The 57,671-nt window shown below is 39.0% G+C and carries 54 protein-coding genes, 1 pseudogene and 1 riboswitch (1 of these 56 running past the window's edge); of the genes and pseudogenes, 34 read left to right on the top strand and 21 right to left on the bottom strand.

Features of this window, described 5'->3' with window-relative positions:
* From PPBDW_RS22770 to hypB, 6 genes are all read right to left on the bottom strand, one after another.
* A protein-coding gene (locus tag PPBDW_RS22770) for an HNH endonuclease (protein WP_054262005.1) crosses the window boundary here: on the bottom strand, positions 1-445 show its 5' portion. 395 nt of this gene lie to the left of the window's left edge; the window shows 445 of its 840 coding nt (coding positions 1-445); it begins with the start codon at positions 443-445; the stop codon falls past the left edge of the window.
* A 444-nt stretch (positions 446-889) separates the two neighbouring features.
* Positions 890-1,246: a hydrogenase maturation nickel metallochaperone HypA gene (hypA, locus tag PPBDW_RS06870; protein ID WP_036794290.1), complete on the bottom strand. Its 357-nt coding sequence runs from the start codon at positions 1,244-1,246 to the stop codon at positions 890-892.
* Positions 1,246-2,277 (bottom strand): hydrogenase expression/formation protein HypE, encoded by a 1,032-nt coding sequence (gene hypE / locus PPBDW_RS06865; RefSeq protein WP_036794288.1) that lies wholly within the window; start codon positions 2,275-2,277, stop codon positions 1,246-1,248. The genes hypA and hypE overlap by 1 nt, the downstream gene beginning before the upstream one ends.
* Entirely contained in the window at positions 2,274-3,395 is a 1,122-nt protein-coding gene (gene hypD, locus PPBDW_RS06860; RefSeq protein WP_036794287.1) for a hydrogenase formation protein HypD, read from the bottom strand. Before hypD ends, hypE begins: the two co-directional genes overlap by 4 nt.
* Positions 3,392-3,631, bottom strand: a complete 240-nt coding sequence (locus tag PPBDW_RS06855) for a HypC/HybG/HupF family hydrogenase formation chaperone (protein WP_036794286.1) — start codon at positions 3,629-3,631, stop codon at positions 3,392-3,394. Before PPBDW_RS06855 ends, hypD begins: the two co-directional genes overlap by 4 nt.
* A gap of 2 nt (positions 3,632-3,633) precedes the next feature.
* Positions 3,634-4,371, bottom strand: coding sequence for a hydrogenase nickel incorporation protein HypB (hypB, locus tag PPBDW_RS06850; RefSeq protein ID WP_036794285.1), 738 nt, complete (start codon positions 4,369-4,371; stop codon positions 3,634-3,636).
* A 415-nt stretch (positions 4,372-4,786) separates the two neighbouring features.
* Between hypB and PPBDW_RS06845 the strand changes: the two genes are divergently transcribed.
* The gene (locus tag PPBDW_RS06845) at positions 4,787-5,365 is read left to right on the top strand and encodes a hypothetical protein (protein WP_036794284.1); all 579 of its coding nucleotides are present in this window, start codon (positions 4,787-4,789) and stop codon (positions 5,363-5,365) included.
* A 90-nt stretch (positions 5,366-5,455) separates the two neighbouring features.
* Here PPBDW_RS06845 and PPBDW_RS06840 read toward each other — a convergent pair whose 3' ends face one another.
* The 4 genes from PPBDW_RS06840 to hutW form a co-directional block, all read right to left on the bottom strand.
* Positions 5,456-5,851, bottom strand: a complete 396-nt coding sequence (locus PPBDW_RS06840) for a hypothetical protein (protein WP_036794283.1) — start codon at positions 5,849-5,851, stop codon at positions 5,456-5,458.
* Between the two features lie 213 nt (positions 5,852-6,064).
* Positions 6,065-6,622 carry a heme utilization protein HutZ gene (hutZ, locus tag PPBDW_RS06835; protein WP_036794282.1) on the bottom strand — a complete coding sequence of 186 codons (558 nt, stop codon included), beginning with the start codon at positions 6,620-6,622 and terminating at the stop codon, positions 6,065-6,067.
* A gap of 73 nt (positions 6,623-6,695) precedes the next feature.
* Positions 6,696-7,214 (bottom strand): heme utilization cystosolic carrier protein HutX, encoded by a 519-nt coding sequence (gene hutX / locus PPBDW_RS06830; protein WP_036794281.1) that lies wholly within the window; start codon positions 7,212-7,214, stop codon positions 6,696-6,698.
* A 36-nt stretch (positions 7,215-7,250) separates the two neighbouring features.
* A complete protein-coding gene (hutW, locus tag PPBDW_RS06825; RefSeq protein ID WP_082386818.1) occupies positions 7,251-8,678 on the bottom strand; it encodes a heme anaerobic degradation radical SAM methyltransferase ChuW/HutW in 1,428 nt (475 codons plus the stop codon).
* Between the two features lie 408 nt (positions 8,679-9,086).
* On the opposite strand from hutW, the gene PPBDW_RS06820 reads away from it, so the two are divergent.
* From PPBDW_RS06820 to PPBDW_RS06755, 14 genes are all read left to right on the top strand, one after another.
* Complete coding sequence (locus PPBDW_RS06820) at positions 9,087-9,875, top strand: energy transducer TonB (protein WP_036794280.1); 789 nt, start codon at positions 9,087-9,089, stop codon at positions 9,873-9,875.
* Between the two features lie 2 nt (positions 9,876-9,877).
* The gene (locus tag PPBDW_RS06815) at positions 9,878-10,579 is read left to right on the top strand and encodes a MotA/TolQ/ExbB proton channel family protein (protein ID WP_036794278.1); all 702 of its coding nucleotides are present in this window, start codon (positions 9,878-9,880) and stop codon (positions 10,577-10,579) included.
* Complete coding sequence (locus PPBDW_RS06810; RefSeq protein WP_036794275.1) at positions 10,576-10,995, top strand: ExbD/TolR family protein; 420 nt, start codon at positions 10,576-10,578, stop codon at positions 10,993-10,995. Before PPBDW_RS06815 ends, PPBDW_RS06810 begins: the two co-directional genes overlap by 4 nt.
* The gene (locus PPBDW_RS06805) at positions 10,995-11,912 is read left to right on the top strand and encodes a heme/hemin ABC transporter substrate-binding protein (RefSeq protein ID WP_419675034.1); all 918 of its coding nucleotides are present in this window, start codon (positions 10,995-10,997) and stop codon (positions 11,910-11,912) included. The genes PPBDW_RS06810 and PPBDW_RS06805 overlap by 1 nt, the downstream gene beginning before the upstream one ends.
* 18 nt (positions 11,913-11,930) lie before the next feature.
* Positions 11,931-12,968: a FecCD family ABC transporter permease gene (locus PPBDW_RS06800; protein WP_036794273.1), complete on the top strand. Its 1,038-nt coding sequence runs from the start codon at positions 11,931-11,933 to the stop codon at positions 12,966-12,968.
* On the top strand, positions 12,965-13,762 hold the full coding sequence (locus PPBDW_RS06795; protein WP_036794271.1) for a heme ABC transporter ATP-binding protein: 798 nt from the start codon (positions 12,965-12,967) through the stop codon (positions 13,760-13,762). Before PPBDW_RS06800 ends, PPBDW_RS06795 begins: the two co-directional genes overlap by 4 nt.
* A 386-nt stretch (positions 13,763-14,148) precedes the next feature.
* Positions 14,149-15,153, top strand: a complete 1,005-nt coding sequence (purR, locus tag PPBDW_RS06790; protein ID WP_036794269.1) for an HTH-type transcriptional repressor PurR — start codon at positions 14,149-14,151, stop codon at positions 15,151-15,153.
* 372 nt (positions 15,154-15,525) lie between these two features.
* Positions 15,526-16,113, top strand: a complete 588-nt coding sequence (locus PPBDW_RS06785) for a TfoX/Sxy family DNA transformation protein (protein WP_036794267.1) — start codon at positions 15,526-15,528, stop codon at positions 16,111-16,113.
* Positions 16,114-16,573: 460 nt separating this feature from the next.
* Positions 16,574-17,203 carry a carboxymuconolactone decarboxylase family protein gene (locus PPBDW_RS06780; protein ID WP_036794264.1) on the top strand — a complete coding sequence of 210 codons (630 nt, stop codon included), beginning with the start codon at positions 16,574-16,576 and terminating at the stop codon, positions 17,201-17,203.
* The gene (locus tag PPBDW_RS06775) at positions 17,193-19,343 is read left to right on the top strand and encodes an FAD-dependent oxidoreductase (protein WP_036794262.1); all 2,151 of its coding nucleotides are present in this window, start codon (positions 17,193-17,195) and stop codon (positions 19,341-19,343) included. Before PPBDW_RS06780 ends, PPBDW_RS06775 begins: the two co-directional genes overlap by 11 nt.
* A 29-nt stretch (positions 19,344-19,372) precedes the next feature.
* A complete protein-coding gene (locus PPBDW_RS06770) occupies positions 19,373-20,587 on the top strand; it encodes an ABC transporter substrate-binding protein (protein ID WP_036796334.1) in 1,215 nt (404 codons plus the stop codon).
* 80 nt (positions 20,588-20,667) lie between these two features.
* The gene (locus PPBDW_RS06765; protein WP_036794260.1) at positions 20,668-22,353 is read left to right on the top strand and encodes an ABC transporter permease; all 1,686 of its coding nucleotides are present in this window, start codon (positions 20,668-20,670) and stop codon (positions 22,351-22,353) included.
* The gene (locus tag PPBDW_RS06760; RefSeq protein ID WP_036794258.1) at positions 22,350-22,985 is read left to right on the top strand and encodes an ATP-binding cassette domain-containing protein; all 636 of its coding nucleotides are present in this window, start codon (positions 22,350-22,352) and stop codon (positions 22,983-22,985) included. The genes PPBDW_RS06765 and PPBDW_RS06760 overlap by 4 nt, the downstream gene beginning before the upstream one ends.
* A gap of 21 nt (positions 22,986-23,006) precedes the next feature.
* Complete coding sequence (locus PPBDW_RS06755) at positions 23,007-23,615, top strand: CDP-alcohol phosphatidyltransferase family protein (protein ID WP_036794256.1); 609 nt, start codon at positions 23,007-23,009, stop codon at positions 23,613-23,615.
* 69 nt (positions 23,616-23,684) lie between these two features.
* Here the strand turns inward: PPBDW_RS06755 and punR are convergent, their stop codons facing one another.
* Positions 23,685-24,587: a DNA-binding transcriptional activator PunR gene (gene punR, locus PPBDW_RS06750; RefSeq protein WP_036794254.1), complete on the bottom strand. Its 903-nt coding sequence runs from the start codon at positions 24,585-24,587 to the stop codon at positions 23,685-23,687.
* Between the two features lie 80 nt (positions 24,588-24,667).
* Between punR and punC the strand changes: the two are divergent.
* From punC to artM, 5 genes and pseudogenes are all read left to right on the top strand, one after another.
* Positions 24,668-25,897: pseudogene (gene punC, locus PPBDW_RS06745) on the top strand (purine nucleoside transporter PunC); the annotation flags it as partial.
* A gap of 481 nt (positions 25,898-26,378) precedes the next feature.
* Positions 26,379-27,107 carry an arginine ABC transporter ATP-binding protein ArtP gene (artP, locus tag PPBDW_RS06740; RefSeq protein ID WP_036794251.1) on the top strand — a complete coding sequence of 243 codons (729 nt, stop codon included), beginning with the start codon at positions 26,379-26,381 and terminating at the stop codon, positions 27,105-27,107.
* Positions 27,108-27,166: 59 nt separating this feature from the next.
* A complete protein-coding gene (locus PPBDW_RS06735; RefSeq protein WP_036794250.1) occupies positions 27,167-27,901 on the top strand; it encodes an arginine ABC transporter substrate-binding protein in 735 nt (244 codons plus the stop codon).
* Between the two features lie 3 nt (positions 27,902-27,904).
* Entirely contained in the window at positions 27,905-28,609 is a 705-nt protein-coding gene (artQ, locus tag PPBDW_RS06730; protein WP_036794249.1) for an arginine ABC transporter permease ArtQ, read from the top strand.
* The gene (artM, locus tag PPBDW_RS06725; protein ID WP_036794247.1) at positions 28,606-29,277 is read left to right on the top strand and encodes an arginine ABC transporter permease ArtM; all 672 of its coding nucleotides are present in this window, start codon (positions 28,606-28,608) and stop codon (positions 29,275-29,277) included. The genes artQ and artM overlap by 4 nt, the downstream gene beginning before the upstream one ends.
* 79 nt (positions 29,278-29,356) lie before the next feature.
* Here the strand turns inward: artM and PPBDW_RS06720 are convergent, their stop codons facing one another.
* Complete coding sequence (locus PPBDW_RS06720; protein ID WP_036794246.1) at positions 29,357-29,593, bottom strand: hypothetical protein; 237 nt, start codon at positions 29,591-29,593, stop codon at positions 29,357-29,359.
* Positions 29,594-29,833: 240 nt separating this feature from the next.
* On the bottom strand, positions 29,834-31,039 hold the full coding sequence (locus tag PPBDW_RS06715) for a 3-phenylpropionate MFS transporter (protein ID WP_036794245.1): 1,206 nt from the start codon (positions 31,037-31,039) through the stop codon (positions 29,834-29,836).
* 318 nt (positions 31,040-31,357) lie between these two features.
* Here PPBDW_RS06715 and PPBDW_RS06710 point away from each other — a divergent pair, with 318 nt between their 5' ends.
* The 6 genes from PPBDW_RS06710 (at position 31,358) to PPBDW_RS06685 (ending at position 38,545) form a co-directional block, all read left to right on the top strand.
* Positions 31,358-31,720 (top strand): c-type cytochrome, encoded by a 363-nt coding sequence (locus PPBDW_RS06710; RefSeq protein WP_052671630.1) that lies wholly within the window; start codon positions 31,358-31,360, stop codon positions 31,718-31,720.
* Between the two features lie 87 nt (positions 31,721-31,807).
* Entirely contained in the window at positions 31,808-33,226 is a 1,419-nt protein-coding gene (ccoN, locus tag PPBDW_RS06705) for a cytochrome-c oxidase, cbb3-type subunit I (RefSeq protein ID WP_036794244.1), read from the top strand.
* Complete coding sequence (gene ccoO, locus PPBDW_RS06700; protein ID WP_036796331.1) at positions 33,219-33,827, top strand: cytochrome-c oxidase, cbb3-type subunit II; 609 nt, start codon at positions 33,219-33,221, stop codon at positions 33,825-33,827. Before ccoN ends, ccoO begins: the two co-directional genes overlap by 8 nt.
* Complete coding sequence (gene ccoP, locus PPBDW_RS06695; protein ID WP_036794243.1) at positions 33,824-36,010, top strand: cytochrome-c oxidase, cbb3-type subunit III; 2,187 nt, start codon at positions 33,824-33,826, stop codon at positions 36,008-36,010. The genes ccoO and ccoP overlap by 4 nt, the downstream gene beginning before the upstream one ends.
* Positions 36,011-36,162: 152 nt before the next feature.
* Positions 36,163-36,337: riboswitch (Lysine riboswitch) on the top strand.
* Between the two features lie 83 nt (positions 36,338-36,420).
* Positions 36,421-38,004 (top strand): Na+/H+ antiporter NhaC family protein, encoded by a 1,584-nt coding sequence (locus PPBDW_RS06690; RefSeq protein ID WP_036794242.1) that lies wholly within the window; start codon positions 36,421-36,423, stop codon positions 38,002-38,004.
* Positions 38,005-38,104: 100 nt separating this feature from the next.
* Positions 38,105-38,545 (top strand): VOC family protein, encoded by a 441-nt coding sequence (locus tag PPBDW_RS06685; RefSeq protein WP_036794240.1) that lies wholly within the window; start codon positions 38,105-38,107, stop codon positions 38,543-38,545.
* A gap of 86 nt (positions 38,546-38,631) precedes the next feature.
* Here PPBDW_RS06685 and PPBDW_RS06680 read toward each other — a convergent pair whose 3' ends face one another.
* From PPBDW_RS06680 to PPBDW_RS06665, 4 genes are all read right to left on the bottom strand, one after another.
* Positions 38,632-39,282, bottom strand: a complete 651-nt coding sequence (locus tag PPBDW_RS06680) for a Qnr family pentapeptide repeat protein (protein WP_036794238.1) — start codon at positions 39,280-39,282, stop codon at positions 38,632-38,634.
* A gap of 323 nt (positions 39,283-39,605) precedes the next feature.
* Positions 39,606-39,998, bottom strand: a complete 393-nt coding sequence (locus tag PPBDW_RS06675; protein WP_036794236.1) for a cystatin domain-containing protein — start codon at positions 39,996-39,998, stop codon at positions 39,606-39,608.
* A gap of 92 nt (positions 39,999-40,090) precedes the next feature.
* A complete protein-coding gene (locus tag PPBDW_RS06670; RefSeq protein ID WP_036794234.1) occupies positions 40,091-40,432 on the bottom strand; it encodes a 5-carboxymethyl-2-hydroxymuconate Delta-isomerase in 342 nt (113 codons plus the stop codon).
* 365 nt (positions 40,433-40,797) lie between these two features.
* A complete protein-coding gene (locus PPBDW_RS06665) occupies positions 40,798-41,130 on the bottom strand; it encodes a tRNA-binding protein (RefSeq protein WP_036794233.1) in 333 nt (110 codons plus the stop codon).
* Between the two features lie 199 nt (positions 41,131-41,329).
* Here PPBDW_RS06665 and PPBDW_RS06660 point away from each other — a divergent pair, with 199 nt between their 5' ends.
* Entirely contained in the window at positions 41,330-42,358 is a 1,029-nt protein-coding gene (locus PPBDW_RS06660) for a substrate-binding domain-containing protein (protein ID WP_036794231.1), read from the top strand.
* Between the two features lie 63 nt (positions 42,359-42,421).
* On the opposite strand, the gene PPBDW_RS06655 is transcribed toward PPBDW_RS06660, so the two are convergent.
* Complete coding sequence (locus tag PPBDW_RS06655; protein WP_036794230.1) at positions 42,422-42,778, bottom strand: DsrE/DsrF/TusD sulfur relay family protein; 357 nt, start codon at positions 42,776-42,778, stop codon at positions 42,422-42,424.
* A gap of 233 nt (positions 42,779-43,011) precedes the next feature.
* On the opposite strand from PPBDW_RS06655, the gene PPBDW_RS06650 reads away from it, so the two are divergent.
* Entirely contained in the window at positions 43,012-43,527 is a 516-nt protein-coding gene (locus PPBDW_RS06650) for a hypothetical protein (RefSeq protein WP_036794228.1), read from the top strand.
* Between the two features lie 90 nt (positions 43,528-43,617).
* Here the strand turns inward: PPBDW_RS06650 and galM are convergent, their stop codons facing one another.
* The 3 genes from galM to PPBDW_RS06635 all read right to left on the bottom strand — a co-directional run bounded on the left by galM (position 43,618) and on the right by PPBDW_RS06635 (position 47,040).
* Positions 43,618-44,706, bottom strand: coding sequence for a galactose-1-epimerase (gene galM, locus PPBDW_RS06645; RefSeq protein WP_413771882.1), 1,089 nt, complete (start codon positions 44,704-44,706; stop codon positions 43,618-43,620).
* A gap of 17 nt (positions 44,707-44,723) precedes the next feature.
* Positions 44,724-45,914 (bottom strand): galactokinase, encoded by a 1,191-nt coding sequence (galK, locus tag PPBDW_RS06640; protein WP_036794226.1) that lies wholly within the window; start codon positions 45,912-45,914, stop codon positions 44,724-44,726.
* A gap of 64 nt (positions 45,915-45,978) precedes the next feature.
* Positions 45,979-47,040: a UDP-glucose--hexose-1-phosphate uridylyltransferase gene (locus PPBDW_RS06635; protein WP_036794224.1), complete on the bottom strand. Its 1,062-nt coding sequence runs from the start codon at positions 47,038-47,040 to the stop codon at positions 45,979-45,981.
* A 346-nt stretch (positions 47,041-47,386) separates the two neighbouring features.
* On the opposite strand from PPBDW_RS06635, the gene ebgR reads away from it, so the two are divergent.
* The 6 genes from ebgR to PPBDW_RS06605 all read left to right on the top strand — a co-directional run bounded on the left by ebgR (position 47,387) and on the right by PPBDW_RS06605 (position 57,444).
* Positions 47,387-48,364, top strand: coding sequence for a transcriptional regulator EbgR (gene ebgR / locus PPBDW_RS06630; RefSeq protein WP_036794221.1), 978 nt, complete (start codon positions 47,387-47,389; stop codon positions 48,362-48,364).
* Positions 48,365-48,615: 251 nt separating this feature from the next.
* Entirely contained in the window at positions 48,616-51,693 is a 3,078-nt protein-coding gene (gene ebgA / locus PPBDW_RS06625) for a beta-galactosidase subunit alpha (protein ID WP_036794219.1), read from the top strand.
* Positions 51,693-52,145 (top strand): beta-galactosidase subunit beta, encoded by a 453-nt coding sequence (locus PPBDW_RS06620; protein WP_036794218.1) that lies wholly within the window; start codon positions 51,693-51,695, stop codon positions 52,143-52,145. The genes ebgA and PPBDW_RS06620 overlap by 1 nt, the downstream gene beginning before the upstream one ends.
* 143 nt (positions 52,146-52,288) lie before the next feature.
* Positions 52,289-53,719, top strand: a complete 1,431-nt coding sequence (locus PPBDW_RS06615; RefSeq protein WP_036794216.1) for an amino acid permease — start codon at positions 52,289-52,291, stop codon at positions 53,717-53,719.
* 483 nt (positions 53,720-54,202) lie between these two features.
* The gene (locus PPBDW_RS06610) at positions 54,203-57,004 is read left to right on the top strand and encodes an EAL domain-containing protein (protein ID WP_181319298.1); all 2,802 of its coding nucleotides are present in this window, start codon (positions 54,203-54,205) and stop codon (positions 57,002-57,004) included.
* Between the two features lie 101 nt (positions 57,005-57,105).
* Positions 57,106-57,444 (top strand): hypothetical protein, encoded by a 339-nt coding sequence (locus tag PPBDW_RS06605; RefSeq protein ID WP_036794213.1) that lies wholly within the window; start codon positions 57,106-57,108, stop codon positions 57,442-57,444.
* Positions 57,445-57,671 lie beyond the last annotated feature (227 nt).

Raw genomic sequence — 57,671 nt, 5'->3', positions numbered from 1 at the left:
AAACAAATTTTATGTAGGTTTTTTTCTGTTGATTATCAAAGATTTCAATTAGACCTATATGTACATTTCTTAATTTCTTGTTGGCTGATTTACTAATAACAAATAATGGTATTTTAGCGTCATAACAATTTTTAAGAGCTTGGATCTCATTCTGATCGTGGGAGCCATTTCGTTTCGTCGACGGAAAATCGTAATTAATACCTTTTTCTGAAAAATCATCGTCGTAATCTTTGCCAGTATGCAAAATACTTACAGCAACACCCGCATCATCAGAAACAATACCTTTGGTTAGTGCAGTATTAACCCATACCCCTGCGGCCCCACTATAAATACCTAAATCTCTTAATTGGCCAGCGGTAACATCAATTGCAATATCCACATACGTTATTGCATTAAATAACTTTTTACGACGTTCTATTTCTTGTTTTATAGATAAGTTATTCACAGTCCCTCCAGCAATAATTTATCCACTGAGTATTTACTCAATAGATATCTTTTCGTGCAGGATTCTATTACTCAACTAGTGGAGTATCACGCTTAACCTATTGAAAACGTGATGTGCATCATAATGAATGTGAAACTAATCTTAAATATCTGTCATTTTATAATTAAGCGATTAATTTTTAATAATAAATGACGAAATAAAACTGGGATCTTAAGGTAGTAATAGCATTGGTTATTCTTCGTCATCTCGGAAGTAAGGGACGAGCTATCCGTGATCTATTCGCCGCGTGTTTGAGCATTACAGATACCAGCTAAAATACTAACTCCACAACGCGTGGACAATAGATTCCCTATCTCGTTCGTAACCTCACTGTAGGGAATGACGGGTTAAAAAAAGGCCATACCTGCATTAACAGGTATGGCCTTTTTTAGCGGTAGTCGCTGTCTATGCGTCTTGACTTTGCTCTACTTCTAACTGCATTAGCATTAAGTCTTCACCATCCAATACATGGGTGCGATTACTATGGCAGTGCTGACAGATAATACTGCGCTCGTTATGAATGGTTTCCTGCCCACATTCAAGGCAGGATAATACCAGCGGCTGAATGTGCATCTCAAACTCAGCATCATGGCAAATACCTTCAAGCTTAAAAGTCTGAAAAGCGGTTTCAAGTAACGCAGGTTCTACCCCACTTAAAATACCGACTTTAATGGTCACCCGAGTGACTTTATTGGCATCGTTATCACGAGCATGTTGTTCGCATTGTTCAATCAATGCGCCAACAATGGAATACTCGTGCATTAACAGATCCTCGGTAACAATTCGCCTTGTGGAAGATCTAAATAACGACGACTGCCCCAACCGCTAGTTAAAATAACGCGACCAGCATGATCACTATTAACTGAACCAATCACAGTCGCATTTTCACAGGCTGCAAAAGCTTCAAGTACCTCTAATGCCTTTTGCGCTTGCGCTTGTGGCAGTGCAATAATGAAGGTGCCTTCGTTAGCTAAATCAAACGGTTCAAAACCGTATAATTCACATAAGCCGCGCACTTCTTCACTCACAGGTACATCATCTTCAACAAGGTTAATGCCAACATCAGACGCTTGTGCCCATTCGTTTAATACTGCTGATAAACCACCACGGGTTGCATCACGCATCGCATGAATATCAAGCCCCGCAGCAATCAATGCCTCAACCGCTGGCCACAAAGTATTACAGTCACTGATAAGCTCAGACTCAAGAGTTAGGCCTTCACGTGCCATTAAAATTGCTGCGCCATGACGACCGACATCACGCGAGACAATAATCGCATCACCATCAGCAAGGTTACGTACTGAAATACCGGTTTGGATGATTTTGCCAACACCAGTGGTATTAATGAAAATACCGTCAGCACACCCTTTTGGCACGACTTTGGTATCGCCACAAACGATTTTAGCCCCAGAGATACTTAATTCGTTAGCCATGCTATCAACGATGGTTTTAAGCTTACCGATCTCAAACCCTTCTTCGATAATTACGCTACAACTTAAATATTGTGGTTGCGCGCCCATCATTGCTAAGTCATTAACCGTGCCTGCAATGGCTAATTTACCAATATTACCACCCGCAAAAAATAATGGTGATACTGTAAATGAGTCAGTGGTAAAGGCTGTTTTACCTTCAAGGGTTAATACTGCGGCATCTTCTTCACTACGCAGGATGGCATTATCAAAGGCTTTAAAGAATAAGCCTTTAATCAGCTTATTCATTTCCTGACCACCACCACCGTGGCTTAGTTGAATCGATTTTGTAGTCGATAATGCAGAAAAATCTTGTTCACTCATTTCACACCTCGGTAACGGAAATACGCATTACACGCACCTTCTGAACTCACCATGCAGCTGCCAAGTGGCGTTTGTGGCGTACAACCACGACCAAAGACTTTACAATCTTTTGGTTTTGCTAAACCACGAAGAATATCACCACATTGACAGGCTTTATGATCATCAATAGGTGTCATTGGCAAACAATCAGCAAATTTAATTTCAGCATCACGATGACGATATTTTTCATTCAGTTGCAATGCTGAATTCGCTATAGGGCCTAAACCACGCCAGCGGAAACTATCACGGATATCAAAACAACGCTTTACTGCCGCTTGTGCAACCGTATTGCCTTCTTCAGTTACAGCACGAGTATATTGCACATCAAGTTCAGCAATACCAGCGACTCTTTGTTTGGTTAAGCGCAGAATAGATTCCATCACATCAACGGGTTCAAAACCGGCAACAACCACGGGGGTCTGGTACTTTTCAACTACCGAGCGATAAATTTTAGCGCCTTCAATAACACTCACGTGCGAAGGACCAATAAACGCATTTACCTTAACCGCAGGATCAGCCATAACCACATCAATCGCTGGTGGCACCAGCACATGGTTGATATGGAAATAAAGGTTATTAACCTGACGCTGTTCCGCCAATTCAATCAAAATAGCCGTCATTGGGGTTGATGTTTCAAAACCAATCGCAAAGAAAACCACGTCTTTATTCGGGTTATCAAGCGCAATGGTTAAACAATCAAGCGGATCATAGATTGGTCGAATATCACAACCTTGAGCACGATATTGCGCCAAGCTACCTTTTGAGCCTGGTACACGGATCATATCGCCCAATGTCACTAAAATGACATTCGGTTGACAGGCTAACGCCGCAGCATGATCGATTCGCTCTTTCGGCATTACACATACAGGACAGCCAGGTCCGTGAATAAAATCAATATTATCTGGCAATAACTGCTTTAAACCATACTTCATAATGGTATGTGTATGACCGCCACACACTTCCATTACCTGCATTGGCTCAGGTAAATCAACCGCAAGTTGCTTAATTTGTTCTGCTAAATTTAAGACTGTATCGGCATCACGAAAGCCCTCATACAGTTTTTTCAAATCAAAACTCATATTGGTAGTGGCCCTGATTCATCCATAATAAACTGATACATTTCAAGACTTTCTTGTGCATCTTTATCATTGATTCGGCTCATTACGAAACCAATATGAATCAATACATACTCACCCACCACCAGCTCATCCATTAATAAATGGCAACTTACGCGGCGTTTAACACCCATGGTATCAACAGTGACAGTATTATCTTCGTGAACTTCAACAACCTGAGATGGAATAGATAAACACATAATTACGCTTCCTGTGGACGCAGATTAGCCGTTAGCCAATTAACCAAAGGCGCAAAGGTTGCTTCATCTTTAGTAGATAATGTAATCACTTCTACCTCAGGATTAAGTTTTTTAAGTTGTGCTTTAGCTTCATCAATACTGAAATCAAAATATGGCAGTAAATCGCATTTGGTAATCAATACCAAATCTGCACGACGGAACATTACTGGATATTTTTCAATTTTATCATCGCCTTCAGGCACAGAAACTAAGACGATATTTTTATGAGTACCAACATCATAACTAGCAGGACAAACTAAATTACCGACGTTTTCAACAAAGCAAATATCAAGTTTTGCGAGTTCAACGTGATGTAATGCGCCATGAACCATAAAGGCATCAAGGTGACAAGCAGAGCCTGTTTGAATTTGGTAAGCATCGATACCGTGTGCTTTTAGACGATCAGCATCACGCGATGTTTCTAAGTCACCTTCAATTACTGCATATTTTAAATCAGTATGCTGGTGCAAATGCTCAAGTAATGTCGTTTTACCGCTACCAGGGCTGCTCATCAAATTAAATGCAGTCACACCTTGTGCTTCAAAATGGGCACGATTATGTGCAGCTTCCACATCATTTTTATCAAGAATTTTATGAATCACTGATAATGTTTTTTTATCATTTAATTGTGGATTAGCTTGTAATTGATGATGGTGATAATGATCACCTCTCGGTAATGAACAACCGCAATCTTGGCACATATGAACTCCAACAGAAGGGACTTTTATCTATATTTATGGCTCAACCATGAGCATAAAATATCAGATAAAATTATAGAGGACTCAGTTCAGGTTATTAAACACTCAAATTCTGAGAATTATGAGTATTGATTATCTATGCTTTGAGGGGATAATGCAATTTGTGTGATAATTTATTTTACGGATCATTAGATTGATATTATATATATACCGTCCTTCCCGACTAACTGGTAAAATAGAAACTTCTATAATTCAGTTTAGCTTCAGGCTTAATGACACTGATCTGACATAACAGTAGATCAGTGCGCGTATGTTATGTCGTAAGCACTTCAAGATTATCATGCTGAGACTCGCTAACGATGCTCTCTCAAGCTTTCTTGAATAGTAACGTTATTCATTGAACAAAAGAGAAACCATAATGCATACAAAAACACCTAGTTTAAAAACCAAGCTTCTTAAAGTCGCAGCTCCTGTCGCTTTAGCTTGTGCATTTGCAGCAGCACCAACAGTGGCAATGGCTAAAGATGCTCCAACTACTGTGCCTATGGTGTCGTCTCATCAAATCACTGCTGAACAACAACATGTTGCTAGTGAAATTGGTAAAATCCAACAAGAGCTTGCTGCTATTCGTGTAAAAACACTAAAAGCAAACCCTCAACTAATCACTGAGATGAAAGCTTACGAAACTGCATTTAACAATAAAGTTAAAGCATTGGGTTACCAACCTGAGAAGTTAATCAAACGTGCTCAAGAAATTCAAGTTGAAGCAACGAAGAAAGAACTCTCAAATGACAAGCGTACCGAGTTAGTAAAAGAATTTACAACTATCCGTACTACGCTTGAGAAGCAGCAACGCACTATCTTGAACGATCCTGCAATTAGCAAGCAAGACAAGCAAGTACAAGATGATGTTATTAATGCAATGAAGAAGCAAGATTCAAAAACTGCTGATCTACTTAAGCAACTAGATCAACTTGTAATGCAGTTTAAAAAATAATTGCCATTGAGAATATTCTCTTTGTAGCCAATAAAAAAGGATAATCAATTGATTATCCTTTTTTGTATCTGATAAATTAAACAATGGCTATTACAACTTAACCGCTTGATTTTTATTTAGTAATCGCATGCCATTAATGATTTTTGCAAACCACACGACGATCGCAACAATAGCAATAGCACCACCAATGAAAGGTAATACATTCAATATCTTATCAAGAATATCACTATGAACCCAGTACTCTGCCCCTGCAATCATGCCCGTTGTTGTTGCAGCAGATACGCCTAACACTACAAAAAAAGTTAAAAACAAAAAGAAGCTACGAATAATAGTGTAATAATGGCTATAAGCTATTTCATCAGTGCCTTTATCCAGTTTATAACCGGCATAAATAATGGCGATAATCCCTGATAATAATAAAGTAAACGGGGTTAGAAAGCTGGCAATATAAGCAAACCAAATACCCTTTTTATGTTCTTCCGTCATCGTATTGATCCGAATAATTAAGCAATTAATATGCTAATTATCACAGGTATTTGTACGAGTTCAAGTTTCGCTCTAAATTACGATGATCGGGATCAACTTATCTATAATGGCCGTCGCTAGAGTCTGCTATAACGCCCTAAACGAACACATGCCTGCGATTAATCAACAGGCATGAGAGGGGGAATTATCTCGTCGCTACAATCTATAAGCTATTTATAATTTATCTTCTGGTGTTTCAATTTCAGAACCATCTTTAATTCGGCGGTGACCTTGTTCTAAGTGAACAAAATCAACTAAGTCATCACCACTGACTTGAAACGCTTTACCAAACCCCTTCACAAATAATCCTTGGGTTGGGGCTAAACGGAATAAGACAAAATCCTCTAAGCCACTGAGCCCATCAATAATCTCACCAAAACGGCTACGCAAAGCCGCAACCGCTAACGGCCAACATTCACTATTACGATCAACAACACTAACATCTGCTTCAAAGGTTAACCGCTTACGGGCATAAAGGGTTTTAGCAGTCGTTTCGTCCTCAATCATCATCAATGAGACCTGAGGATTTTCAAGTAAATTACGTGCATGTTTAGCAATTTGACTAATTAACACGTAATAACCATCCTCAAGTAATGCAAACGGCGCATAACTCACATTGGGTTTACCATTAATATCGACCGTGGCGAGTTGCAGTGTTAAGCATCCCTCACGAAATTCCTTAATCTCTGGTCCTAAACGGTTTTGTAATCGCTCTTGTTTTACTTCACTCATTTTATTTCCCTTAAATGCTGACTAACATTCTACTTTCATATGTTGTTATTATATTTTTAGCTGACTACTGTTATTAACTCACTAAGAGTTTTAACTGCTGGAACTTTTCAATTTGCTCAGGATATAAATTACGTTGTTTATCTCGTCCTAAATAAACTTTAAATACACACTCACCTTGCGCTGCAAAAAAACCGATAAAATAGCTTTCTTGGCCCATAAAAGGCTTACTCACTAACGCAATATGCTCGACAAGATCTAAGCGTAAATGACCATGTAATTCACCTTCTTTACCCATTAAATTATAGTAACCGCGTGCTAACTTGCCTTTGGGAAAAGGCGCTTTAACCTCAAAAATAGATCCCATTGAATGCACAATCGTTGTTACTGGCCCCCAGCTTGGTAGTGCCTCAGCAATAGTTTGTGCTAAGTTACCAGCCATAGGGAAAACCAATTCTGATGGTAGTGATAACACCACCTCACCTTCTGTTACCTGCAATTGTTCAGCAATCGCTCCGGCATGAAGTTGCTCATTTTGTTGCAATATTTCTGCAACCCTAGTTTTTAATTCATCGTGGGTATAACGAGTAAACACAGTTATCATCCTTTTGGTTACAATTAGCACATCTATTTAGTTTACACACGGCTGCGGTTGAGCTTTTACAACCGCGGTAGTTATTACTTGAATCAATGCTTGCGCAAGCGTTACAGACCAAAATTGTCCCGCTAACGTTAAATTCAAATAGCGGTGGCTTCCTTGTTGTTCTAATACTACAAAACCATTTTTTTGCCATTGCTGAAATAACGGTAAGCAATAACTAAACAATGACCATCCTGCTTGTTTATCTAACTCTTTCGCGATGATGACTCCCCGATCAAACCCTGCTTTAATAGCGGTATTAATCGCAGCATTTGTCGCCGATTTGACCATCATTGCAAATGGAACACGCTGATTACTCACATCATCCATATAGCGTTCAAGTTTACGATGCTGCATAAAGCCATAACCACCGACATTACCGCCAGCTCCAGCACCAAGCGGTAAAACCTCTGCGGTTGTTTTCGCTAAGCTGTTATAACAACTCCGTTCACGATTATCCCGCGCCCAGTGATTAACACTTAAGCGGCGTAAATGATGCTTTGCCATATAATCAACGCCAATCTCAAACATTGAAGCTTTGGTCATAGTATCAGCAGGTTCTGGTAAACGACCTTGTTCGACCATTTTCCCCATTGGGGTATTACCCATTTCAATAAGCTGATATAAATCAACGCCATGAGCACCTGAATCAAGAAAATCGTCTAGATCCTGCTGCCACACATCAATACTTTGATAAGGCAGGCCGTAAAGTAAATCAATCACAATCGGAGCTTGATCAGTCGCGGCTAATTCACTAATACGTTTAAGTACCACATCTCTATCATCTAACCGTTTGGCTTGGCGGCGCACTTGAGTATCAAAACTCTGAACCCCAAACGAAAAACGATTAAATCCACCTTCAAGTGCCGATTCAAACATTTCATCGCTAAACCGATTAATACGCCCTTCTAGCGTCAGCTCACAATCAGTTGCCAACGGAAAGTATTGGCGAATCATGGTACCAAGTTGCTTAATTTGCGCTGCAGTTAAGTCTGTCGGTGTACCACCACCAATATACACAGCTTGAAAAGGGGCTGCTTGGGTCCAGGGTTGAGCCGCTTTATATTTAAGCTCAACCATTAATGCCGCAAAATAATCATCAATTAGACGCTGGCTCGATGCATATTCAAAAAAACTGCAATAGGTGCAACGTACTCGACAAAATGGAATATGAACATATAAACACCGCTTATTTAAAGGTGGCGTCGTAAGTTGCAATACTTGCTTCGCTAATGGCTGTATTTGCTCACTCGCAATTGGAGCATGACCACTGCCACCAGCATGTGCTGATAATTTACGTCGAAAACCAAACCGCAATGGATCTGGCGTATTTTCACCAAGAATATCGCTTTCAAAAACAGACGTATCCAATATAGCGGGTACATTAACGGGCAATATTAATTGTTCGGCATTTATCATCTTAAATGGCTATGTTCACTAGCCCCTCTTAAGTAACTTGTAATTAAGTATTTCGATCAGGTTGGCGGCAAATCGATACTAACCACATTATTTATGATTGTTTGCTGTCACTTTCTAAACTTTTTATCACAAAACATCAGCGTAAAAGTGGTACATCGCCACTTCTATCAATGATTATAAATGTCATTTAACAGCATGATATTTTGCATTGAATAATATTGCAAATGATAATTGATATTATTCGCATTTCGTGGATAATGAGTAAAAAAAGCTATCGTGACAAAAACAAAGTCATTAACCACATGAAATTATTAACAAAACAAACAACAAGCAACGGAGGCGTTATTTTGCATCAACTTTCAATCACTACTGACAACGTTCTTTGCTGCTTAGTTTTAGGTAAGCATAGTGAATACTAAACGTTACGTAGCCGCTGGAGCGGTATCACTATTGGTGCACAGTATGTTTCTTGCTGCTATGCCAACAAAAGATCCAATAACACTCACTATGGGGACAGATACCCCACGGGTTAGTTTAACATTTGCAGCCATACCACCAGCGGTAGTTGACACCCCTCCGCCAACAGCAAAACCCACGATGCCTACAGTGTCAACACCGGTAAAGACCCCTGTTGTCTCTACAATGAAACGCTTAGCAAAAACCAATACCACCCATAAAGTCGTCACTAAAAAAGCACCAACACCACCGAAAAAAATAACGAAAACCGCGAAATCAACAGCAACAGTCACCAAGAAAAAACACGTTACACCGAAGAAAACGAAAACCCAACAATCACAACCTATAGCTAACAAAATAACGCATAAAGAAAAAAAACCATTAAAAGCGACAAAAACCATTACTAATCAATTAAATAAAAAAACATTAGCAACGACTTCTACTGCCGGAGCGCAAACGTTGCAATTAGTATCGAAACCGACTTTTGCAACTCGCCCAGGCGCGGTTAATTACCCTAAATTAGCCAAGCGCCGAGGTATAGAAGGCCAAGTGCTGATTGAAGTTTGGATTGGTACTGAAGGACAACAGTTAAAACAAAAACTGATCAAATCATCTGGTGCCCATATTCTGGATAAAGCGGCTCTCACCGCGATCAAGAAGTGGCACTTTTCTGCTCACATTGTTAACGGTAAGGCGATTGCCCACCGAGTACAAATCCCTGTACGTTTTAAATTGGATTAAACATGACTGTTATTGACAACCTCACTCAACAATTTGGCCTTATGACATGGCCACTGCTCGCCTGCTCTGCACTAACGGTCATGATTTTAGTCGAGCGTTTAATACAGGTTCTGTTATGTACTGGCGTTGGAAAAACCAAGGTCACGGCATTACTTGAACAGCAGAATAGGCATGATGATCGTGCGCTTGATCAATTAGCAGAACAACTCAAGCACCAACGACCATTATTATGTAAAGGCATTGCCATGCTGATCTCTCATCGCCATTTCACAAAACCTTTACGAGAAGATGCCGCAGGTATTTGGTTGCTTCAGAAACGTCAGCAATTACGCTCAGGATTACGATTACTCAGCTTAATTGGTGTTATTAGTCCTTTACTTGGCCTACTTGGAACCGTACTTGGTTTAATTGAAATGTTTAAAGGCATTGCACTGTCTACTGGTTCTGTTACACCCAGTGATCTTGCTGATGGCCTAGGTTTAGCAATGCGCACTACTGCTGCTGGACTGATTATTGCGCTGCCAGCCATTACTGGCTCACAATTATTAGGGCTATGGGCAGATAGCATCATGGCAAAACTTGAACACAGTTTAAATCGCTGCAATTTATGGCTGGAAGGAATGAATCTTGATGCGGGTAATGGCCCAGTGAAACCGTGTGATACCTGTGAGGAAAATCCCGCTTACAACGGTACCTCAGCATGATAAGCATTAATAATAGTCATCAGAATAGTGATGAATTAAACCCAGATTTAACGCCGTTATTAGATATTATTTTTATTGTGATGGTGTTTTTATTACTTACCGCGACCGTAAAAATTAAAGCGTTAGATGTGGAACTGCCACAAACCGCCACCAAGATATTACAAACAACCAAGGCCGATCCGATTACGATAAATCTCGTTGCAAATGAACCTTATTGGGCATTACAAGGCCAATCAGTTAGCACTTGGGATAGCTTTAATCAGCAGTTATTAACAGAAGTAAAAACGCACCCCAATAAACCCGTTGTGATTGGTGCTGATAAAAAAGCCTCAGTAGAACAAATGCTCAAACTATTAGCTTTCCTACAAAAAAATGACATTAAAGCCACTCAACTATTAATGGAAGATCAACAATAATGGACCGTCAAAACTCTCTTTTAATCACACCTTCTTGGCGTCAAATTTCTCGAAAAGTACTCTTTACAGCAACCCTATTAATGACAGCTTCAAGTGTATTATCACCAATGGCACATGCTCAAGCTACTCCAGACTCGTCTCGTATCATTAGTGCTGGCGCTGCAATTACTGAGATTATTAACGCCTTAGGTGCTAAGCAACAATTGATAGCAGTGGATGTCACCAGTAAAACATTGGTTGCTGATGCGATCCCTAAAGTGGGCTATCACCGTCAACTTTCAGCGGAGAGTTTGATTGCGTTAGCACCAACAAGAATCATTGGCTCAGATGAAATGGGTCCACCAAAGACATTAACCTTGCTAAAACAATCAGGGATTGAGGTTGATATTGTTAATGGTGGTGAAACTGTCAATGATTTATTCCATCGCATCGATCAAGTAGCAACCTTAACTCAGCATCAACAACAAGCGCAGCAGCTTAAGCAACAAATCACAACCACCGTCGACAATATTAAGCAACACAACTTACACCAAACACAACCCAAGAAAGTGTTGTTCTTAATGATTCACGATGGTCGCCCAATCAGTGTTGCGGGTAAAAACACTACCGCAGACAGTATTATTACTTTAGCGGGTGCGATTAACCCTGCAGCAACCGTAGTGACAAATTACAAACCGGTATCGACTGAAGCTATTCTACAGATGCAACCCGACATTATTTTATTGAGTAGTCGCACTACAGCATCGATTAAAAATATGGCACAGCTAGTGAAAAAGATGCCGGTGTTAGCGGCGACCCCTGCTGCGAAAAATAATGCTATTGCTGTCATTGACGGTACCGCATTAATTGGTGGTTTAGGTATTCACAGTATTAATGAAGCCATGCGCCTCAATCGCGTTTTTTACCCACAGTCGTAATCTGAGATAAATGTCACCATGAATGTCACTCGTATTTCCCCGCCTGTCATTTACGCGATCAGTATGGGCTCGCTGTTATTTGCGCTACTAAGCTCAATTGCGATTGGTCCAATGGACATTAGCTATAAAGACAGCTTTATTGCCCTATTACCTGGCGAGCACCAACTCGCCGCCCACGTTGATTTAGTGATTCACCAGATACGCTTACCACGGACACTATTATGCATTGCTATTGGTGCAATATTGGCTATTTGTGGTGCGGTCCTACAAGGACTATTTCGTAACCCTCTTGCCGATCCAGGTATTATTGGTATTTCTGGCGGCGCAGGACTTGGGGCTGCTTTTGCGATCATTTTATTTGCACCATTGATGGCTCAATACCCATTATTAATGAATATTGGCGCAGTACCCTTTTTTGCCTTTTTAGGCGGGGCCATCAGTACCTATTTGGTCTATCACCTTGGCACCGATAAAAACGGGACTTCTGTGGTCGTCATGTTACTGGCTGGTGTTGCGATTGGGGCAATTTCAGGTGCAGGATTAGGATTACTGAATTATATTGCGGATGACCAAGCCCTACGTGATTTTTCTTTATGGTCAATGGGATCTCTCGCAGGCGCAACTTGGCCTAATATTGGCTTAGCTTTTATGAGTCTGATAGTGATTTATTATTATTGTTACCGCCAAGCCAATGCACTCAATGCGTTTTTATTGGGCGAAGCTGAAGCTCGTCATATGGGCGTTAATGTTCAACACCTCAAACGCAGTTTAATTATTGTGTGTGCCGCAGGTGTAGGGATCACGGTGGCGATTACAGGCCCGATTGGCTTTATAGGGCTGGTGATCCCTCATTTAGGTCGTATGATTTCAGGGCCAAACCATAGAACATTATTACCAATTTCCGCTATTTTAGGCGCTTTAATACTGCTCGTCGCAGATATGATCGCTCGTAGTGCCTTTGCACCACAAGAACTTCCGGTGGGTATTATTACTGCTATCTTAGGCGCACCATTTTTCATCTATTTACTTAATAAGCAAAAAGGCAGAATCGCATGACGGCGACATTCTCACACTCGACGGCGATTACAGCACGCAACTTACAGCTCACATTAGCCGATAAAGTATTATTAGATAACTTCAGTATTGATATTAAAGCGGGTGAAGTCACTGCGCTTTTAGGCCCTAATGGAGCAGGTAAAAGTACCCTTCTCAAAATATTATGTGGTGAAATGACCCCTGAAAGCGGTGATGTGGCATTTTTCGATCGTGATATTAATGAGTGGCAACGCGCAGAACTAGCACGCCATTTAGGTATATTACCGCAACATAGCTCACTCTCTTTTGCTTTTACATGTAAAGAAGTGGTCGAGCTTGGCACCATGCCTCTTTGCTTATCACGTCAGGAAATAGATCATATAACCACCCAAACTATGCACAACACTGATGTTATTCATCTCTCTCAACGCTTATATCCAACCTTATCCGGCGGAGAAAAACAGCGGATCCATTTCGCGCGAGTATTAACGCAACTAAGCCAAGCTAATAACAAGTGTATCTTAATGTTAGATGAACCAACCTCAGCACTGGATTTAGCCCATCAACATAAAACGCTGCAAGCCGCACAGGCAATGGCTGCACAAGGTGCTGCGGTGATCGTAGTATTACATGATCTCAATTTAGCGGCGCAGTACGCTCAAAGAATGGTAATTATTCAACACGGGAAAATTCAAGCGGATGGTTCACCATGGCAAGCATTAGATCCAGCAGTGATTAATGCCGTCTATGGCTGGCAAGTTTCCGTTCACTCCCACCCTATTCATGGTTACCCTTACCTATTATCATCGTGTTAAAAAACAGCATCATTAATGAATCCATCAAGTAAATTTCAGTAACACGACGATAAATTTGCTGAAATTTACGTTTTTTTGTTGATAGCATCAAATAATTTAATCCAAAACAATAGAATCGTTGCACTACGCTCAACACTCAGTAAAATGTGAACGCAAGCGATTACACTTGAAAAATATGCAATAATTATAAAGCCGCAAAATAAATGCGGATTTTGGCGTTGAATACAATTAAAGTCTGTAATAGGCACTGAATCGGTGTCAAATTGAATAATTAACGAGATGCTTTACATAAGTAAGATGGATTTTATTAATCTCAGTGATTACTCAATTTGATACCACACTATTAGCTAGAAACGCCTCTAGCGCTCATTATTAGAAGAATAAATATGGCAACCATTAAAGATGTTGCACGTATGGCTGGGGTTTCAACCACAACAGTTTCACACGTGATCAATAAAACGCGCTTTGTAGCAGAAGCAACACAGAAAAAAGTACTTGCGGCAGTTGAAGACCTTAACTATGCACCAAGTGCTGTTGCGCGTAGTCTAAAATGTAATACCACCCGTACTATTGGCATGCTAGTAACAAAGTCGACCAACCCTTTTTTTGCTGAAGTTGTACATGGTGTTGAAGAGTATTGCTATCGTGAAGGCTACACCCTAATTTTATGTAATACCGAAGGGAATCTTTCTAAGCAACGCGATTACTTACGCATGCTTGCAGAAAAACGTGTCGATGGCTTATTAGTGATGTGTTCTGATCTTGACCAAAAATTATTGGATCTTCTTGAGCGCCAAAAAGACTTACCAATGGTGATTATGGATTGGGGCCCAGAGAGTCCACATACCGATAAAATTCAAGATAATGCAGAACAAGGTGGCTATATAGCGACCAAATACTTTATCGATCATGGTCATACTCTCATTGGTTGCTTATCTGGCCACAATGACAAGTCTACTTGTCGTGAGCGCCTAAAAGGCTTTAATAAAGCAATGGCAGAAGCAAACTTAGCGGTTAACGAAGACTGGATCCTTGAAGGTGACTTTGAGTGTGATTCAGCAGTAAAAGCCGCTGAGAAATATATTGCAATGACTGAACGCCCAACGGCTATTTTTTGCTTTAATGACATTATGGCAATGGCACTTATTAGTACGTTTGAACAAGCAGGATTACGTGTACCTGGTGATATTTCAATCATCGGTTATGACAACATTGATCTAGCACCTTACTTTGCGCCACCACTAACGACTATCCATCAACCAAAACGTCGTTTAGGCAAAACAGCTATTAAGATTTTAATGGAGCGCATGAAAGATAAAGATCACGAACGTCAAATTTTTGAAATGGCGCCGGCTATCGTCGAACGAAAATCTGTAAAAGATTTACGCTAATACCGTCAATTATTGATCAAGCCAATATTTATATTGGCTTTTTCACTCTATATAATAACTACTATTCTCACCGCTTTTAAAACGACCATTCCAACCAAAAAATACGAGCAATGTCACATATTCACCAGCTTTCGTTAATATTCAAACTTACCTTGTTCAAAGATCGAATATAATGATTCGTGTAAATACATATAATAGTAAGCAAAAGACTTACAGGCTATAAATAAACTTTCGATACTGATTATTTTATTTATAGAGGAATGCATGGATGATTTAAAGTAGTTAAATTTTCATGTAAATAGCTTTAATAATAAAGTAAATTTACGACTACTTTAATGTTAGCTGACACTCATTTATTCATCGAGTAGAAGTATGGACAAAGCAATATTAAAAAACTCATTAAAACTATTAGATCATTTAGGTAATGTAAAATCACGCTCAATGTTTGGTGGCTTTGGTATTTTCGCAGGCGAAGCAATGTTCGCACTAGTGGTTAATAATAAACTCCATCTACGAGCAAATTCAAAAACAGAAGAGGAATTTAAACAAGCGGGTTTAGAACCTTATATATATAAAAAACGTGGTTTCCCTGTAACAACGAAACACTATGCCATTCTTGATGAGTGGTGGGAACACCCTGAAAAAATAGTAGAACAAGCTAAATATTCACTTAAAGCAGCACAAGAAGACAAAAAAGCCAAAGAATGTTGTACTCCAGATAGAATTAAAGATTTACCTAATTTACGACTTTCAAATGAAAGAATGCTCAAGAAAATAGGTATTAAAACTATTGAACAGTTACATAATATTGGTGCACTCGAAGCTTATAAAGCGTTACAAAAAACACAAGAAACGACTTTAAGTATAGAGTTATTATGGGCACTAGAAGGTGCCATACATGGCCAACATTGGTCAGTAATACCTGAAAGCAGACGCAATGAACTGCTAGCAAAACTATAATAAATATATCCGTCAACTGGCTAAGTGACACTTAAGAATAAAGAGGCCTTGTGCCTCTTTAATTTATTCTAGAGCTGAATTTGTATTCGCCTACTAGCATTGTCATCTAAATTTAATCTTAATAAAATTGCATAATATTACTTATTTAAATATGCGTATTAATAAATAATCTAAATACCACAATAAAACATAATTTTTTATTTCTTAAATGTCAGTTCTATATCACTTACCTAAAACGTATCTTTAACGTTCGACAACGATTATTTATCATTCATCAACGCTCTCATATCATTAGTGCGATTTACGGCCATAACTACACGGTAAAGACTCTATTTGCTGTTGTTATTTCAAGCAATTTCTCGAATAATCAAAATTTTTTTTATTAAATGAAATACAATGTCACTTCTCTCGGTCTTGCTACTTAAGAGTTTGTGTAACTTTCATTTAATAAGGATATACCTTGCGTATACTAACCAAAAATACATTTTCATTATGGGTAAAACCTTTACTGTGGCTACAAGCCCGCCATTTTGGCAAAGTACTCAACCCCGCCAAACTATGGGGACGTAAGCCTGTTCTTTTCTGGTTAGTTGCTTTGTTCTTTGGTTATCTTGACCGTAAAAAATCACCGATTGATGCCGTTATACGATCATTAGTGTGTGTCCGTGTATCACAACTTAATAATTGCGCATTTTGTGTCGATGCTAACGGTATGAAACTCGCAGAACGTTGCCACTCAGTAGAAAAAATAAAAGCATTGGCAAATTGGCAATCTTCTGAGTACTTTTCAGAACAAGAACAAGCCGTATTAGCCTATACAGAAGCAATGACAATTACTGGACAACATGTCAGTGACGAAATGCTTACGGCACTCGCTGCTTGGTATAGTAGTGATGATATTGTAGAGCTAACAGCATTAGTGAGTTTTCAAAATTTATCAGCTAAATTTAATACTGCACTTGATGTACCTGCGCAAGGGTTTTGCTCATTACCAATTCAGCCACAAACAAGCAGCAACTCTCAAAAAAACACAACCCAAGCTTCTTCTGATTCAAATAAAAAACCACTAGGGAGCTTAGATGAAAAATAACAAAATTTTATTATTGGTTGTCATCGCAACGATTATTAGCACTTGGTTCTATTTTGACCTGAGTCATTTTCTTACCCTTGAATATGCTAAGCGTGAGCAATTAGCCTTACAGCACCATATTACCGAAAATCCAGTCATTGCCTACGTCAGCTTTTTCAGTTTATACGTATTAGTGACGGCTCTTTCTATTCCTGGCGCATCTATATTAACCTTATTAGGAGCTGCATTATTTGGTTTTTGGACCAGCCTCATTATAGTGTCGTTCGCCAGTACCATTGGTGCAACGTTAGCATTTCTATCAAGCCGTTTTATATTACGTGATTGGGTACAATCAAAATTTGGTCATCGCTTAGCGACACTAAACAAAGGCATAGAAAAAGAAGGTGCTTTCTATTTATTAAGTTTACGTTTAATACCTGTTTTTCCTTTTTTCCTCATCAATCTATTAATGGGATTAACTTCAATTAAAACCCGTACGTTTTTCTGGGTTAGCCAATTAGGTATGTTAGCAGGTACTGCCGTTTATATTAATGCCGGCACCCAATTAGGTAAAATAGAGTCACTGAGTGGCATTATCTCTGCCCCCGTTTTAACGTCTTTATTTTTACTCGGACTTTTCCCATTAATTGTAAAATGGGTAATGAAAATCATGAAAAATAAAAAACGCTATCAACAATGGCAACAACCCACCCACTTTGATCAAAACTTAGTGGTTATCGGTGCTGGTGCTGGTGGTTTAGTCAGTGCTTATATTGCCGCAGCAGTAAAAGCTGAAGTAACCCTGATTGAACGTCACAAAATGGGCGGTGATTGTTTAAATACTGGTTGCGTGCCGTCTAAAGCACTTATTCGTGCGGCGCATACCGCTGCTGATATTAATCATGCAGCACGACTTGGGATTGATGCTCAAATTAACAGTGTTGATTTTTCTAAAGTCATGGCGCGCATTCAACATGTTATTCAAAAAATTGAACCCCATGATTCTATCGAGCGTTACAGCAAACTTGGCGTCAATTGCATAACTGGTGATGCAAAAATCTTGTCTCCGTGGGAGGTTGAAGTGAATGGCAGCCGTATTACTACGCGTAATATCGTTATTGCCACTGGCGCACGGCCACTTGTTCCTGCTATTGCTGGTTTAGACGACGTCGACTATTTAACCTCTGATACCATCTGGCAGCTTAAAGCGCTTCCTAAACGATTATTGATTCTTGGTGGTGGTCCGATTGGATGTGAATTAGCCCAAAGTTTTTGTCGCTTAGGTGCAGCGGTCACTATGGTTGAAATGGCACCACAATTATTGATTCGTGAAGATACTGACGCCGCAACGTTAATTGAACAATCTCTCACCCACGATGGCGTAACACTATTATTACAGCATAAAGCAATACGCTTTGAGTCGACTATTGATGTACACGGACAACGCACACAATCTGCGGTGTTAGAACATAATAACCAACTGATTACGGTTGAGTTTGATGCAGTAATGCTCGCGTTAGGACGAGTAGCCAATGTACAAGGGTTTGGCTTAGAACAACTTGGTATTACAACAACTGAACGTGGTACTGTTGCCGTTAATCAGTATTTACAAACTCAATACCCTAATATTTATGCTGTAGGTGATGTTGCAGGCCCTTATCAACTAACACACGTTGCAGCTCATCAAGCATGGTATGCGGCTGTAAATAGTCTCTTTGGCGCGCTAAAGAAATTCAAAGTCGATTATTCAGTGATCCCTGCGGTAACTTACACTGCGCCAGAATTAGCCCGTGTCGGTATTAACGAAAAAGAAGCACAAGCGCAAGGAATTGATTATGAAGTCACTCGTTATGGACTTGATGATTTAGATCGTGCTATCGCTGATGGCTATGACGAAGGTTTTATTAAAGTCTTAACCCCTAAAGGCAGTGATAAAATTCTAGGTGTTACTATTGTTGGTCATCATGGTGGTGATTTACTGGCCGAATTTACCTTAGCAATGCGCCACAATTTAGGTCTAAATAAGATTTTAGGTACCATCCATCCATATCCCACTATGAGCGAAGGGGCAAAGTACACCGCTGGTGTATGGAAACAAGCACATGCACCTCAAAAACTGCTTGCTTGGGTTAAAAAATATCACCACTGGATGCGTAATTAATACGACCGCAAATAAGGATATCAATCGTGATAACACCATTTCCTGCTTTAAAAAAACTCACACTAACGGCTGCTTTGTTAATCAGTAGCCTCAGTGCGAATGCAAACGAAACACCTACAAACGCCACTATTACGCCAACATGGCAGCAAACTCTCACCCAAGCCAAAGGTGAAACCGTTTACTTTAATGCTTGGGGTGGCAGCCAAGAAATTAATGATTATCTACTATGGGCTAACACGCAATTACAACAGCGTTATGGCGTCACTCTAAAACAAGTAAAAGTAACGGATATTGCCGAAACGACTCAACGCTTATTAGCAGAAAAAACAGCGGGGAAAAATAGTGGCGGCAGTGTTGATATGGTCTGGATCAATGGTGAAAACTTTCGTTCAATGAAACGCAATGGATTACTGTACGGCCCTTTTACTCACCAATTACCTAATTGGAAATATGTTGATAAATCACTGCCTATAGATAAAGATTTTTCAGAACCAACCCAAGGACTAGAAGCACCGTGGGGCGTGGGACAACTGGTGTTTATTTATGATCCTGAAACATTATCTAACCCGCCTAAAAGTTTTAAGGCATTATTAGCCTTAGCACAACAACACCCAGGGAAAATCAGTTATCCGAAGCCACCAGAGTTTCATGGCACAAGCTTTTTAAAAGCGGCGCTGTTAGAACTTACAACGGATAAACAAGCCTTGTATCAGCCATTGCAACTTCCTCAAGATCAAGCACTGTTTAATCGTGTTACAGCACCGTTGTGGCATTACCTTGATCAACTCCACAAAGTTGCATGGCACCAAGGGAAGCAATTCCCAGCAGGTACTGCAGAAACGATACAACTACTTGATGATCAACAATTATTGTTGGCAATTACGTTCAACCCGAACGCTGCAGCGGCTGCCATTGCCAACGGTAATTTAACCGAAAAAGCAAAAACCTATGCATTCAGTGCTGGTGCGTTAACCAATATCCATTTCCTTGCTATTCCATGGAACGCCAATGCCAAAGCGGGTGCATTAGTGGCGATTAATTTCCTGTTAAGTCCAGAGGCTCAAGCCCGTAAAGCGGATACCAGTTTGTGGGGCGATCCAACCATTTTAAGCCCACAAGCCTTTACCAAATTACCAGCACCTTATAACCAGCAAAACTTTAAACCCTACCCTTCCATTGCAGAGCCTAATCCAACTTGGCTAGCCGCAATTGAACAGCAGTGGCAACAAAGATACGGTAACTAGCTGTTATAATTATTATAAATTAAGCTAACTTGCATTATGATAGCAAGTTAGCTTCCCTGTCTGATATTTATTTGAGCCTTATGTTAGTCATTATCTTTGTTGCTACTTTATTGCTATTCGCGAGCCCATTGATAATTGGCTTTATCGGTATGTTGGCACCTGCTTTTGCATGGATACCAGCATTAAACATGCACCAACCATCATTTTTAGGCTGGCAACAATTATCCACATGGCCTGATCTTAGCCATTCTATTGGCTTAACACTACTATCAGGGCTTGGTAGCACTATGCTTGCTTTGTGGTGGTGCTATTTAATTTTGCGTCGTTATTGGTTAAGTACTCAATGGCAACAAATCGAACGTTTACTTGCACCTTTATTAGCCTTTCCTCATGTTGCCTTTGTGCTTAGCTTTGGGTTAATGTTTTCATCTACTGGTTGGCTGGCACGTATTTGGCACCACCTAGGATTAACGGATTCCTTTTACCCAACGCTGATCCATGACCGTTATGGTTTAGGATTACTGCTTGTATTAGCGATAAAAGAAACACCTTTTTTATTATTAATGAGCATAAGCATTCTTAAGCAGCTCAATATAAAACAGTTCTATAATGCTTCAGTCAGCCTTGGTTACGACCACCAGCAAACATGGCGTATGGTGATTGTACCGTTATGGTTACCAAAATTACGGTTAGCGATTTTTGCTGTTGCAGGTTATGGACTCGCGGTGGTCGATATCGCTTTAATTATTGGCCCAACCCACCCAAGCACGTTATCAATGTTAATTTGGCAATGGTTCACTGACGCAGACTTAACCCAATTACCACGCGCTGCGGCTGGCGCATTACTATTATTGATTATTGTTCTGCTCTGTTTTGGATTATTACGCTGCATTGAATGGTGGTTGTTATCACACTCAACAGCATGGCAATACAGCGGCCCAATTAAAACGCTAACGTTACGCTCACGAAATATTAGCAAAACCTCAGCGATAGCAACGTTATTTAGCTATGGCTTATTACTGCTGCCATTAATAATGCTGCCTATTTTAGCGCTGTGGTCGTTTGCCTTACGGTGGCGTTTTCCTGATTTATTGCCCAGCCGCTATAGTGTGCGTTTTTGGTATCAACAACTTGAGCCACTACAGCAACTTATCAGCAACAGTATTACTTTGGCGCTAATCAGTAGCCTTAGTGCATTAATTATGGCGATCATTTGTCTTGAATATCGCCAAAAACACCACCGTGGTATTCCAACTATTCTGATTGCAATACCCATGGTTGCGCCACAGCTATCATTATTATTTGGAATGCAAATAGCCGTCTCTTTTATTGCGGGGCAATCTTTTTGGTTATGGGTAAGCTGGAGCCATTGGTTGTATGTTTTCCCTTATATTTATCTAACCTTAGATGGACCATGGCGCAGCTATGATCAGCGATTGGATCAGACAGCCCGCAGTTTAGGCTTAAGTGGTTGGCAGACATGGTGGCGAGTGAAATTTCCACAACTAAAACCAGTATTGCTACTCGCGTTTGCCGTTGGATGCAGTGTAAGTTTGGCACAATACCTACCAACACAAATGCTTGGCGCTGGGCGTGTACCGACACTAACAACGGAAGCCGTTACACTCGCCAGTGGTCAAGATCGCCGCGTTAGTGCAATTTATGGGCTATTACAGGGTTTATTACCCTTGGTATTTTTTACACTTGCAATGGTGTTCGCTCGACGCAAAACATCACATGCTCAAACGACAAAGGTGATCTTATGACGTTGTCTATTTCACAACTGACCTTACGCCATCACAGCAATAATATCCTAATTGGCCCCCTCAGTTTTGATGTTAAAAATGGACAAATAATGACACTAATGGGTCCAAGTGGTAGTGGTAAATCAACCATTCTCAGTGCAATTGCTGGCCATTTGGCTACCGACTTCACAGTAACAGGTGATATTCAACTAAATCAACAATCTATCATGTCACTTGCGCCTAATATGCGCCATATTGGAATTGTTTTTCAAGATGATTTATTGTTTCCTCACTTGAATATTTGGCAGAATTTAGCCTTTGGTTTACCACCACAGATAAAAGGCGCGCAACGCAAGCAGATGGCATTACAAACATTAGACGAGCTAGGCTTACTTAATTTACAACACCAACAAGCACACCAAATATCCGGTGGACAACGAGCAAGAATTAGCATGATGCGATTATTATTATCACAACCGCAAGCAGTATTACTTGATGAACCATTTAGTAAATTGGATAAAACCTTGCGGGCTGAGTTTCGTCAGTTTGTATTTGACCAAATTAAACAACGCAATATTGCGGCATTAATGGTGACTCATGACGACGATGACATTCCAACAAATGGTGATGTCTTACACTGGCCTTGGCAATAAAAAAATAATACGGAAAATATCATGCTCGACCGTTACAGTATTACTCTGATACGTCAACCTTTAGCGAAACTGGCGGCATTACCTGATCACTATGGTATTAGTGCCAATCAAATCACCCTTAGTGGTTTTGTTATTGGTCTGTTTGCACTACCCGCCTTAGCGTTTGAACATTATGGATTAGCCCTATTTTTTATTGTTCTAAACCGATTATTTGATGGTTTAGATGGCGCTGTAGCGCGTCGTCAAGGGATCACTGACTGTGGTGGGTTTCTTGATATAACGTTGGATTTTTTGTTTTATTCTTTAATTCCATTTGGGTTTGTACTCGCAGACCCGAGTCAAAATGCTATTGCCGGCGCTTTTTTAATTTTCTCTTTTATCGGTACTGGTTCAAGCTTCCTAGCATTTGCAATAATGGCAGGTAAACGCAATATAGAAAGCCCAGTATATAAACAAAAATCGTTGTACTACATTGGCGGTCTAACAGAAGGTACTGAAACTATTGCCTGTTTTGTGCTGTTTTGTCTCTTACCACAATACTTTGCCATTATCGCTTGGGTTTTTGGCTCTCTGTGTTGGATAACCACCACTACGCGTATTTGGGCGGGTTACCACACTTTAAAAAATTAATTCAAAGATGCTGGATGTAAAATAAGCTCATACATCCAGCAACCACTCTTCTGATAACAACTCAATCAATCAACGCACCCATTGGCGATGTAATTGTTCGCTATCACCTAAATAATCAAGTAGCCAACTCACCGCAGGATTCATGGTTTCAGTATTCCATGCCAAACAACAGGGACTCACTGACGGCTTAATCGCTAACTCTTTTTCAATGAGTTCCCCAGTTTCGATTAATGGAATTGCCATATGGCTCGGTACCACACTCACGCCTAATCCTGCTTTTAAACACTGCATTGCACTGTGCCAATTAGGTACTAATATTCGGCGCTGATTATCCATCAACCATGTAATACGCTTGGGTAATGTTCGTGAGGTATCTTCTAAACAAATCGCTGGATATTGTGCTAATTCATGTGGCTCTAATGGATGATCGGATTGAGCCAATGGATGCTGTGGGTCAATCACAAACTTCCAAGTTAACGTTCCCATATCGCGATAATCAAAACTGCCACCAACAGGAACCGCAGCTGTCGCACCTATCGCAATATCTGCTCGACCATCAGCCAATGCATCCCACACTCCATTAAACACTTCCATAGTTAAATGTAATTCCACATCAGGAAAATGCTGATAAAAGTCACGTACTAATGTATTAACACGACTTTGACGCACAACAGTATCTAATGCGACGGATACATTTTGTGACCAACCATTTGCAACTCGCTGAGTTTGGTATTTCATTAACTGCATTTGCTTAATTAATTTGCGGGATTCTTCGACAAAATATTCCCCTGCTGGTGTTAGTTTAACCTGTCGATGCAATCGAACAAATAATTCGACAGCTAAACGCTCTTCTATCAATCTTACGGTATAACTAATCGCACTTGGCACTTTGTGCAATTCTTCTGCAGCCCCTGAAAAGCTGCCACGACGGGCGACAACGTCAATAACTTGTAGATCATTATAGGAAAACATATCAAATCAAATTTTTTGAAAGCATGGTTGAAATTTTAGCGTTTCACAGCCATTAAAACCAGTATTACACTAGCCGCAATTGTAATATGGACCAAAATCATAAAATGAAAATTCAACCTTCTAAAATTACCCTGTTCTGGTTTGCATGTTTAAGTATGCTAGGTTTTCTAGCAACTGATATGTATTTACCTTCTTTTGAGACGATTCGCGCCGACTTTGCAACAACCCAATCTCTTATCGGCCTGTCACTCAGTGTGTTTTTACTCGGTATGGCATTAGGCCAAGTCGTGTATGGTCCGTTATCTGATCGCATTGGACGTATTAAAGTGCTTGTTGGCGGCATGGTGCTATTTAGCCTTGCTTCTATCGCTTGTTCGTTTGCACCTAATATCGAAGTATTCCTTGCTGCTCGTTTTATGCAAGCATTAGGCGCATGTAGTGCGACAGTTATCTGGCAAGCCGTTGTGGTTGACCGTTATGACGGTAAAGTCTCTGAACGTGTATTTGCAACCATAATGCCTTTAGTTGCACTATCTCCAGCCTTAGCGCCTTTATTAGGTGCGATGCTTGAGCATCAATTAGGCTGGCGTAGTATCTTTATCGCGTTGGTAGGTTTTGGTGCAGTATTGGCTATCATGACGTTAAGAGAGCCAGAAAGCGCTAATCTGCATCAGCAACAACAAAAATTAACCGTAAAGCTGCGCAGTGATTATGGTCAGATCCTAAGTTCAAAGAAATTCTGGGGTAACATGCTTATCTTTGCAGCATGTTCAGCAGCATTCTTTGCTTATTTAACGGGTTCACCATTTGTAATGTCAGCAATGGGCTATTCAGGTACTGATATTGGCTTGAGTTATGCGCCGCAAACTGTTGCCTTTATTGTTGGTGGTTATGGCTGTCGTTCATTATTGAATCATTTCGATAGTAAAAAATTACTGCCGTGGATTTTGGCATTGTTCTTTAGCAGTGTATTAATCATGTTTGTTATCTCAACCTCAATGACAGTAACAACCATCTGGCCAATTTTAATTCCATTTTGCTTTCTTGCTGTTGCTAATGGTGCCGTTTACCCACTGGTTATCAGCTCTGCGTTATCTGATTTTAAAAATTGTAGTGCGACCGCTGCTGGCTTATTGAACTTTATGCAAACCATGGTCTGTTTTGCCGCAAGTGGTTTAGTATCAGCCTTTGCAGGATATGGTTTATTAACAGTAACGGTAGCAATGTTTATTACCGGTTTTATCGCTATCATCGGCTTCATTTTAGTAACACAGGCACGCCATCGACAATCAGTGACGGCAACCGCTTAATTTTTACTAAAAATCCCCTTCTTAAGCAGCCTTAATGGCTGCTTTTTTATTACACAATACCTCTTATCAACCACCCCCGATTGTTCTTTTGTATAAAGACACCATTACGTGAATTTATGCCTCTCTCGCATCTTTAACTATCCCTTACCATAAAATAAATCTTCACTTCAGAAGCAATAATATCACCACTATCCAATGATAAATCAGCTTACATGCCCAATTACGACGTAGTGACTAAATAATCATTTTATAAAAACAGTTAAATATGTAATTTAAGCTAGTTTTATACCATCTAAGACCAATAGGTATTTAAAGTTCAATTATTGTTAAATAAAAACGTTACAACCAAGCAAAATAACCTGCCAAACCACTAAAAAATAAACAAATATATAACATATTGCTTTTTTTATACATTTTTCTTGCATAAGATATCGTGGTGAGTAGTATATAAATTAAGTGATGATTAATGCAGTATTAAAGCATGAGTATTCAAGTAAGTAATATCAATAAATTTTATGGCCAAAACCAAGTACTGCATGATGTCAGCTTTACTTGTAACACTGGCGAAACCCTCGTTTTACTAGGTCCTAGTGGTGCAGGTAAAAGCTCACTATTACGAGTATTAAACCTGCTTGAAAATGCGACCGATGGCAAATTAACAATTGCCGATAATGTGTTTGATTTTTCCAAGCCTATTTCAGAACAGAAAGGCTTAGCATTAAGGCGTAAAGTCGGGATGGTATTTCAGCAATATAATCTTTGGCCACACAAAACCGTGATCGAAAATTTAACTGAGGCACCAATAAAAGTATTAGGGATTGATAAAGCATTAGCCAAGCAACAAGCCGTCGCTATTCTGACCCAATTACACCTTGCAGATAAAGCTGATGCATGGCCGTTACAACTTTCAGGAGGTCAACAACAGCGGGTTGCGATTGCTCGAGCACTAATGATGAAACCTGACGTTCTACTATTTGACGAACCAACCGCGGCGCTTGATCCTGAAATAACCAGCCAAATAGTTAAGATCATCAAAGATCTTAGTGGTACAGGGATAACCCAAGTTGTCGTTACCCATGAAGTCGATTTTGCAAAAAAAATTGCAAGCCACATTTTATACATGGAAAACGGTCGCGTCATTGAGCATGGCAGTCATGCTTCTTTCGCAACCCCAAAAACAACCCAATTTGCAGAATACCTCACTCATTAATAGGTATCTTTTTAAACCACGTAAATAGAACTACGTAATAAACCGCATGGAGTATAGCGATGAAGAAAATTTTATTAGCCGCAATGATCGGTCTAGCATCAAGTCACGCAATTGCACAAGATCTTAAATTTGCCACAGAAGCGACTTACGCACCGTTTGAATACATGGATGCTAACAATCAAATTCAAGGCTTTGATATTGATATCGCTAAAGCATTGTGTTCTGAAATGAAAGCAACATGTACTTTCCATAACCAAGCCTTTGATAGCTTAATTCCAGCTCTTAAATTTAAACGTTATGACGCTGCAATTTCAGCAATGGACATCACCGAGGCACGTCAACAACAAGTCAGTTTTAGTAACACCTATTATGACAATGCCGCAGCGTTCGTTTCTCTAAAAGGCCATGTGGCAGATCAAGCTGCACTCAAAGGTAAACGCGTTGGCGTACAAAATGGCTCAACCCACCAGAGCTATATTACCGATCAAATGCCAGCAGTAACCGCAGTACCTTATACCAGTTACCAAGATGCATTTATTGATATGCAAAACGGCCGAATTGATGCTGTTTTTGGTGATACTGCGGTTGTCGCTGAATGGTTTAAAAAAGGTAATGGTGACAAACTTTCTTATGTCGGTAAGCCTGTTACGAATGCTAAATATTTTGGTAATGGTTTCGGTATTGCTGTAAATAAAGACAACCAAGCATTAGTAGAACAATTAAATAAAGCGCTGGCAGCTATTAAAGCGAATGGTCAGTACCAAGCAATTTTTGAACAGTATTTTGGTAAGTAAGTTATGATATTAACGGGATATTCACAATCCCTGCTAGAGGCCAGCTGGATGACAATCCAGCTTGCTTTTGTCAGTTTAGCGGTAGGGTTAGTTTTAGCGATGTTATTTGCAGGCGGCGAAATGTCACGTTATCGTGTTATCGCTTGGCCAACAACATTTGTCGTGACTATCCTCCGTGGTCTGCCTGAACTATTAGTCGTACTTTTTATCTTTTTTGGTTCGGGCCAAATTATTTTTTATATTACTGGCGAATTCATTGAGATTAGCCCCTTCTTATCGGGCGTAATTGCGTTATCGCTTATTTTTGCATCCTATGCTGCTCAAACTATCCGTGGTGCATTAAAAGCGGTACCCAAAGGTCAACAAGAAGCAGCAAGTGCACTCGGTATTAGTCAACAACGCACGTTTTTCAGTATTATTTTGCCTCAAGCTGTGCGTCATGCCTTACCCGGATTAACCAACCAATGGCTAGTATTATTAAAAGATACTGCTCTGGTTTCCTTAATTGGTGTTACGGACTTATTAAAACAAGCCCAATTAGCGTCTGCGGCGACTCATGAAAGTTTTACTTGGTATGCCACTGCAGCAGCAGTGTATTTAGTCATTACTTTAATTACCCAGCGCATAATTAAAATAATTGAAAAAAAATTCAGCGAGCAAGATGGCTCTAACGTGCAAACAAATAAAAGCCAAGGAGTAACCGCATGAATGAACAAAATTTTTGGCTTATGGTACAAGGACTCATTACGAGTCTTGAATTAACCGCAGCGTCTTTATTCGTCGGCTGTAGCTTAGCTTTATTAATGACGGCAAGTCTCATATTACGCACCCCAATTATTCATTGGCTCAGCCGTGGTATTATTACCCTGTTTACAGGCACACCATTATTAGTACAAATCTTTTTGGTATACTACGGCCCAGGACAATTTGAGAGTATTCGTCATAGTTTTTTATGGGATTGGTTAAGCCAACCATGGTTTTGCGCAATGCTGGCATTAGCTTTAAATACAGCAGCTTATAGTACTCAACTATTTAAAGGTGCGTTTGATGCAATACCTAAAGGTCAATGGCATGCTTGTCGTGCATTAGGAATGAATACGAAAGCAACTCTGAGCGTATTATTACCATTTGCTATTCGTCGTGCTATTCCAGCTTATTCTAATGAGGTGATTTTAGTATTTAAAGGGACATCTCTAGCAAGTACGATCACTATTATGGACATCATGGGTTATGCACAGCGCATTAATGCACAAACTTATGATACATTGACTGTCTTTGCGGTTGCTGGTGCATTCTATTTAGCCGTTAATGGCTTACTCACTTTAGTTTTTCGCGTCTTTGAGAAAAAAGCCCTCGCTTTTGAAACTGCACGATAAACCTACTTGATCCCGTTATTAAAAAGCCGACATAAATGTCGGCTTTTTAATAACGGGATATATATATAAACATCATAATTTAATGACTTAGTTTAGCATTAATTTTCAATACCATTTGTGATTTAGTATTTTGCACCACATCAATTCTATTCTCTTTAATATGAGAAAACTGCGATAGTAATAGCGCAAGCTCATCTTTCATCAATTGTAGATGGCGAGTATTTCTATGGCGGGTAATTTCACTCACAAGCCTTTCCTTTGCTTGTAACGCCGTAGTTCCTTTTACAGCTTTCTTTGAACGAAAGAAGAAATTCATAGTAAACGTCCTTATTATTTATAACTCCCTTTAAAATATTAGATAATGATTATAAATACCATCAAATAGTTGAATATTTGTTAACTAGTTATAATAAAGCATACATTATATAACTATTTCCCATAAATATTATGCTACTTAATTAGTATTGAAAATAAAAAGCCTCTTATTATTCTATAAGAGGCTATAATTTATCAATATTCAATCATCTATTGTTAGGTTCACGAATACCTTTAACTATTATATTGAATTTTGCTCTTCTGGACTAAAACGCACCGTCGGATTATGAGTTTCATATTTGTCTTCATCACTAATAACGCTCAAAAATAGACACGGTACGCCCATCGCTGCCATGAACCAAAACACATTAATATCACTATGGTGATAAATCCAACCACAAGCAGCTGACACTAATGCTAACGCAAATCCGGCTGGTATTGCATGATAAAGTGCCTGTAGTCCCATGTAGTTATGTTTTTTGTTTTCTTCAACATAACGTACCGATGACAAAATCGTTCCAGAAAAAGTAATACCATGTAGAATCTGACAAATAATAAGTACTGGCAGCTCTGTTGAATACGCCATTAATGCCCAACGAATAACAACAGAAATAGCCGCTAATTTAAATAATGATTTTACCTGCCAATTAGAAAAAGCTTTACGACTAATAAAGTAGAATACAATTACCGAGATTGTCGATAGGCTCCATAAGTAACCAATAGTTTCAGTGCTATATCCTGCATCTTTCCAATAGATAGCGCTAAAGAAATAATAACCACCATGGCTACCTTCAAGTAATGATGCGACCAAAATAAAAATTAACGTTTTTTTATCGCGTAGCACTTTAAGAATATTAATTTTTCCTGTTTTTTTATGGTTACATTTCATCGGTACTGTTGGCTTAAGCATTGTACCCAGAAAAGTAACGCATAAACCTAATGCACCTAAAATAGGCACTGCAGCTATACCCCAATGTTTAGTAATTAACCCCATCGAAGCAGAAGCAACAGTCAAAGCAATAGCGCCCCACAACCGCGTATAACCATAATCCAACTGTTTATCGGCTGCATAGTGATTTGATATCGCATCAGAGATTGCAACAGCTGGCCCAATCGCTAAATTAAACAAAACAATCAGAATAGCAAGTACCCAAAAATTTGCTTCTAATTCACCAATATAAATAAAAGAAATAAATCCTAAAACACCCAGAAACATTGACCATCGAAGTGCTGGAATTAAGTGTTCGACCTTATGAAAAAGAGGTGTGAGGGTAAAATTGATAATACAACGAGAAGCTAACCCAAACCCAACTAGCATGCCAATATCAGCATCACTGATCCCTAACTTTTCTAGCCACAACCCTCTAAAAGGTAGGTAAACACCATAAGCGAAAAAAAACGCAAATTGATAAATAGACATCCATGTGGCAGGTCGACATTGAAACATAAAATAAGCAACTCTTATTAAGAACACTAAACAATTAAGCCAACAATAACGAAAATTATTATCATTTACACGCGATCATTTTCAGTAACATTGTATTCATTATTGAAAATAACCTAGTCACAAAACCGTCTATGTTTAGTTTTTTTATTTAAAAACATTCAAATACAGTCTTTACATTCCTACTTTTAAGAATCAACAGCTGACTATTTAATCAACCTAATTTTACAAAAAATCATCATCTCTTCTATCTTTAAAGAGCGTTTTTTAACCACACCACACTTTTAATAACGACCATAACGATAAAAGTGAGTATTGCTAATGACAAAAAACTTACTCGTTAGATTAATATTTCTACTCTATACACTACTATTTTCGATAGCAGTAACTGCAACAGAATCAGTTACTGAAACACAATTTACTCAAGGAAAAGAAAAGTCTGTCGTGTGCATGACTTGCCACGGGGTTGATGGTATTTCTACTATCGATACCTACCCAAATCTACAAGGGCAAAAGCAAGCCTACTTTGTGGCAGCACTCAAAGCCTATAAGTTACGCCAACGAAATGACGGTTTAGCCATTCTCATGCACGCCCAAGCTGATGTACTCAGTGATAAAGACATGCATGATATCGCATTTTATTTTAACCAAGTGAAATCAGCACCGCCAAAAAGTGATGATTAATACCAACCCTATTGGTTGATAAAAATATGCACGTTTAATTTCGCGATATAGCTTTTTTGACGAATACGATAGTCACAGGTTTTTGGAATGGATATTCAATACAATTATAAAGTTATTAAATACTTCATGGTCACCAGTGTTATTTGGGGGCTAATTGCAATGACAATTGGAGTAATATTAGCGGGGCAACTTTATTGGCCAGCGCTTAATTTAAACTCGGAATATTTTCAATTTGGACGCTTACGACCATTACACACTAATGGTGTTATATTTGGCTTTGTGGTTAATATTTTAATGGGCACCTCACTTTATATCGTTCAACGAACCTGCAAAGTCCCCTTATTTAACCGCTGCTTATCTTGGTTTGTTTACTATGGATGGCAACTCGTCTTAATATTGGCAGTGATCACCCTTCCGCTTGGTTTTACGACATCAAAAGAATATGCAGAGCTTGAATGGCCGATTGATATTTTAATCGCTGTCGTTTGGGTACTGTATGCAATTTTATTTTTTGGCACTATCGCTAAAAGAACTGTCGCTCATATATTTGTCGCTAACTGGTTTTATGGCGCTTTTATTCTCGTTATTGCAATGATTTTTATTGTCAATAATCTTGAATTACCCGTTACTTTTTGGAAATCATACTCTATTTACTCTGGCGCAGAAGATGCGATAGTACAATGGTGGTGGGGACATAATGCTGTCGGCTTTCTCCTTACGGCGGGTATTATCGGCATGAACTACTATTTCATCCCTAAAATATCTGAACGCCCTATTTATTCTTACCGTTTATCTGTCATTCATTTTTGGGGGCTCGTCGGTTTTTATACTTGGGCGGGTACCCACCATCTAATTTATTCTTCTGTGCCAGACTGGTTACAAAATCTTGGGATCGTCATGTCACTAATTTTATGGCTACCATCATGGGGTGGCGCATTTAATAGCATCATGACTTTGCTCAATAATAAACCCAAACTTAAACATGATTACATTATGTGGTTCTTTTTCTCTGCCATTGTTTACTACGCTTTAGCGACGTTTGAAGGCCCATTACTGGCGATTCGATGGTTTAATATGATCGCCCACAACACAGACTGGATCATTGGTCATGTACATTCAGCTGCTCTAGGTTGGGTAGGCATGTCGGCCATTGCGGTATTTTATTACTTTATTCCACGACTGTGGGGCCACCAGCAATTATGGTCTAACCGCCTCGTTAAATGGCATTTTTGGTTGGCCCATATTGGTATTCTTATTTACGCGATTGCGCTATGGATTGCTGGTATTGGTCAAGGTTATATGTGGTTACAACAACAACCTAATGGCAGCTTAACCTATAGTTTTGTCGATGCAATGAACTTTTCTTCACCATGGATGCTGGCACGTTTCATTGGTGGGGTTAGTTTTGTGCTGGGTTTAGTATTAATGATATACAACCTTTACCGCACCCTTAGACAGCCTTTAACAACAACGTCCTCAACCGAGGAGGTCAATGATCATGCTTAATAAAGATTTCACGCAATCGGTGCTTATCTTAATTATTTCCACCGTCATTGTGGCCAGTTTTTCTTTTCTAGTTTGGGTACTGCCTGCTTTTTTTTATCAAGATAAATTAATTGCAGAATCAAGTGCCAAACCACTCACTGCACTCGAAGTTGAAGGGCGCGATATCTATATTAGTGAAGGCTGCCACACTTGCCATACCATGATGGTACGGCCTTTAGATGCCGAAGTGAAACGCTATGGTCGTTATAGCCGTGAAAGCGATGATATTTATGAATTTCCTAACTTATGGGGTTCTAAACGTACTGGCCCAGATCTTACGAACCTTGGCCGTAAATATTCCGATCAATGGCATGCAATTCACCTTAATAATCCTCGCCATGTCGTACCGACGTCAATTATGCCAGCTTATCCATGGTTATTTGAGCAAGTACTGGATGGCGAAGATGCAGAAGCCAAGCTCAAAGCATTACGTACACTTGGTGTGCCTTATAACGACCGCGAAATACAACAAGCGCGTTTGGCGGTTAAAGGCAGTACCAAAGCAGAAGCACTGATAGCCTACTTACAAAGTTTGGGACAAGATCAGGGAGTACAGCAATGAACACTTTCTGGAGCAACTGGGTTATTATATTAACCTTACTCTTTCTGATTTTTATGATCATCGTCGTGGCGTATTACTGGCGTAAAAACCATACAGCAGATAAAGAAAATACCGTTGATAGCTTTGATAATATTAAAGAAAATGATGCAGCTGTACCTAAGTTGTTATTGTTTTCTTATTTTATCGCTTTTGTGTTAGCCGCTGGATTTTTAGTGCTTTATCCCGGTTTAGGTAATTGGCAAGGATTAATGGATTGGAAATCAACCAGTGAAGCTACTCAACCTCACCCTACCAATTTACAAAAACAAATCACACAAGCAAAACTCAATGGCAGTTCATACCAACAGCTCAGCCAAGATGCCACAATAGTAAATGCTGGTAACGCACTGTTCCAAACACACTGCGCAGCCTGTCATTTAAGTGAAGCTGAAGGCCAAACACACTTCCCTAACCTTTCTGATAATGTGTGGCTTTATGGCGGTACAGATAAAGACATTCATCACTCAATAACGAAAGGCCGAAATGGTGTCATGGCAGGCTGGAAAACTATTTTATCCGCAGAAGACATTAATCATGTCGCAACCTATATTGCCTCTTTACAGGCTGATCGTATTATTTCTGCACCAGCCTTTGCCTTACAACAAGGTAAAACCGTATTTAATAAAAACTGCACCAGTTGTCACGGAAGTAATGCCCAGGGCAATCAATTACTCGGCGCCCCCAATTTAGCGGATAACATTTGGCTCCATGATGGCAGTATTGAAGGTATTATTCATACCATTAACAACGGCTTAAATAACGTTATGCCGGCTTTTGAAAATCAACTGTCAGAGGTAGAAATCCAAGCGCTTGGTGCTTATATTCGTCATCAACACACTCTTCGCGCGAATGAACTTGCGAATTTAAATAAAGAGTTAATCACTAAAGGTCAATATTTAGCTTATGCTGGTGATTGCGTTGCTTGTCATACTGGCGAAGGCGGTGAATTATTTGGCGGTGGGCTGGGGTTTGTCACGCCTTTTGGTACTATGTATTCAACCAATATATCATCACATCCCGATTTTGGAATTGGTGATTATACCTACTCTGAGTTTTATGATGCACTGCATAAAGGTAAAGGTAAACATGGTTACCTCTACCCTGCGATGCCTTATTCTTCTTATCAATATGTAACAGATGACGACACCAAAGCATTATGGGCATATATGCAATCCCTCAATTACGTTAATACTCGTAATCGTAATAATCAAATGATGTTTCCCAGTAATATTCGATTAGGTTTGCTAGGTTGGAACATCGCCTTTCTTAACACTGATCCATTAGAATACCCAGCCAACAGCACTGAATCTTGGCGTCGAGGTAAATACCTCACTATGGGGTTAGGCCATTGTTCTGAATGTCATACTCCAAGAAATATAGCGCAAGCCTTAATTAGTGATAAGTTATTTCAAGGTAATTTAATTGATGGCTGGATGGCACCAGACATTACCGCCACAGAACTTTATCAAGATCGTTGGAGCATTACTTCACTCACTGATTTTCTAAAAACAGGCCATTCAGAAAAAGGCACTGCATTTGGTGGCATGGCTGAAGTAGTGAAAAACAGCACCCGTTACTTAACCCGTGATGATGTCAGTGCGATTGCTGAATATCTCATTACTGGTGATAAATACAACGTACTTGATAAATCCGTTGGTCAAATCACACCGCCTGGTTTTGGCGACTTAATTCCAGCACAAGTCAATGTTCAAGATCCTAATTTAGAAGGTTCAGCTACAGATCCACTCAAAAAGGAACAACAACTTTACGGGTTATATATTCAAACTTGCGGCGCTTGCCACGGCGCTGACGGCAAAGGTCGTGAGGGCATTGCCCCCACGCTGCTAAATAATGGCATTATTATGCATAAAGACCCTTATGATACGATTGCAGTAACCATTCGAGGCCTTGTACCTAATTACTTAGAGCAAGAAATTGACTTTATGCCGATGAGCAGTTTTAACACCGTTCTAAATGATGCAGATTTGGCACAATTAATTACATTTGTACGTCAAAAATTAGGTGGTAGAGACATTCCAATCACAACAACCCAAGTCACCAAAATTCGCACCGATCTTATCAAGGCTGGATTTGCTGGAAATATTCATAACCTTACTCAACCAATGAATAATAATCCTGAATAACGAAACAATATGCAACGATAACGAAATAACATTCAGCTAACTGATTGAAACCACGATCAGTTAGCCGACTTGATGAAATTTAAACCTATTACACATTTATGCGTTTTTTTTTATTGCTTGTGAAAAATATATCGGTATAGTCAAGCCTTAATCCTTTGAGTAGAGGCGCGCTGCCTAAGAGTATTCGGTTGGAGGGAGATCCCCAATGAAAGCCGAGGAAAGGAGTCAGCGCCGAAGTGATTATTGAGTCATCAATGATCGCTGGTTCTGTATTTAAGAAGTGCAGAACTGCCATAGTTATTTTGTCTATGGAGCGCTACCCTAAGGGATAAGAAGTATTATTTCTCAAGAAATCTGTTTCTCTATCCTTTCGGTAGATCTCCACCTTATTATAGGTGTTTAAGAGATCCATGAATTTAATCCAATATTCTGATTCACTATTATCAGTGGTACCTGCACTACTGGCAGTTATTCTTGCAATTACTACCCGCCGCGTATTGTTATCTTTAGGCGTGGGCATAATTGCAGGATCAATCCTTCTAAATAATTACAACCCACTCGCTGCACTACAATATCTTTTACATCAAATTCTTGGCTTAGTTTGGGCTGATGGTGCTGTCAATACCAGTAACGTTAACATGTTGTTATTTATGTTATTACTGGGCGGATTGATTAGCTTAATGACCGCAACAGGGGCAACTAAAGCCTTCGCTGAATGGGGTGTTCGTCGCTGTAAAGATCGTCGCAGTGCGAATATCTTAACGGGTATGATGGTATTTGCTTTTTTCATTGATGACTTTTTTCATAGCTTATCTGTTGGGCCCATTTGTCGTCCTGTGACTGATCGCTTTCAAATTTCACGTGCGAAATTGGCTTATCTGCTTGATTCAACTGCAGCGCCTGTATGTGTAATTACCCCTATCTCATCATGGGGCGCATATATCATCGCTATTCTAGGTGGGATTTTAGTCACTAATGATATTACCGAAACTAGTCCTATATCATTGTTCGTACAAATGATTCCAATGAACCTGTATGCTGTATTTACCTTATTAATGGTACTTGTAGTTATCACATTCCAGCTTGATATTGGCCCAATGCGCAAGCATGAAGAACGTGCTCGTGAAGGTCAACTTTGGGATGAGTCTAAAGGTCACCCTAAAGGGCTAGAAATCACCACCGAAGGTGAAGGTAATGGCACCATGGTTGATATGGTCTTACCTATTCTAACTCTAACAGTTACTAGCGTTATGTTTATGATCATAAGTGGTGCTGATGTATTAGCAGCTAAAGGTCAGGCATTTACTCTAATTGGATCGCTAGAACATACAGATGTTGGCTCATCATTAGTTTACGCTGCATTATGTAGTCTTGCGGTATCAATTGTATTGGCACTACGCTTAAAATTACCATTAAAAACATGGTTAACGGCTGCGCCTCAAGGCGTTCAAGCGATGATGCCTGCAATTATCATTCTGTTATTTGCATGGACAATTGGTACTGTTGTTAGTGATATGGAAACTGGACAATACTTAGCATCATTAACTAAGAATGGTTTACCCGTTGAGTTACTACCAGCACTAGTGTTCTTACTATCGTGTGGAATGTCTTTTGCAACCGGTACTAGCTGGGGCACATTTGGTATCATGCTACCACTAGCTGGTGATATGGCTATTGCGAGTGATGTTAACCTACTCATGCCTATGCTATCTGCAGTCTTAGCAGGCTCGGTATTTGGTGACCACAGTTCACCTATCTCAAGCACCAGTATTTTGTCAGCAACAGGTGCTGGTAGTCATCATATGGATCACGTAATGACGCAGTTACCTTATGCATTAATTGTCGCTTTTGGTGCTTTCCTTGGCTACCTTGCAATGGGGATTACTGGTTCAACGATTATGGGTATCGCTGTAAGTTCAGTATGGTTTATTGGCAGCTGTGTTTACCATGTACGTCGAGATAAGAAACAACAACTAGTAACGGCGACCAATTAAAAAGAACCGTTATTAGCTAAAATCCCCGTTCGTTTTTGCACTTATTTGATTTATTCTATAGTGCTAAACATCGGGGATTTTTTTGATCTGGAGATAAGCAATGGAATATTTGCACACTATGGTACGAGTCAGCGATTTAGACGCCTCACTGGACTTTTACTGCAACAAATTAGGACTAGTCGAAACTCAGCGTAAAGAAAGCGAGCGTGGACGTTTTACGCTGGTATTTTTAGCTGCACCAGCGCAAGTAGAAGCTGCAACTCAAACACAATCACCCTTATTAGAGTTAACTTATAATTGGGATCCAGAGGCCTATAGCGGCGGTCGTAATTTTGGCCACCTTGCCTTTCGTGTTGATGATATTTATCAGTTATGTCAACGGTTACAAGACCATGGCGTTATTATCAACCGTCCACCACGTGATGGTCATATGGCTTTTGTTCGTTCACCTGATGGCATCTCAATTGAGCTACTTCAAAAAGGTGAGCCATTATCCCCTGCTGAACCATGGATTTCATTACCAAATAGCGGCGAATGGTAAGCTTTAATTCATTGTGCGCCACAGGTCAATTTACTGTTCCTGTGGCAAACTGCACAACTTAGCCTAACTTATTTTAAAACAAGCAACTATAAAACAACGATCCCTAAATTACTCAACAGTTGCTCTTGCTGCCAGTCACTAATTTGAGCCCCTTCTAAAGAGACACGTCGCACATCAACGTTTTCTAAATCAACATGGCATAAATTAGTTTCTTTAAATATTGCCTGTTGCCATTGTTCACTTGAAAATTCACCACGACTTAAATCAGAACCTTTAAATGATACTCCGATTAAGTTTGCCCCACGCCAACGGTTTTCAAATAGCTCACACTTCTCTAACATCAGGCTTTCTAAATTGGCATAACTTAAATCACAGCCCGAAATAAATGCTGAACAAAAGAAAGTGCTTTGAGTAATATAATTAGCAAAAGAAGCATAATGAAAATCAGCCCCTTTAAGGTTACATTGACGTAATTCTATGCCAAAACATTGTGCATTTCTAAAATTTGCCATTGCGAGATTACAACCTTTAAAACTGGCATCTTTTAATTTTGCATAGGCAAAACTACAGCCTTCAGTTTCCCCTGCTTCAATAAAGCTACAATCAATAAAACAAGCATCAGTTAAATTGGTACGCGAAAAATCACAGCGGTAAAACTGACACTGTTCAAAGGTTGCTTCGCTTAAATCTTGATGAGAAAAAACCTCACCATCAAACTGTTTTTTTGCAACATGCATCAATAATTACTCTCTTCAAATTTAACCCTAATGGTTCTATCTTAATAAAAAAAAACCATTCATGACCAGTAGAAAAGACTATAAAATTATTATTTTTTCGCGCTCACCCAAACAGTCTTATATGGGCAATATAAGGCTATTCTTTGCCGTTATTTTTCAATATGAATACCGCCGCCTTGTTTTTCATCTTATGTTTAATTTTCGCAATATAAGCGCGCCTAAAATCGACATAAAAAAAAGCCGCTATTATTGATAGATTCTCAATAACAGCGGCTGTTTTTTTATTCAAACAAGCGATCAAATAACAACCACTCAGTTATGCGTTAGTTTTTTACATCACAGTTTGAAACTGCGTTATTGGCCTTATCAACATGCTCAACAGTATAAACATTTTTTAAACTGCGGAAGACTTTTGCGGTATATACGTCATTATTTTCAAGTGAAAATGTCACGTTATAATTCATACCAGCGACAACTTGTTGAGTAACATGTAAGACATTTTTTAATTGATGATCACCAGCGATATCTTTTACCGCGGCTTGTGCCGCAGCTGTTACCTCAGGTGTAATTTCTCCCTGCTGCCAACCACCAGGAATTGCTTGAGTATAATCACACCCCGTTTGCATATTTGCCTCTTTAGTCGTTTTAATATCTTGCGCACTACACGCCACTAACGCTAATGAGCCCAAAGCAACAACCAGAAGTTTCTTATTCATAACTTTTCCTAATTTATACAAGACCTATTTATAACAACATAAAAACAGTGTTCATTGCAAATAAAATTGAATAGCCAATGAAATATGCAAATTTATACAACGTATTTTCGATAAGATTGCTGGTTGATATCTTCGATTTCAACACTGATTGCAATATCAGAATTAAACATCGCAGCAACATGGTGCAATAATACTTCTGATAACAAATCTTTTTGCTCTTCAGTACGACCCGGCAAAATTCTTATCGTAATATGAATAAATGGTTTTTCAGTTGCACCCGTACGATAAAGCTCATAAGGAATAAGGCGAGTTTTAATATCTTCTTCTTCAAAAATACCTGAACTAAAAATAGAAAAATGTGTAGTTGTCATTAACTCGGTAAGATCTATTTGGGTTTCTAAATCCTTCGCATACTCGACGATACAATGCGGCATGTTGTTGCTCCTAACTAAAGTACAAGCTAATATTTTTGACGTTACCACACAATAAATGTCATAACTGCTTAACATCGCTAATATTAGTTCACCAAATTAAGTTTTAATGGCCAATATATTAATCTGTGATCAACACCCTATTTTGATGGTAAATATTTGATACAAGACAATATATTCCCCCAACGGATACCTGCACCTTCAGTGTCATTCCTGACACGAGCCTTTCCTGTCATTCCCGACAGCGAGGAAAGAGCAAGATAGAGAATCTACTGTCCACGCGTTGCAGAGTCATTGTTTGTGTGAATATTAAAAAGCAGGGTAATACATCCACCACTACCCTGCTTTCATTATGTAACCATTACCAATTAAACAATTTTAACGCCCGTCGTCATTAAACGCTCTGGGGTCAATAATACACTCTCGCTTTCATCATCAGTTTCAGCACATAACAACATGCACTCTGATGTTTCACCGCGCATCTTAGCTTTGGCTAAATTACACAGCACCACAACTTGCTTACCTAATAATTGCTCTTCAGTGTAATAAGGTACTAAGCTGGTTACGGTTTGTAGTGTCGTATCACCCACTTCAATTTGAACAATATAAAGTTTATCGGCATTTTCATGGCGGACGACATCAATGATCTTTCCGACACGAATATCTAATTTGGCAAAATCTGCGTATGAAATGGTATCCATGGGTTCTCCTTGAGGCTTAACTATTAATTAAGCGAACAAATAATCGCGTACAGTCACTCACGCACTGTTAACGTTTACACTACCAATTAAATATTGATTTACAAAGAATATCATTCCGAATTAGTTAGCTATATCACACTGTTAAATTGCGTTATTTACACAACCGTAGTTTAATAGCTTCAACAGTAAAGAGGTGATCATGGCAACAATCAAAGATGTGGCGAAACTCGCCGAAGTATCGGTAGCAACCGTATCAAGAGTGATAAACAAATCTCCTAAAGCAAGCCAAGCCGCTATTACGGCAGTGACGCAAGCAATGCAAGCGCTTGGTTATCGTCCTAATGCCAATGCTCGTGCATTAGTGAGCCAATCAACTAACACTATTGGTGTGTTAGTTGGTGACGTATCGGATCCTTTCTTTGGCGCAATGATCAAATCGATCGACAATATTGCTCGTCAACATAGTAAGCATCTATTAATTGGTAATGGTTATCATAACGCTGATACTGAACGCGAAGTGATCGAACTCTTAATCAATAACCGTTGCGATACGTTAATTATTCATAGCAAAAGTTTATCTAATGCCGAATTGATTGCTTTTGCGAAAGAAGTACCGGGAATGGTACTTATTAACCGTTTCATTACTGAAATAGCTGATCGTTGTATTGCCCTTGATAACCACCGTGGATCGTATTTAGCCACTGAGCTATTAATTAAACACGGCCACCAGCATATTGGTTATATTTGCTCAAATCATGATATTGAAGATACCACTCAGCGTAAGCAGGGTTATTTAGATGCATTACAAGCACACCAATTAACTGCACCACAAAGTTATATTGAATATGGCACGCCAGATGAAGATGGTGGAGAGATAGCGATGACAAACTTACTCGCTAAAAATCTTCCAATAACTGCAATTGCAGCTTACAACGATTATATGGCGGCTGGCTGTTTATCTGTAGTTGAAGGTAACGGTTTAACGATTCCCAATCAAATGTCATTAATTGGCTTTGATGATGGCTTAATTGCTAAATATCTGCATCCTAAGCTCACGACAGTTCGCTACCCGATTCAAATAATGGCAGAACAAGCAACCCAACTTGCTTTTCAGTTAACAATAGCAGCCAAACAACCCACAACACACGTAATAGAAGCTGATTCGAGTATTACCCATATGTTTGTGCCAACAGTAGTGAAGCGATTATCGGTTGCAGCCCACAGCTAACTGGCTATGTCGCCTCAAAAGAAACACCGCACGAGTGACAACGTCACTCGTGCGGTTTCTTATTTAGAAGGTAAACACTTTATCAGCCGCAAGTGTCCATTCGGCTAAGTCATCCAAAGTGGCAATAACAACATCTTCTATTAAAGGTAAGGCTGTTAATCCACGCGCAGCACAACAGGTTTTACATAGTTTAACTTCGCCGCCTTGAGCTAAAATAATTTCAACCATTTGCTGAATGTCATAACCTTCTGCTGGTGATTGTTTTGCCAAAGCACAAGTTACGGCATCTGACATTAAAAAGATTTTCATCGCAACAGGTTCAGCTTCTTGCTCATTAAGTTTGATAGCTAAACGAAGTGCATTAAACGGCCGTTCAGATCCATAAGGAGCATCATTAATTATCATCAATATGGTTTGCATTATTTTCTTACTCTCTATGATATTTCAGCTCCTGTTTTACCATAAAACTGATTTTCGATAGACATTAATGAATCTAAACTACACCTAATGTGCGTTTTTTATTCTCTAGCAGTATTTTTTGTAATTTTAAACTTTTAAGTACCGCAATAATTTGGCACATTAACGCCCTCAAAGAGCAATTGTATGTTAAATGCATTTGCCATAACCTAATCGTCATTTACAGTGAGCATTCAATGAGCCATCACCTTCAACTAACTTCTGCCCCATCTGTGCTGTTTTTGTTTGGTTTATCGGGTGCTGGAAAGTCATTTGTTGGTGACGTGATTGGTGCACATAATGAGTGGTTTGTTTATCATGCTGATGATGATCTTACTGATGAAATGCGCCAAGTTATTGCAGCTAAGCAGCCATTTACTGAAGATATGCGAGATCAATTTTTCTGTCGCATTGTCGATAAAATTAATCATTACCGCACTATTTATCCTCGCATTGTGATCACTCAAGGTGCATATAAGAAAAAGCATCGTGATTACATTTGCCAGCAGATTGATAATATCGATATGATTTATGTTACGACCTCTGATAAGTTAATCCATCAACGTTTAGAATACCGTATTAATGGTATTTCTAATGCCAGTGCTGAAGCGATTAAACACATTTTTGAAGTGCCAGATGAGAGTGTTAAAAAACTGCATAATGTCGATGGTAAAGAAGAAATTATCCAGCAGCTTAATGCGTTTTATAAATAAGTAAGCGCCAATAAAAACGCCCACAACTTTAACTCATTCAGAGTTTGAGGCTGCGGGCGAAATAGCTGTCAGTATTATGGTTATTAGTGGCTAACGAAACCGATAGCTGGTTAAGTAATGATAATGCTCATTGGGGCGTAATATCGGATTATTATCATGCCATTCAGAGTGATTTGGTGAATCTGGCAGGAACTGTGTTTCAAGCGCAAAACCGCTATGATTGGTATATTCACCACCAAGACGATTCGGACACCCTGCCAAAAAATTCCCCGTATACAATTGCATTGCTGGCTTAGTCGTTAATACATCCATTATTAATGAATCATCTGCCGCCGTTACCGTTGCACAAGCTGTTGTTGCGCGGCGTACATCAGGATGTAATACAAACGAGTGATCGTATCCCTGTGCCTGTTGTTGATCATTATCGATTAACCAATCTTGGCTGATACACTTAAGCTGACGAAAATCAAAGCTGGTTGCTTCAACCTCATTTAGCTCTCCCAACGGGATCCCTTGTTGATCAGTCGGTAAATAGTGATCAGCATTGATCATTAACTTATGTGTTAAACAATCCTGCTCACCATCAGCACCTAATAAATTAAAATAACCATGGTTGGTTAAATTAACGATCGTCGGCTTATCTGTTTCTGCACTATAGCGAATCGTTAATTCATTATTTTCGGTTAACGTATAAGTCACTATCACCTGCAAGTTACCAGGAAAACCCATATCGCCATCCGCTGATAACAAGCTAAATTGCACTTCAGTTGCATTCAGTTGCAACATTTGCCACCGACGTTTATCAAATCCGGTTTCCCCACCATGCAAACAGTTACCACTTTGATTGGTTGATACTTGGTAATGCTCACCATCTAAGGTAAATTGACCTGCTGCAATACGGTTAGCATAACGACCAACCGTTGCCCCTAAATACGCTTGCTGCTGATAAAAATCATTAAGGGTACTTACCCCTAGCAACACTTCTCTAAGGACTGTTTGTTGATTAACCGTTACAGGTACACAACAGCTTAGCCATGTTGCGCCAATATCCATAAGGGTGACAGACATGCCACGTTGATTGACTAACGTAATCAACTTCGCAGGTAAGCCATCTGCCGCCATATCGGTTGTCATAGATTGATGTAACGTCATTACATGTTGGGGTAAGTTATTTAGCATACTCAATCGCCTTTAAATTACGCCACAACCACAAAATTTTCACTAATAACACCAGCGCCAGCCATTGCTTTACATACATAAATTGTTGCTTGCAATCCCGTTGCTGATTGATATTTAGCGCTAATTTCAGCAGTAATCGCATCAACAAATGTTGGCGGTACTAATGCCACAATACAACCACCAAAACCACCACCAGTCATACGTACACCACCTTGCTCGCCGATAACAGCTTTAACCATATCAACCAAGGTGTCAATTTCAGGTACTGTAATTTCAAAATCATCTCGCATTGATGCATGTGACTCTGCCATTAACTGCGCCATCAACGCCATATTGCCATCACTCAATGCAATCGCAGCTTGTTCTGTTCGCATATTTTCAGTAATTACATGGCGAGCGCGTTTCGCAACCATTGGGGCTAATTCAGCTTCACGTTCAGTAAACATTTCTAACGTCACGTCACGTAATGCTGGTACACCAAAGAAGGCTGCCGCTTGTTCGCACTGTGCGCGACGAGTGTTATATTCGCTATCAACTAAACCGCGTTTCTTATTTGAGTTAATAATGACGACTGCCATATCTTCAGGCATAGCAACAGCTGTTGTTTCTAGTGAACGGCAATCAATAAGCAATGCATGATTCGTTTCACCTTCGGCAGAGATTAATTGATCCATGATGCCACAGTTACAACCAACAAATTGGTTCTCTGCTTGCTGACCATTAAGTGCGATCTCTTGCTGGCTAATACTAAGCTCAAATAAGGCCTTAAATGTTTGGCCAATCACCACTTCTAGCGCCGCAGATGAGCTTAAACCAGCACCTTGAGGAACATTGCCACTAATAACAATATCTGCACCACCAAGCACATAACCTCGATCCAATAGACACTTAATCACACCACGGACATAGTTTACCCACATGCACTGTTGATCAAAGGCTAACGGCTGAGTGATATCGAATTCGTTAACTTCATTATCGTAATCAACGGCAACTACACGCACAATATTATCATCACGGCGAGCAGCTGCAACGATCGCTTGATAATCAATCGCACAAGGAAGCACAAAACCATCATTATAGTCAGTATGCTCACCAATCAGATTTACCCGCCCAGGTGCTTGTACAATATGGCTGGCAGCATAACCTAATACTGATGAGAAAACGGCTGATACATTATCAATAAGGTGTTGAGTACGATTTGTTGTCATTATTTTTACCTACTATTACCAAGAGATCATTAAATTCATTAAAGCGATAAAACCAATCTAGCGATTAATCTAAATAGTGCACATCACTCACAGCACGTAATTTTTCGGCTGCTTGCTCTGCGGTTAAATCACGTTGACTTTCTGCTAACATTTCATATCCCACCATGAACTTTTTCACCGTTGCTGAACGTAATAACGGTGGATAGAATAAAGCATGCAGTTGCCAATGATCGGTTGAGGTTTCACTAAAATCACGATCAGATTCAAAGAAAGGTGCGTAATGCCATCCCATTGAATAAGGGAATGAACATTTAAATAAATTATCGTAACGGCTTGTGAGCTTTTTAATCGCCAATGCTAAGTCATCACGCTGTGCTTCCGTTAATTCGTTCATACGACGAATATGGGTTTTCGGTAATAACATAGTTTCAAAAGGCCATGCTGCCCAATAAGGCACAACGGCTAACCAATGCTCAGTTTCCACTACAGTACGTGAACCATCAGCTAATTCACTGTTAACATAATCAACCAATAAATTAGTACCATGCTGCGCATAATATTCGCGTAACAAAGTATCTTTACGGCTAATTTCATTAGGTAAAAAGCTATTGGCCCAAATTTGGCCATGAGGATGTGGCTGCGAGCACCCCATCACTGAGCCTTTATTCTCAAATGCTTGTACCCAAACGTAATCTTGGCCTAATTCTTCAATTTGTTCATTCCACGTATCAACCACGTTACGAATAGCAGTAACAGAAAGTTGAGGTAGTGTTTTGCTGTGATCGGGCGAGAAGCAAATAACACGACTTAAACCACGTGCACTTTGGCAACGAAATAGTGGATTAGTGTTTTCAGGCGCTGATGGCGTATTAGCTGTTAAAGCCGCGTGATCATTATTAAATACATATGTGCCAGTATAATCTGGGTTTACATCACCAGAAACACGGGTATTCGTTGGACATAAAAAACAAGACGCATCATATGGAATATTTGATTCTGGTTGTGGCTGCTCATCAGCACCTTGCCACGGACGCTTAGCACGATGTGGAGAAACAAGTACCCACTGCCCTGTTAACGGATTATAACGACGGTGAGGATGGTCAATCGGATCAAAAAACTCAGACATAATAATTCAGCTCTTGTGATTCTGTAATGCTAAAAAGTCTAAAGTGATTTGCTATTAACTTCCGTGATCAAATGCACGTTATGTAAACGTTTCCACAAAAATAATAATCCATGCGAGATATCACAGGCTTAGATCATATTTATTGCTTATCTAAGCCATATAATTCAATAATTTTAGCAATCTTGGCTCACTATCATTAACAGTAATAATAAAATATTAACGAGCAAACACTGAATTATTCGAGTTTTTTACTAAAAATAGATAATATCATTCTATAAAATATAACAACACATCCCTCAAACACACAGCAAACGTTACTTAGGTTGCAGGGATTGCCGGAGGAAAGATGGCAACATTAAAACAAATAGCAACCAAAGCGGGTGTATCATTAGCTACGGTTTCTCGTGTTTTAAACGACGATCCAAGCCTTAGTGTAAAAGATGAAACCAAACGCAAAATCTTTGAAATTGCAGAACAACTTGAATACACCACAAGCCAATCTCGAAAGACCGCTAAGAAACAAACACTCCATTTCCTTGCTTTGTATAATTACAAGCAAGACGTTGAAGTTGATGATCCTTACTATCTTGCTATTCGACATGGCATTGACACTCAATGTGATAAACTTGGCATCCAATTAACCAATATCTATGAATGTAATATTACCGCAGCGCCTAAAGCCGTTGATGGAATATTATTGATTGGTCAAGTAAGTGAAGACAATCTTACTGCGGTACGTGCCCTATCAAGCAATACTGTTTATGTTGATTATACCGATCACCAAATTGATATTGATTGCATCGACATTGATTTAGAACGAATCAGTAAAGAAGTCATTAATCACTTTACCCAACAAGGCTATCAACGTATTGGTTTCATTGGGGGTCAAGATAATCCAGACAAATATGATATTCGTGAGTTAACTTTTACTGAATATGGGAAACTCAAAGGTGTTGTATCAGATAAAGACATCTATCGTGGTGATTTTAGTAGTCAATCAGGCTATTCATTAGCAAAAGAAATGCTTAAAACGGATCATCCGAGCGCTTTATTTGTCGCATCAGACTCGATTGCAATTGGTGTCTTACGCGCTATACACGAAAGTGGACTTAATATTCCAAATGATATTTCGTTAATCAGCGTTAATGATATTCCAACGGCAAAGTTTACTTATCCACCATTATCAACCTTTCGTATCCATTCAGAACTAATGGGATCTCAAGGGGTTAATTTATTATTAGAACGTAGCCGTGATGGCCGAACCATTCCGTTACGTGTCTTTGTTCCAAGCCAATTAATTTTGCGTGACACAACAAAAAAATAAAATAACACATTGATAATAAAAATAAAAACGACATTTCTCATGTCGTTTTTTTTTGCTTTAAAAATAGATATCTTAGTAAAACAAGAGCAAGATCACTCAAATAAACCACTGTGATTGTTTTTTTGTCGGCGACCTCACAAAGCTCAAAACAGAATGTGACCAAGTTAATACAAAAATGTTTTACCTGTATTTTTTAGTAAAACTTTACTTAATAATAACTCCAGATAATTAAGACATGTCTTGGAGGCATTGTGAATAACTGGGAAAATATCAACTTACTTAGCGAAAATAGACTGGCACCTCGTGCGTATTTTTTCTCTTACAACGCATTAAATAAAGCGCAACGCTTTCAGCGTGATTTAAGTCAGCATTTCATGTTGCTAAGTGGCCAGTGGACATTTAATTTCTTTACTAATCCGCTGCTCGTTCCTGAAGAATTCTATCATCAAGAAATGAATGACTGGACCAATATTCAAGTGCCAAACATGTGGCAAATGGAAGGTCACGGTAACTTACAATACACAGACGAAGGCTTCCCATTCCCGATTGATGTGCCTTTTGTTCCTTCAAATAATCCAACAGGCGCATACCAACGCACTTTCTTCTTGAGCGACAGTTGGAATGAAAAACAGACTATTATCAAATTCGACGGTGTTGAAACCTACTTTGAAGTATATGTTAATGGTCAATATGTAGGCTTTAGTAAAGGCAGTCGCTTAACGGCTGAATTTGATATTTCGGCTTTTGTTAACGCAGGCAAGAACTTACTTTCCGTACGCGTTATGCAATGGGCAGACTCAACCTATATCGAAGATCAAGATATGTGGTGGATGGCTGGTATTTTCCGCGATGTTTACTTAGTCGGAAAAGAACCTGTTCATGTACGTGACTTTACTGTTCGCACTGATTTTGACGATAATTACCAAGCTGCAACACTTAGCTGTAAAGTCGATCTAGAAAACTTAAGCGGTAGTATTGTCACTGATTACAGCCTTGATTATGCCCTTTATGATGGCCAAGTTAAGGTTGCAAATGGAAACGTTTCCAACCTAGCAATTGCAAGTCTGACTCATACTGATTTTGCAATCAAAATGGCAGCACCTATCCATTGGACTGCCGAAAACCCACATTTATATCATTTATTTTTAACGCTAAAAGATGCTGATGGTACTGTGATTGAGGTGATCCCTCAACGTGTCGGTTTCCGTGATATTAAAGTGCGTAACGGTCTATTTGAAATTAACGGTCAATACGTAATGCTGCATGGCGTTAACCGTCATGATAACGATCATCTTAACAGCCGTGCTGTAGGCATGGATCGCGTAGAGAAAGACATTGTGCTCATGAAGCAGCACAATATTAACTCAGTACGTACTGCGCATTACCCTAATGATCCTCGTTTTTACGAACTGTGTGACCAATACGGTTTATTTGTTATGGCTGAAACTGACGTTGAAACTCACGGTTTCGCTAACGTTGGCAACCTAAGCATGATCACCGATGATCCAGCATGGGAGCACGTGTTTGTTGAGCGCATTGAACGCCATATTCACGCTCAAAAGAACCATCCTTCAATCATTATGTGGTCACTGGGTAACGAATCAGGCTACGGCTGTAATATTCGTTCAATGTATAAAGCAACAAAAGCAATTGATGATACTCGTCTGGTGCATTACGAAGAAGATCGTGACGCTGAAGTAGTTGATATTATTAGTACTATGTACTCTCGTGCCCAAATGATGAATGAGTTTGGTGAGTTCCCACACGCTAAACCACGTATTATTTGTGAATATGCTCATGCTATGGGTAATGGCCCTGGTGGCTTAACTGAATATCAAAACGTGTTCTACAAACATGATCATATTCAAGGTCACTTTGTTTGGGAATGGTGTGATCACGGCATTTATGAACAAGATGAGAATGGCCGTGATGTTTATAAATATGGTGGTGATTACAGCGACTACCCAAATAACTACAACTTCTGTATGGATGGCTTGATCTACCCAGATCAAACACCAGGTCCTGGCTTACGTGAATATAAGCAAGTTATTTGTCCTGTCAAAATTGCAGTTAAGGATCACACCAAAGGCATCATTACCATTACTAACAAATATTGGTTCTCAGACTTAAATGATGTTGTGTTTGATATCGCAGTACGTGCAGAAGGCGATACGCTAACCTTTAATCAAATCACCGTTGCAGATCTTGCTGCGGGTGAATCACGCGATATTGAATTAGCACTGCCGATCATGGATCAACGTGAAACTTTTGTTAATGTTTCAATTCGTAAAAAATCACGCACAACTTACAGCGATGCAAACCATGAACTAGGTATTTTCCAATACCAAGCAAAGCCAAATACCGCTCATGCTGAATTGTTTGAAAATAACAATGCGATGCCACTGGCTGTCATTGAAAATCGTCTTGATTGGGAAATTAGCGGCTATGACTTTACGCTTCGTTTCTCTAAAGTCGATGGCAAACTCACATCATGGCTGCGCCAAAATAATGAACTGATTGCGTCTTCTCCAGCAATGAGCTTCTTTAAGCCAATGATTGATAATCATAAGCAAGAATATGAAGGCTTATGGCACCCTGCTCACCTGCAAATTATGCAAGAGCATTTCCGTAGCATCAACGTGGAGCAAATCGCAGGTAAAGTGATTGTTACCACCAACAGTATTATTGCACCGCCAGTATTAGATTTTGGCATGCGTTGCCAGTATCAATTTGAAATTTGTCCTCAAGGCCAAGTAAACATGACCTTAAGCGGCAATAAATACGGTGATTATCCACATGTTATTCCTGCTATCGGTTTAGATTTAGGGATTAATAATCAATTTGATCAGGTTGAATATTACGGTCGAGGTCCTGAAGAAAGCTATCAAGACAGCCGTCAAAGCAACATTATTGATATTTACAGCACTACCGTTAGCAATATGTTTGAGAACTATCCGTTCCCACAAAACAATGGCAACCGTCAACATGTGCGCTGGGCAAGTTTAACCAACCGTCATGGTGTTGGCTTATTGGTTAAGCCTGAGCAAGAAATTAATTTCAGTGCATGGCACTACACCAACCAACATATTCATCAAGCACAGCACATTAATGAACTGGAGCCTAGTGGTTACATCACGGTCAATCTTGATCATCAAGTTATGGGCTTAGGTTCTAACTCTTGGGGTTCAGAAGTATTAGATTCATACCGAGTTTACTTTAATGACTTTAGCTATCAATTGAGTTTAGTGCCATTTAGCAAAGCTGACTGCGATAGTCGTTACCTAGCTAATCAAACATTTACAGCAACACGCATCGGTGGAGACAAATAATGATTATTTTAACATCACTGGATCAATTCAAGAGCCTGTACCGCGATGGCCGTAAATGGAATCGTTGTGTTGAAGCAATAGAAAATATCGGAAATATTCAACCGAATGTGTTTCATTCTATCGGGGATTCATTGGCTTACCGCCTCCAACATGGGCCATCAAAAGCGGATGAGCAATTTGTTGGCCATCGCCGTTACTTTGATGTGCATTATTACCTTAACGGTAGTGAAACGATTGAATGTACAGATAAAAACACACTCACTCAAACCGAAGCATACAGCGATGAAACTGACCGTGAATACTTTACTGGAACAGGCCAAGCACAACGCATAGAAGCTGGACAAATGGTGATCTTTGAAAATCATCAAGCACACCGCTTTAGCGCTAGTGATAACCTTCAAAAAGTTGTTTTACGTGTCACCATTGAAGACGGTTACTTCCTCAATAAATAACCTAACACAACCGCCAGCTAGTAATAGCTGGCGGTTATGTAATGCAATAAAAAAATAAACATAAAAACAATAAGCTATGATTTGGTTTTTCACTAAAAACATAGACATCCTACAATACTAAACGTGATCCATCGGAGATTCTCATGTCTGAATCCAAACGTAATACCATAGGGAAATTTGGTCTACTATCGATGACCTTTGCTGCGGTATACAGTTTCAATAATGTCATTAACAACAATATTGAAATTGGTCTATCATCAACCCCTATGTTCTTCATTGCTACCCTACTCTATTTTATTCCATTTTGTTTAATCATCGCTGAGTTCGTCTCCCTTAATAAAAATTCTGAAGCGGGTGTTTATGCTTGGGTAAAAAGTTCTCTCGGAGGACGCTGGGCTTTCCTTGCCGCGTATACTTACTGGTTTGTTAATCTCTTTTTCTTCACCTCATTACTACCACGGGTTATTGCTTATGCATCCTATGCGTTCTTAGGCTATGAATATATCTTTACGCCGACCACAACGACCCTGTTAAGTATTGCGTTATTTGCTCTCGCTACTTATGTGTCAACCAATGGCGCTAAAATGCTGGGGCCAATTACCTCTGTTACTTCATCATTTATGTTAGTGCTCACTTTGTCATACATTATCTTGGCGGGCGCTGCTGTTATGGGTGGTATTCAGCCAGCAGATCCAATCACTGTAGAAGCATTAACCCCTCAAATTAATTGGGCTTTCTTTGGTGTAACAGCATGGATATTTATGGCTGCAGGTGGTGCAGAATCAGTATCTGTTTACGTTAACGATATTAAAGGCGGTCATAAAGCGTTTGTAAAAGTGATTATTTTTGCAGGTATCTTTATCGGTGGCTTGTACTGTGTTTCTTCTGTACTAATTAACGTTTTTGTTGAGCGTGAGGCATTAAAATTCACTGGGGGTTCTGTACAAGTATTTGAAGGATTAGCTCGTCATTATGGTCTACCTGAAATTATGATGAACCGTTTTGTTGGTGTGGTTTCATTCACAGCAATGCTTGGTTCACTACTAATGTGGACAGCGACTCCAGTTAAAATCTTTTTCTCTGAAATTCCTGCCGGTATTTTTGGAGAGAAAACTGTCAAGCTAAATAAAAATGGTGTTCCAGCACGCGCAGCATGGGCACAATTCTTTATTGTTATTCCGCTACTTATCGTACCAATGTTAGGTTCTGATTCGGTACAAGATTTAATGAGTACAGTGATTAACATGACCGCAGCAGCTTCTATGTTACCGCCACTGTTTATTATGATTGCTTACTTGAACTTACGCCTAAAGCTGGATCACCTACCACGTGACTTCAAGATGGGCTCACGCACAACAGGTATTGTGATGGTATCCATTTTAATTGGTATCTTCAGTATTGGCTTCTTAGCATCTACCTTCCCAACAGGCGCTGATATCATGACGATTATCTTCTATAACGTTGGTGGGATTGTAATATTTCTTGGCTATGCATGGTGGAAATATAACCGCTACGAAAGTCAGTTAGCTGCAGCTAAAAAATCAGAACTGGAAACAGTAACAACCACAAATTAATTATTATAATTAAATCGTTATTTCATCAAGGCCTTGAGTTTCCTCCCTCAAGGCCTTTTTGTATTTAGCGCCCCAGCACAAGTAACATTGTTATTACATCTTCCTCACATATTTATACTTCAAATCTTAACTTTATGTGTTTAATAGCATATAGTTAGGCTAGTTATGTGACAAATCCCATATTACTTAAATAAGGATATTATGAGAAAAACGCTAGTAATAAGTTTACTCTTCACTCTCCCGTTACTAATACTAACTGTAATTAGCGCTATTACTTATAATCATCAAAGTAATGATGAAACAATCAATAAAGTAAAAAACATTCAACGCCAGCAACAGTTACAACAGCAACGGCATATTTCCCAGCAAATAGATCATACTGTTAGCCGCTTTAACCAACTAAATACTTATTTACAACAGCAGTCGTGGCAGCAAACGCTCACACTCGCACAGCGTAATGACTTCGTTAAATTTGCCGATAACATGCTAGCTAATAACCATAATTTCAATAGCATTAATCTGATTGATTATAAAAATAGCTATCGTTTGCAAATTACGACTACCGCTGATGCTAAAACCGCAGTACTAGACAATAATCCGATTATATCTGAAACAGAATTGAATAATATTGATCATGCATTTTCTCTTCCACCCAATAAAACCTATATAACTACGTTGCCCTTGCCCATTAACCATATTGGGTACTATCAACATATTACTGTCAATAATTATCAATGGGTTGTGAAAATTGAACAACGAAATCTGCCTCACATCCTCACAACATTATCAGTTAGTGATTCACTACCAATAGAGTCATGGATAATTAATAATAAAGGCCAAACATTAATTAACATCAAGCAAAAAAGCATCTCACAAACTAACTCTGAAAAAGATTTTAAAAATAAGTATTTTTCATTATGGCAACAAATACAACGTTATAACCACCGACAAATAATTGAAGATAGTATTCTCTACACATACTCACCTTTTTTTATTCCTAAGCCATTAAAAGCAAAAGTTGATTTTAAATACGGTAATTTATCACCATGGGTATTAGTTTCAAAAGTGAATATAACTGATAACCATAATCATCTTTGGTTCATTCAAAAACCTTTAAATCCATATTTTTATCTTTGTATAGTAATTATGATCATTTGTATTGGTATCATATTAACCCTTTGCTATATAGAACGACAAAAAAATGAAATGAACCGCATAGAAAGCAGTAGAAGTGCCGCTCTTTTACGTTATTATTCTCTAATTGAGAATACAGATTCAGGTATTATCGTCATAGATAAAAATAGAATAATCATTGCAATTAACTCAACAGCACAGAAAATATTTGAATTTAAAAAAGACCCAATAAATAAAAATATTATGTCGTACTTATCCTCAGTAGATATTAAGAGCAATATTGTGGCCCTCTTAAATAGTATTGACAGTATGCCTTATAACAACAAAGAAAAAACACAGCTAAAGATCGATACCCCTAATAGTAAGCATTTAGAAATCATCGTTACAAAAATAGATGAAAACAATAATGATAACATCATTTTACAGATAACTGATGTAACATCATGGATAAAACGTGAACAAAAACTTAAAGGGCTATCTCGCGCAGTTGAACAAAGTAAAGAAGCAGTAATTATTACGGACAAATTTGGTTTCATTGAATATGTAAATAGTTCCTATGAAAAAAGTACAGGAGATAGTTTTAATAATATTGTTGGATTGAATAGTAAGACTATCTTTAAACGTTATATAAATGATAAAGAAAAAATAGATGATATTCAGTCTAAATTAAACCAAGGCAAGACTATTCAACGTATTATTTCACAACGAAATAATGATGATAGTATTCATTACCTTGATAATACTATCTCCCCTATTCGTGATGAAAATGGTCGAATTAGTAACTATATATCAACAAGCAAGGATATTACCGACCGTATCAACTATGAGCATCGCTTGCATCGTCTCGCACACTATGACCAATTAACCGCACTTCCAAATAGAATTATGTTTATTAATGAATTAAATAAATCATTAATAGTGTCAAGAAAAAACCAGTCTAAAATGTCAATTTTGATTATTGAAATCGATTTATTTAAACAACTACATAATTACTTAGATTATGAAAACATAGAAAAAATATTAATTATAGCGTCAAAACGTATTCGTTCTAATCTTAGAGATATAAACATCCTCGCGCGATTAAATAACGATCAATTTGGGGTGATAATTCAGTGTGTGCAACAGAAAAAAGATATCACACGCCTTGCAAAAAGATTACTAAATAATATTAGTGCTCCCATTAACTTTGACGGGAAATTAATTTCCATTACAGCTAGCATCGGAATTTCACTTCAAAAAGTATCGACACTAACAGCAGAACAGGTAATCAAAAATACCAATATTGCTTTAAGTTTTTCTAAAAATAAAACAAAAAATAAATATTGTTATTTTAGCCATGAGATGGGAACAAAAACAGCACATAAATTAGAACTAGAGTCCGAATTACGAAAATCAATTAATACTGATCGCTATGAGTTTTACTATCAACCAAAAGTATTAGCAAATTCACACTCACTAACCGGAGTTGAAGCACTATTACGCTGGCGTGATAAAGATGGTCACTATCAAGCTCCCGTTGATATTATTCCTTTACTTGAGTCATCAGGATTAATCCTTGAGGTCGGTCCTTTCCTTATCGAAAAAGCTTGCCATCAATTAAAACTATGGCAACAACAAGGACTCAATATAAATATGGCGATCAATATATCTGCACAACAGTTACTTGATTCTGATCTCATCGGGATTTTAAATAACGCAATCAAGAAAACAGATTGTGATCCTGCTTATTTAGAGCTTGAAATCACCGAAAGCGTGCTAATGACAGACATTGAATTAGCATACCAAAACCTAATCGCACTCAAAAAAATAGGCGTTAAAATTGCTATTGATGATTTTGGTACAGGCTATTCATCATTAGCTTATCTCAGTCGCTTCCCTATCAACATCCTAAAAATAGATCGGGAATTTGTTAAAGAATTACCTCACAATAAAGACAGTATCACTATCATAGAAGCTATCATTGACCTCGCTCACAATCTTGGGCTAGCAGTTGTTGCTGAAGGTGTTGAAAATATAGAGCAAATTGCTTTCCTTGAGGCTATTGGCGTTGAAGAGTTCCAAGGTTTTTATTTCAATAAGCCACTAACTCAGTGCGACTTTAATCGCCAATACTTATCTCAAACACAACAAATGTTAGAGAACACTATATAAGAGGTTCTCTTATTCAACGTTGTAGCTTATTATTAATGATATACGCCATTTTATTGTTAATCATAAGTGGATTATTTTTGATTACTTAGTAGGACGTCACAATGAGTTTTAGTGATCACTTAGATAACTTTATTAAGCAACGGGAACAATTTGGCCATCAGCCAAATAGAATGCAGAAGCGAAATTCTTATACTGTCGTTGATGCAACAGATCAAAGTAAAGCGCGTGAAGCAATGGCAAAAGAGCAAGAACATGCCACATTACGTGCAGAGCAAGAAACAAAACAATATCATCAACGTATTCGCGGACGATGTGTACTCCCAAGTGAGGCACAAGCACAACAACGTCAAAATGATACTCGTCCAGCAGATCCAGCTCGTATTGCATACATTCAGCAACTGAAAAAAGATTTAAAACTAAAAAAATATAGCACTGAATAAGCTTATGCTAGCCCAAAAAAGAGCTGTTTAACCTAGTACATTATATTAGCTTAATGATAACTATATTCTATTATCGTTATCATTAAGCTTGTTCACTATTACTTACTCGCTCTCTTAAATATCTTCTCACCTTTCAGTATCTTGTTCTCAATTATAATTGTAAAATTATGCCAGGTTATGATTCTCACCCAATGAGATATTATTTCATAAGCAACAAGTTATATTTG

Origin of the sequence: Photobacterium kishitanii (assembly GCF_000613045.3) — a bacterium.
Classification (GTDB): Bacteria; Pseudomonadota; Gammaproteobacteria; order Enterobacterales; family Vibrionaceae; genus Photobacterium; species Photobacterium kishitanii.
The sequence above is the reverse complement of the archived record's forward strand: the minus strand, read 5'-3'. Positions and strand labels throughout refer to the sequence as shown.

Excerpts from the sequence above, each read along its gene's own strand:
- PPBDW_RS06615 (WP_036794216.1), top strand. The coding sequence starts at position 52,289 with ATGTCTGAATCCAAACGTAATACCATAGGGAAATTTGGTCTACTATCG.
- PPBDW_RS06675 (WP_036794236.1), bottom strand. The coding sequence starts at position 39,998 with ATGAATAAGAAACTTCTGGTTGTTGCTTTGGGCTCATTAGCGTTAGTG.
- PPBDW_RS06710 (WP_052671630.1), top strand. The coding sequence starts at position 31,358 with ATGACAAAAAACTTACTCGTTAGATTAATATTTCTACTCTATACACTA.
- punR (WP_036794254.1), bottom strand. The coding sequence starts at position 24,587 with ATGTTTTCCTATAATGATCTACAAGTTATTGACGTTGTCGCCCGTCGT.
- hypD (WP_036794287.1), bottom strand. The coding sequence starts at position 3,395 with ATGAGTTTTGATTTGAAAAAACTGTATGAGGGCTTTCGTGATGCCGAT.
- PPBDW_RS06840 (WP_036794283.1), bottom strand. The coding sequence starts at position 5,851 with ATGACGGAAGAACATAAAAAGGGTATTTGGTTTGCTTATATTGCCAGC.
- PPBDW_RS06775 (WP_036794262.1), top strand. The coding sequence starts at position 17,193 with ATGAAAAATAACAAAATTTTATTATTGGTTGTCATCGCAACGATTATT.
- PPBDW_RS06635 (WP_036794224.1), bottom strand. The coding sequence starts at position 47,040 with ATGTCTGAGTTTTTTGATCCGATTGACCATCCTCACCGTCGTTATAAT.
- ebgR (WP_036794221.1), top strand. The coding sequence starts at position 47,387 with ATGGCAACATTAAAACAAATAGCAACCAAAGCGGGTGTATCATTAGCT.
- PPBDW_RS06655 (WP_036794230.1), bottom strand. The coding sequence starts at position 42,778 with ATGCAAACCATATTGATGATAATTAATGATGCTCCTTATGGATCTGAA.
- artM (WP_036794247.1), top strand. The coding sequence starts at position 28,606 with ATGAATGAACAAAATTTTTGGCTTATGGTACAAGGACTCATTACGAGT.
- galM (WP_413771882.1), bottom strand. The coding sequence starts at position 44,706 with ATGCTAAATAACTTACCCCAACATGTAATGACGTTACATCAATCTATG.
- PPBDW_RS06690 (WP_036794242.1), top strand. The coding sequence starts at position 36,421 with ATGAATTTAATCCAATATTCTGATTCACTATTATCAGTGGTACCTGCA.
- PPBDW_RS06810 (WP_036794275.1), top strand. The coding sequence starts at position 10,576 with ATGATAAGCATTAATAATAGTCATCAGAATAGTGATGAATTAAACCCA.
- ccoN (WP_036794244.1), top strand. The coding sequence starts at position 31,808 with ATGGATATTCAATACAATTATAAAGTTATTAAATACTTCATGGTCACC.
- hutZ (WP_036794282.1), bottom strand. The coding sequence starts at position 6,622 with ATGAGTGAAGTAAAACAAGAGCGATTACAAAACCGTTTAGGACCAGAG.
- PPBDW_RS06795 (WP_036794271.1), top strand. The coding sequence starts at position 12,965 with ATGACGGCGACATTCTCACACTCGACGGCGATTACAGCACGCAACTTA.
- PPBDW_RS06610 (WP_181319298.1), top strand. The coding sequence starts at position 54,203 with ATGCTAGCTAATAACCATAATTTCAATAGCATTAATCTGATTGATTAT.
- PPBDW_RS06735 (WP_036794250.1), top strand. The coding sequence starts at position 27,167 with ATGAAGAAAATTTTATTAGCCGCAATGATCGGTCTAGCATCAAGTCAC.
- PPBDW_RS06755 (WP_036794256.1), top strand. The coding sequence starts at position 23,007 with ATGCTCGACCGTTACAGTATTACTCTGATACGTCAACCTTTAGCGAAA.
- hutW (WP_082386818.1), bottom strand. The coding sequence starts at position 8,678 with ATGATAAATGCCGAACAATTAATATTGCCCGTTAATGTACCCGCTATA.
- ccoP (WP_036794243.1), top strand. The coding sequence starts at position 33,824 with ATGAACACTTTCTGGAGCAACTGGGTTATTATATTAACCTTACTCTTT.
- PPBDW_RS06805 (WP_419675034.1), top strand. The coding sequence starts at position 10,995 with ATGGACCGTCAAAACTCTCTTTTAATCACACCTTCTTGGCGTCAAATT.
- PPBDW_RS06845 (WP_036794284.1), top strand. The coding sequence starts at position 4,787 with ATGCATACAAAAACACCTAGTTTAAAAACCAAGCTTCTTAAAGTCGCA.
- hypE (WP_036794288.1), bottom strand. The coding sequence starts at position 2,277 with ATGAGTGAACAAGATTTTTCTGCATTATCGACTACAAAATCGATTCAA.
- PPBDW_RS06815 (WP_036794278.1), top strand. The coding sequence starts at position 9,878 with ATGACTGTTATTGACAACCTCACTCAACAATTTGGCCTTATGACATGG.
- PPBDW_RS06785 (WP_036794267.1), top strand. The coding sequence starts at position 15,526 with ATGGACAAAGCAATATTAAAAAACTCATTAAAACTATTAGATCATTTA.
- PPBDW_RS06685 (WP_036794240.1), top strand. The coding sequence starts at position 38,105 with ATGGAATATTTGCACACTATGGTACGAGTCAGCGATTTAGACGCCTCA.
- ccoO (WP_036796331.1), top strand. The coding sequence starts at position 33,219 with ATGCTTAATAAAGATTTCACGCAATCGGTGCTTATCTTAATTATTTCC.
- PPBDW_RS06660 (WP_036794231.1), top strand. The coding sequence starts at position 41,330 with ATGGCAACAATCAAAGATGTGGCGAAACTCGCCGAAGTATCGGTAGCA.
- PPBDW_RS06670 (WP_036794234.1), bottom strand. The coding sequence starts at position 40,432 with ATGCCGCATTGTATCGTCGAGTATGCGAAGGATTTAGAAACCCAAATA.
- PPBDW_RS06765 (WP_036794260.1), top strand. The coding sequence starts at position 20,668 with ATGTTAGTCATTATCTTTGTTGCTACTTTATTGCTATTCGCGAGCCCA.
- artP (WP_036794251.1), top strand. The coding sequence starts at position 26,379 with ATGAGTATTCAAGTAAGTAATATCAATAAATTTTATGGCCAAAACCAA.
- PPBDW_RS06855 (WP_036794286.1), bottom strand. The coding sequence starts at position 3,631 with ATGTGTTTATCTATTCCATCTCAGGTTGTTGAAGTTCACGAAGATAAT.
- galK (WP_036794226.1), bottom strand. The coding sequence starts at position 45,914 with ATGACAACAAATCGTACTCAACACCTTATTGATAATGTATCAGCCGTT.
- PPBDW_RS06800 (WP_036794273.1), top strand. The coding sequence starts at position 11,931 with ATGAATGTCACTCGTATTTCCCCGCCTGTCATTTACGCGATCAGTATG.
- artQ (WP_036794249.1), top strand. The coding sequence starts at position 27,905 with ATGATATTAACGGGATATTCACAATCCCTGCTAGAGGCCAGCTGGATG.
- PPBDW_RS06605 (WP_036794213.1), top strand. The coding sequence starts at position 57,106 with ATGAGTTTTAGTGATCACTTAGATAACTTTATTAAGCAACGGGAACAA.
- PPBDW_RS06720 (WP_036794246.1), bottom strand. The coding sequence starts at position 29,593 with ATGAATTTCTTCTTTCGTTCAAAGAAAGCTGTAAAAGGAACTACGGCG.
- PPBDW_RS06665 (WP_036794233.1), bottom strand. The coding sequence starts at position 41,130 with ATGGATACCATTTCATACGCAGATTTTGCCAAATTAGATATTCGTGTC.
- hypB (WP_036794285.1), bottom strand. The coding sequence starts at position 4,371 with ATGTGCCAAGATTGCGGTTGTTCATTACCGAGAGGTGATCATTATCAC.
- hypA (WP_036794290.1), bottom strand. The coding sequence starts at position 1,246 with ATGCACGAGTATTCCATTGTTGGCGCATTGATTGAACAATGCGAACAA.
- purR (WP_036794269.1), top strand. The coding sequence starts at position 14,149 with ATGGCAACCATTAAAGATGTTGCACGTATGGCTGGGGTTTCAACCACA.
- PPBDW_RS06680 (WP_036794238.1), bottom strand. The coding sequence starts at position 39,282 with ATGCATGTTGCAAAAAAACAGTTTGATGGTGAGGTTTTTTCTCATCAA.
- PPBDW_RS06760 (WP_036794258.1), top strand. The coding sequence starts at position 22,350 with ATGACGTTGTCTATTTCACAACTGACCTTACGCCATCACAGCAATAAT.
- PPBDW_RS06715 (WP_036794245.1), bottom strand. The coding sequence starts at position 31,039 with ATGTTTCAATGTCGACCTGCCACATGGATGTCTATTTATCAATTTGCG.
- PPBDW_RS06650 (WP_036794228.1), top strand. The coding sequence starts at position 43,012 with ATGAGCCATCACCTTCAACTAACTTCTGCCCCATCTGTGCTGTTTTTG.
- PPBDW_RS06620 (WP_036794218.1), top strand. The coding sequence starts at position 51,693 with ATGATTATTTTAACATCACTGGATCAATTCAAGAGCCTGTACCGCGAT.